This is a genomic window from Streptomyces sp. NPDC051567, from assembly GCF_044454165.1.
GTDB lineage: Bacteria > Actinomycetota > Actinomycetes > Streptomycetales > Streptomycetaceae > Streptomyces.
In genome coordinates this window covers 197,355-243,980 of record NZ_JBITDK010000005.1, presented here as the reverse complement: position 1 = coordinate 243,980, position 46,626 = coordinate 197,355, and the positions used below count along the sequence as shown (strand labels likewise).

Annotated in this window: 47 protein-coding genes, 2 pseudogenes and 1 riboswitch (1 of these 50 cut by a window edge); of the genes and pseudogenes, 27 read left to right on the top strand and 22 right to left on the bottom strand. The window is 74.1% G+C overall.

What is annotated here, in order from left to right:
- Positions 1–160: 160 nt before the first annotated feature.
- On the bottom strand, positions 161–499 hold the full coding sequence (locus ACIA5F_RS08790; protein WP_399350652.1) for an antibiotic biosynthesis monooxygenase family protein: 339 nt from the start codon (positions 497–499) through the stop codon (positions 161–163).
- Between the two features lie 410 nt (positions 500–909).
- Here ACIA5F_RS08790 and ACIA5F_RS08785 point away from each other — a divergent pair, with 410 nt between their 5' ends.
- Entirely contained in the window at positions 910–2,946 is a 2,037-nt protein-coding gene (locus ACIA5F_RS08785) for a bifunctional glycosyltransferase 87/phosphatase PAP2 family protein (RefSeq protein ID WP_399350650.1), read from the top strand.
- A gap of 57 nt (positions 2,947–3,003) precedes the next feature.
- On the opposite strand, the gene ACIA5F_RS08780 is transcribed toward ACIA5F_RS08785, so the two are convergent.
- A complete protein-coding gene (locus tag ACIA5F_RS08780) occupies positions 3,004–4,248 on the bottom strand; it encodes a cytochrome P450 (protein WP_399350648.1) in 1,245 nt (414 codons plus the stop codon).
- Positions 4,249–4,496: 248 nt separating this feature from the next.
- Between ACIA5F_RS08780 and ACIA5F_RS08775 the strand changes: the two genes are divergently transcribed.
- The gene (locus ACIA5F_RS08775) at positions 4,497–5,666 is read left to right on the top strand and encodes a steroid 3-ketoacyl-CoA thiolase (protein WP_399350646.1); all 1,170 of its coding nucleotides are present in this window, start codon (positions 4,497–4,499) and stop codon (positions 5,664–5,666) included.
- A 237-nt stretch (positions 5,667–5,903) separates the two neighbouring features.
- Here ACIA5F_RS08775 and ACIA5F_RS08770 read toward each other — a convergent pair whose 3' ends face one another.
- From ACIA5F_RS08770 to ACIA5F_RS08745, 6 genes are all read right to left on the bottom strand, one after another.
- Positions 5,904–6,308, bottom strand: a complete 405-nt coding sequence (locus tag ACIA5F_RS08770; protein WP_399350644.1) for a lytic transglycosylase domain-containing protein — start codon at positions 6,306–6,308, stop codon at positions 5,904–5,906.
- 347 nt (positions 6,309–6,655) lie between these two features.
- Positions 6,656–7,522 carry an ECF transporter S component gene (locus ACIA5F_RS08765; protein WP_399350642.1) on the bottom strand — a complete coding sequence of 289 codons (867 nt, stop codon included), beginning with the start codon at positions 7,520–7,522 and terminating at the stop codon, positions 6,656–6,658.
- Complete coding sequence (locus ACIA5F_RS08760) at positions 7,519–9,495, bottom strand: ABC transporter ATP-binding protein (protein WP_399350640.1); 1,977 nt, start codon at positions 9,493–9,495, stop codon at positions 7,519–7,521. Before ACIA5F_RS08760 ends, ACIA5F_RS08765 begins: the two co-directional genes overlap by 4 nt.
- Positions 9,492–10,727: an energy-coupling factor transporter transmembrane protein EcfT gene (locus ACIA5F_RS08755; protein WP_399350638.1), complete on the bottom strand. Its 1,236-nt coding sequence runs from the start codon at positions 10,725–10,727 to the stop codon at positions 9,492–9,494. Before ACIA5F_RS08755 ends, ACIA5F_RS08760 begins: the two co-directional genes overlap by 4 nt.
- Positions 10,724–11,500, bottom strand: a complete 777-nt coding sequence (locus ACIA5F_RS08750) for an SCO2322 family protein (RefSeq protein WP_399350636.1) — start codon at positions 11,498–11,500, stop codon at positions 10,724–10,726. Before ACIA5F_RS08750 ends, ACIA5F_RS08755 begins: the two co-directional genes overlap by 4 nt.
- Positions 11,500–12,783 (bottom strand): prenyltransferase/squalene oxidase repeat-containing protein, encoded by a 1,284-nt coding sequence (locus tag ACIA5F_RS08745; protein ID WP_399350634.1) that lies wholly within the window; start codon positions 12,781–12,783, stop codon positions 11,500–11,502. Before ACIA5F_RS08745 ends, ACIA5F_RS08750 begins: the two co-directional genes overlap by 1 nt.
- 128 nt (positions 12,784–12,911) lie before the next feature.
- Positions 12,912–12,994: riboswitch (cobalamin riboswitch) on the bottom strand.
- A gap of 320 nt (positions 12,995–13,314) precedes the next feature.
- Between ACIA5F_RS08745 and ACIA5F_RS08740 the strand changes: the two genes are divergently transcribed.
- Both ACIA5F_RS08740 and ACIA5F_RS08735 read left to right on the top strand, forming a co-directional pair.
- Positions 13,315–14,787, top strand: a complete 1,473-nt coding sequence (locus tag ACIA5F_RS08740; RefSeq protein WP_399350632.1) for an aldehyde dehydrogenase — start codon at positions 13,315–13,317, stop codon at positions 14,785–14,787.
- Entirely contained in the window at positions 14,787–15,071 is a 285-nt protein-coding gene (locus ACIA5F_RS08735; protein WP_399350630.1) for a ferredoxin, read from the top strand. Before ACIA5F_RS08740 ends, ACIA5F_RS08735 begins: the two co-directional genes overlap by 1 nt.
- A 45-nt stretch (positions 15,072–15,116) precedes the next feature.
- Here ACIA5F_RS08735 and ACIA5F_RS08730 read toward each other — a convergent pair whose 3' ends face one another.
- The gene (locus tag ACIA5F_RS08730) at positions 15,117–15,527 is read right to left on the bottom strand and encodes a hypothetical protein (protein WP_399350628.1); all 411 of its coding nucleotides are present in this window, start codon (positions 15,525–15,527) and stop codon (positions 15,117–15,119) included.
- A 571-nt stretch (positions 15,528–16,098) separates the two neighbouring features.
- Here ACIA5F_RS08730 and ACIA5F_RS08725 point away from each other — a divergent pair.
- From ACIA5F_RS08725 to ACIA5F_RS08710, 4 genes and pseudogenes are all read left to right on the top strand, one after another.
- Positions 16,099–16,815 (top strand): hypothetical protein, encoded by a 717-nt coding sequence (locus ACIA5F_RS08725; protein ID WP_399350626.1) that lies wholly within the window; start codon positions 16,099–16,101, stop codon positions 16,813–16,815.
- 12 nt (positions 16,816–16,827) lie between these two features.
- Positions 16,828–17,517, top strand: coding sequence for a YdcF family protein (locus ACIA5F_RS08720; RefSeq protein ID WP_399350624.1), 690 nt, complete (start codon positions 16,828–16,830; stop codon positions 17,515–17,517).
- Between the two features lie 86 nt (positions 17,518–17,603).
- Positions 17,604–18,089, top strand: coding sequence for a hypothetical protein (locus ACIA5F_RS08715; protein WP_399350622.1), 486 nt, complete (start codon positions 17,604–17,606; stop codon positions 18,087–18,089).
- 79 nt (positions 18,090–18,168) lie between these two features.
- Positions 18,169–18,501: pseudogene (locus ACIA5F_RS08710) on the top strand (NUDIX hydrolase); the annotation flags it as partial.
- A gap of 548 nt (positions 18,502–19,049) precedes the next feature.
- Here ACIA5F_RS08710 and ACIA5F_RS08705 read toward each other — a convergent pair.
- From ACIA5F_RS08705 to ACIA5F_RS08695, 3 genes are all read right to left on the bottom strand, one after another.
- Positions 19,050–19,946 carry a radical SAM protein gene (locus ACIA5F_RS08705; protein ID WP_399350620.1) on the bottom strand — a complete coding sequence of 299 codons (897 nt, stop codon included), beginning with the start codon at positions 19,944–19,946 and terminating at the stop codon, positions 19,050–19,052.
- A gap of 127 nt (positions 19,947–20,073) precedes the next feature.
- On the bottom strand, positions 20,074–20,511 hold the full coding sequence (locus tag ACIA5F_RS08700; RefSeq protein WP_399350618.1) for a hypothetical protein: 438 nt from the start codon (positions 20,509–20,511) through the stop codon (positions 20,074–20,076).
- Entirely contained in the window at positions 20,508–20,654 is a 147-nt protein-coding gene (locus tag ACIA5F_RS08695) for a hypothetical protein (RefSeq protein WP_399350616.1), read from the bottom strand. The genes ACIA5F_RS08700 and ACIA5F_RS08695 overlap by 4 nt, the downstream gene beginning before the upstream one ends.
- Positions 20,655–20,818: 164 nt before the next feature.
- On the opposite strand from ACIA5F_RS08695, the gene ACIA5F_RS08690 reads away from it, so the two are divergent.
- Together ACIA5F_RS08690 and ACIA5F_RS08685 are read left to right on the top strand one after the other, a co-directional pair.
- Positions 20,819–21,643 carry a helix-turn-helix domain-containing protein gene (locus tag ACIA5F_RS08690; protein ID WP_399350614.1) on the top strand — a complete coding sequence of 275 codons (825 nt, stop codon included), beginning with the start codon at positions 20,819–20,821 and terminating at the stop codon, positions 21,641–21,643.
- Positions 21,644–21,654: 11 nt separating this feature from the next.
- Positions 21,655–21,867, top strand: coding sequence for a DUF397 domain-containing protein (locus tag ACIA5F_RS08685; RefSeq protein WP_399350612.1), 213 nt, complete (start codon positions 21,655–21,657; stop codon positions 21,865–21,867).
- Positions 21,868–22,077: 210 nt separating this feature from the next.
- Here ACIA5F_RS08685 and ACIA5F_RS08680 read toward each other — a convergent pair whose 3' ends face one another.
- Entirely contained in the window at positions 22,078–22,701 is a 624-nt protein-coding gene (locus tag ACIA5F_RS08680; protein ID WP_399350610.1) for a TetR family transcriptional regulator, read from the bottom strand.
- 238 nt (positions 22,702–22,939) lie between these two features.
- Here ACIA5F_RS08680 and ACIA5F_RS08675 point away from each other — a divergent pair, with 238 nt between their 5' ends.
- The 5 genes from ACIA5F_RS08675 to ACIA5F_RS08655 all read left to right on the top strand — a co-directional run bounded on the left by ACIA5F_RS08675 (position 22,940) and on the right by ACIA5F_RS08655 (position 27,435).
- Positions 22,940–24,253 (top strand): glycosyltransferase family 4 protein, encoded by a 1,314-nt coding sequence (locus ACIA5F_RS08675; RefSeq protein ID WP_399350608.1) that lies wholly within the window; start codon positions 22,940–22,942, stop codon positions 24,251–24,253.
- A gap of 121 nt (positions 24,254–24,374) precedes the next feature.
- Positions 24,375–25,109, top strand: coding sequence for a methyltransferase domain-containing protein (locus ACIA5F_RS08670; RefSeq protein WP_399350606.1), 735 nt, complete (start codon positions 24,375–24,377; stop codon positions 25,107–25,109).
- Positions 25,106–26,188, top strand: a complete 1,083-nt coding sequence (locus ACIA5F_RS08665; RefSeq protein ID WP_399350604.1) for a prenyltransferase — start codon at positions 25,106–25,108, stop codon at positions 26,186–26,188. Before ACIA5F_RS08670 ends, ACIA5F_RS08665 begins: the two co-directional genes overlap by 4 nt.
- A gap of 158 nt (positions 26,189–26,346) precedes the next feature.
- A complete protein-coding gene (locus ACIA5F_RS08660; protein WP_399350602.1) occupies positions 26,347–26,937 on the top strand; it encodes a hypothetical protein in 591 nt (196 codons plus the stop codon).
- A gap of 99 nt (positions 26,938–27,036) precedes the next feature.
- A complete protein-coding gene (locus tag ACIA5F_RS08655; protein ID WP_399350600.1) occupies positions 27,037–27,435 on the top strand; it encodes a hypothetical protein in 399 nt (132 codons plus the stop codon).
- 37 nt (positions 27,436–27,472) lie between these two features.
- On the opposite strand, the gene ACIA5F_RS08650 is transcribed toward ACIA5F_RS08655, so the two are convergent.
- Together ACIA5F_RS08650 and ACIA5F_RS08645 are read right to left on the bottom strand one after the other, a co-directional pair.
- A complete protein-coding gene (locus ACIA5F_RS08650; RefSeq protein WP_399350599.1) occupies positions 27,473–27,586 on the bottom strand; it encodes a DUF397 domain-containing protein in 114 nt (37 codons plus the stop codon).
- Positions 27,583–28,146 carry a DUF5753 domain-containing protein gene (locus tag ACIA5F_RS08645; RefSeq protein WP_399350597.1) on the bottom strand — a complete coding sequence of 188 codons (564 nt, stop codon included), beginning with the start codon at positions 28,144–28,146 and terminating at the stop codon, positions 27,583–27,585. The genes ACIA5F_RS08650 and ACIA5F_RS08645 overlap by 4 nt, the downstream gene beginning before the upstream one ends.
- 27 nt (positions 28,147–28,173) lie before the next feature.
- Here ACIA5F_RS08645 and ACIA5F_RS08640 point away from each other — a divergent pair, with 27 nt between their 5' ends.
- Both ACIA5F_RS08640 and ACIA5F_RS08635 read left to right on the top strand, forming a co-directional pair.
- Positions 28,174–28,494 carry an ATP-binding protein gene (locus ACIA5F_RS08640; RefSeq protein WP_399350595.1) on the top strand — a complete coding sequence of 107 codons (321 nt, stop codon included), beginning with the start codon at positions 28,174–28,176 and terminating at the stop codon, positions 28,492–28,494.
- 81 nt (positions 28,495–28,575) lie between these two features.
- The gene (locus ACIA5F_RS08635) at positions 28,576–28,953 is read left to right on the top strand and encodes a nuclear transport factor 2 family protein (protein WP_384952492.1); all 378 of its coding nucleotides are present in this window, start codon (positions 28,576–28,578) and stop codon (positions 28,951–28,953) included.
- Between the two features lie 89 nt (positions 28,954–29,042).
- Here ACIA5F_RS08635 and ACIA5F_RS08630 read toward each other — a convergent pair.
- The 5 genes and pseudogenes from ACIA5F_RS08630 to ACIA5F_RS08610 form a co-directional block, all read right to left on the bottom strand.
- A pseudogene (locus ACIA5F_RS08630) lies at positions 29,043–29,591 on the bottom strand (IS630 family transposase); the annotation flags it as partial.
- A gap of 72 nt (positions 29,592–29,663) precedes the next feature.
- On the bottom strand, positions 29,664–30,674 hold the full coding sequence (locus ACIA5F_RS08625) for an LLM class F420-dependent oxidoreductase (protein WP_399350593.1): 1,011 nt from the start codon (positions 30,672–30,674) through the stop codon (positions 29,664–29,666).
- A gap of 146 nt (positions 30,675–30,820) precedes the next feature.
- The gene (locus ACIA5F_RS08620; RefSeq protein WP_399350591.1) at positions 30,821–31,597 is read right to left on the bottom strand and encodes a hypothetical protein; all 777 of its coding nucleotides are present in this window, start codon (positions 31,595–31,597) and stop codon (positions 30,821–30,823) included.
- 189 nt (positions 31,598–31,786) lie between these two features.
- Positions 31,787–32,734, bottom strand: a complete 948-nt coding sequence (locus ACIA5F_RS08615; protein WP_399350589.1) for an N-acetylmuramoyl-L-alanine amidase — start codon at positions 32,732–32,734, stop codon at positions 31,787–31,789.
- A 328-nt stretch (positions 32,735–33,062) separates the two neighbouring features.
- Positions 33,063–33,707, bottom strand: a complete 645-nt coding sequence (locus ACIA5F_RS08610) for a class I SAM-dependent methyltransferase (protein WP_399350587.1) — start codon at positions 33,705–33,707, stop codon at positions 33,063–33,065.
- Positions 33,708–33,977: 270 nt separating this feature from the next.
- On the opposite strand from ACIA5F_RS08610, the gene ACIA5F_RS08605 reads away from it, so the two are divergent.
- Both ACIA5F_RS08605 and ACIA5F_RS08600 read left to right on the top strand, forming a co-directional pair.
- A complete protein-coding gene (locus ACIA5F_RS08605; RefSeq protein WP_399350800.1) occupies positions 33,978–36,212 on the top strand; it encodes an acyl-CoA dehydrogenase in 2,235 nt (744 codons plus the stop codon).
- A gap of 65 nt (positions 36,213–36,277) precedes the next feature.
- Complete coding sequence (locus ACIA5F_RS08600) at positions 36,278–37,468, top strand: lipid-transfer protein (protein ID WP_399350585.1); 1,191 nt, start codon at positions 36,278–36,280, stop codon at positions 37,466–37,468.
- A gap of 7 nt (positions 37,469–37,475) precedes the next feature.
- Here the strand turns inward: ACIA5F_RS08600 and ACIA5F_RS08595 are convergent, their stop codons facing one another.
- Positions 37,476–37,835, bottom strand: a complete 360-nt coding sequence (locus ACIA5F_RS08595) for a DNA-binding response regulator (protein WP_399350799.1) — start codon at positions 37,833–37,835, stop codon at positions 37,476–37,478.
- Between the two features lie 309 nt (positions 37,836–38,144).
- Between ACIA5F_RS08595 and ACIA5F_RS08590 the strand changes: the two genes are divergently transcribed.
- The 3 genes from ACIA5F_RS08590 (at position 38,145) to ACIA5F_RS08580 (ending at position 41,228) form a co-directional block, all read left to right on the top strand.
- Positions 38,145–38,999, top strand: coding sequence for a MaoC/PaaZ C-terminal domain-containing protein (locus ACIA5F_RS08590; protein ID WP_399350583.1), 855 nt, complete (start codon positions 38,145–38,147; stop codon positions 38,997–38,999).
- Positions 39,000–39,107: 108 nt separating this feature from the next.
- Positions 39,108–40,184, top strand: coding sequence for a Zn-dependent alcohol dehydrogenase (locus ACIA5F_RS08585; protein ID WP_399350581.1), 1,077 nt, complete (start codon positions 39,108–39,110; stop codon positions 40,182–40,184).
- A 102-nt stretch (positions 40,185–40,286) separates the two neighbouring features.
- Complete coding sequence (locus ACIA5F_RS08580) at positions 40,287–41,228, top strand: 3-oxoacyl-ACP reductase (RefSeq protein ID WP_399350578.1); 942 nt, start codon at positions 40,287–40,289, stop codon at positions 41,226–41,228.
- Positions 41,229–41,376: 148 nt separating this feature from the next.
- Here the strand turns inward: ACIA5F_RS08580 and ACIA5F_RS08575 are convergent, their stop codons facing one another.
- Complete coding sequence (locus ACIA5F_RS08575; RefSeq protein WP_399350576.1) at positions 41,377–42,459, bottom strand: hypothetical protein; 1,083 nt, start codon at positions 42,457–42,459, stop codon at positions 41,377–41,379.
- A gap of 428 nt (positions 42,460–42,887) precedes the next feature.
- On the opposite strand from ACIA5F_RS08575, the gene ACIA5F_RS08570 reads away from it, so the two are divergent.
- The 5 genes from ACIA5F_RS08570 to ACIA5F_RS08550 all read left to right on the top strand — a co-directional run.
- Positions 42,888–43,745: a Nif3-like dinuclear metal center hexameric protein gene (locus ACIA5F_RS08570; protein WP_399350574.1), complete on the top strand. Its 858-nt coding sequence runs from the start codon at positions 42,888–42,890 to the stop codon at positions 43,743–43,745.
- Positions 43,742–44,485, top strand: a complete 744-nt coding sequence (locus tag ACIA5F_RS08565) for a zinc ribbon domain-containing protein (RefSeq protein WP_399350798.1) — start codon at positions 43,742–43,744, stop codon at positions 44,483–44,485. Before ACIA5F_RS08570 ends, ACIA5F_RS08565 begins: the two co-directional genes overlap by 4 nt.
- Positions 44,485–45,804 (top strand): bifunctional RNase H/acid phosphatase, encoded by a 1,320-nt coding sequence (locus ACIA5F_RS08560; protein ID WP_399350572.1) that lies wholly within the window; start codon positions 44,485–44,487, stop codon positions 45,802–45,804. Before ACIA5F_RS08565 ends, ACIA5F_RS08560 begins: the two co-directional genes overlap by 1 nt.
- 139 nt (positions 45,805–45,943) lie before the next feature.
- Positions 45,944–46,381 (top strand): hypothetical protein, encoded by a 438-nt coding sequence (locus ACIA5F_RS08555; RefSeq protein WP_399350570.1) that lies wholly within the window; start codon positions 45,944–45,946, stop codon positions 46,379–46,381.
- Positions 46,378–46,626 carry the 5' portion of a hypothetical protein gene (locus ACIA5F_RS08550; protein WP_399350568.1) on the top strand. It continues 84 nt past the right edge of the window, so 249 of the gene's 333 nt are visible here — the first part of the coding sequence; its start codon is at positions 46,378–46,380; its stop codon lies beyond the right edge, outside the window. Before ACIA5F_RS08555 ends, ACIA5F_RS08550 begins: the two co-directional genes overlap by 4 nt.

The window sequence follows — 46,626 nt, the reverse complement described above, 5'->3', positions numbered from 1 at the left end:
CGGCGGCGGCCGCGCGCCCGGCTTACTACCCCCCGCCGGGGGGGGGGGGGGGCGGGGGGGGGCGCGCCCCCCCCGCCGCCCCCGGCGGGGGGGGGCGGCCCCCCCCCGCGCACCCGCCCCCCGGGAATTCGCCGGAACGAGGGACTCCGGCCCTTACGGGTCAGGACTGCTTCGGCGCCGCCTGCTGCACGACCTCGAACGACCACACCGTCGAACCGGACGCCGCCGGGCGGGGACGCTCGCCGCCCGCCGCGCCCTGGGCTCCGCCCTGGTGAGCGGCCTTCATCGGCCCCTCCATCCACGCCTGGAAGTCCTCCTCGGAACGCCACCGCGTGTAGACGAGGTAGTCGTCGGTCCCCTCCAGCGGGCGCAGCAGCTCGAACCACTCGAACCCGTCCGAGTTCTCCACGGTCCCCGCCCGCGAGGCGAAACGCTGCTCCAGCACCTCCCGCTGCTCGACGGGGACGGTGAGGACGTTGATCTTTACCACGCTCGGCATGGGACACCTTTCGGAGAACACGGGCCGGGTCCGTACCCGCCGCCCTACGCGCAGTCTCCTACACCGGCCGGCCGGAGCACCGGGAAGCCCTGGAACTCCAGAGCCCCCGGAACCTCCAGGCCCCCCCGGAACTGTCACCTCGGCCGGAACCTCCGGGCCGCGCCCGCGCCCGTCCGGGCCCGCCCGCCACCGGCCCCGCCCCCCCCGGCGGACCCGGGGCCGCCACCGGACCGGGACGGTCCGCCGCAGGTGGGCGGGGGTGCGAGGGGGCGCGAGGAGGCCGTCGCCCGTGCGATGTCCGGGCCCGCGATCCCCGGTATCGCGCGGAGGATATCGTCTCTCCGGGTAACGAAGCGCGGCAGCCAGGCGAAGTCGGGGTTGCGGTCAACAGGGCGGGAGGCCGGCGAGGCGTGGCGAACGCGGCGGAGCACAGTGGTGCGAACGGACATGCCGGGGTCATAGGCGGTAGCGGCGGGCTGGGGGCCGCGCGCCTCCTGCTGTGGGCGCTGGCGGGGGTGCTCGCCGTCAGGCAGGCGGCCGTCGTGCTGCGCGTGCCACCGGGCGAGTGGCTCAGCGGCCTCCGGCTCCCCGGCACCCCGGGCACCCTGCCCGGCGCGCTCTACGGGGCGGGTCACGAGGCGGGCCAGTTCGACGGCACCCCCTTCGGCGGGCTGGTCCTCAAGCCCCTGGTCGGCCTCGCCGCCCCGTCCCTGGAGGTCGCCTGGACCTGCGTGACGCTGCTGTGCGTCGCCGCCGTCGGGCTCGTCGCCGCGCGCGCCCTGCCCGACCCCGTGCCCCGGCGCACCGCGCTGCTCGCCGCGCCCGTACTGGTCGCCCTGATGATGGTCTCGCTGCCCGTCCGCGAGGCCGCCGCACCGGGGCAGAGCGCCGTCCTGCCCGTCCTGCTGGTGCTCCTGGCCGTCTTCCGGGTGGCCGGGGAACGGCCCGCCGGCTTCCTCGTCGGGCTCGCCGCGGCCCTCCAGCCCGGGCTGCTGCTCTTCGTCCCGCTGCTGTGGCTGACCGGGCGCCGCCCCACCGCGCGGACCGCCGCCCTGACCTTCGCCGGAGCCACCGTCCTCTCCTGGGCGGCCCTGCCGCGCGACTCCTGGACGTACTGGGTCCAGCACCTGGCCGGCACCGGCCTCGGCGGGGCACCCGACAGCCTCGCCAACCAGTCGGTGCACGGCGCCCTGCTCCGCTTCGGCCTGAGCGGGCCCGCCGAGATCGCCCTCGCGCTGGCCCTCGCGGCCGGGATCGGCTGGATCGGCCTGCGCCGCGCGGTCCGCTACGCCCGGGACGGACAGCTCCTGCTCGCCGTCGCCGTCACCGGCTGCGTGGCCGTCGCCGTCTCCCCGGCCGGCTGGCGCCACCAGCTGCTGTGGGTGCTGCTCGCCGTCGCCGGGAAGGTCGGCAAGCGGGCCGCCGACCGGCCCGTGTGGCCGGTTGCCGTGGTCCTCGCGATGACCCTGCCGAGCGCGGTGCTGCTGCCGAACCTGGCCGCGCTGGCCCCCGTACGCGACAACGTCCCGCTGCTCGCCGCGCTGGCCGCCGCCTGCGCCGTGCCGTTCCTGGCGCGCTCCTCCCCGTACTGGCGCGAGCCGGTGCCGACCGCCTACGGCAGACCCGCGCCCGCCCGGTGGGCGCGGGTGCCGCTGCTGCCGTTCTGGCGGCGGGTGCTGTCGCGGCCCAACCTGCTGCTGGAGCTGCTGCTGATACGGGTCGGCTACTCGCTCTACTCGCACATCCGGGCCGCGGCCCCCACCAGCCGCAGCCTCGCCGAGGGCCACGCCGACCAGATCCACGGCATCGAGCGGGTGCTCGGCATCGACATCGAGTACGCCGTGAACCACGCCGTGGTGGCCAGACCCTGGCTGGAGGCGTTCTTCAACTTCTACTACACCTCCTTCCACTTCGTGGTCCCGCTCACGATCCTGGCCGTCCTGTACTGGCGCCGCCCCGGCGACTACCGCTGGGCCCGGGCCTCCCTCGGCCTGGCCACCGTCCTCGCGCTCATCGGTTTCTGGCTCTACCCGCTGGCCCCGCCGCGCCTGATGCCCGGCCTCGGCTTCGTCGACACCGTCCACGGGGTGCAGGACCTGGCCAATCCGCAGTACGGGGCCATGACCGCGATCTCCAACCAGTACGCGGCGATGCCCTCGCTGCACTTCGGCTGGTCGCTGTGGTGCGGGATCGTGGTCGTCGTGCTCGCCCCGAAGGGCTGGCAGAAGCTCCTCGGGGCGCTGCACCCGCTGATCACGGTCTGCGCGATCGTGGCCACCGCCAACCACTGGGTGCTCGACGCCGTGGGCGGCGCCGCCGTCGTGGCCGCCGGGTTCGCCCTGGTGTACGTCCTGTCCGGGCCCCGGGGCGCGGCGACCGCGCCGGCCGGGGTGGCGGTGCCCCGGCCCAGGGTGCCGGAGGCGGCCGTCGCGCGCAGCCGCGGCTGAGGCGGACGGCCAGGGGGGCGGGGCCCCGCCCCGGACCCGGTCACTGGGCCGCCGGGGTCAGTCGTGGCTGACCCGGAGTTCCTTGATGCCGTTGAGCCAGGACGCGCGCAGCCGGCGCGGGCCGTCGCCCGCCAGCCGCAGGCCGGGCAGGGTGTCGGCGAGCGCGTTGAAGATCAGGTCGATCTCCATGACGGCCAGGGACCTGCCCAGGCAGAAGTGCGGGCCGCCGCCCCCGAACCCCAGGTGCGGGTTGGGGTCGCGGGTGATGTCGAACCGCTCCGGGTCCTCGAAGACCTCCGGGTCGTGGTTGGCGGAGGAGTAGAACATGCCCACCCGGTCGCCCGCGGAGATCTTCTGCCCGCCCAGCTCGGTGTCCCGGGTGGCGGTGCGCTGGAAGGAGACCACCGGGGTGGCCCAGCGCACGATCTCCTCCGCCGCCGTCGCCGGACGCGTCCGCTTGTACAGCTCCCACTGGCCGGGGTGGGTCAGGAAGGCGTGCATGCCGTGGCTGATGGCGTTGCGGGTGGTCTCGTTGCCCGCTACCGCCAGCAGCAGGACGAAGAAGCCGAACTCGTCGGAGCTCAGGTTGCCCTGGTCCTCCGCCGCCACCAGCTGCGTCACGATGTCCCGGGCCGGGCACCGCTTGCGCTCGGCGGACATGTTCATGGCGTAGCCGAGGAGTTCCATCGCCGCCTGGAGCCCGGCCTCCTGCGTGACCGCGTACTCCGGGTCGTCGTAGGCGATCATCTTGTTCGACCAGTCGAAGATCCGGAGCCGGTCCTCCTGCGGGACGCCTATCAGCTCGGCGATGGCCTGGAGCGGCAGTTCGCACGCCACCCGCGTGACGAAGTCGAAGTCGCCGTCCGCCGAAGCCGCGAGGGCCCCGGCGACGATCGCGCGGGCCCGGTCGCGCAGGGCCGCCTCCAGCCCGCGGACGGCGCGCGGGGTGAAACCGCGCTGCACGATCTGGCGTACGCGGGTGTGCTCCGGCGCGTCCATGTTCAGCATGATCAGGCGCTGGGCGTCGATCTGTTCGCGCCGGATGTGCTCGTTGAAGCGGATGACGGCCGTGTTGAGGCCGGAGGAGAAGAGCTCCGGGTGCGTGGAGACGTACTTGACGTCGGCGTGCCGGGTCACGGCCCAGTAGCCCTCGTCGTCGAAGCCGGTGACGCCCCGCCGCTGCGGGCACCACCACACGGGGGCGGTCTGCCGGAGCATGGCGAACTCCGGGTACGGGACGCGGTCCTGGAGCAGGTCGGGGTCGGTGGCGTCGAATCCTTCGGGCAGCGCGGGACAGGGCATCGGGCGGCTCCAGGGTCTGACATCCCATCAGAAACTGACTCGAAGGTAGTAACGAGTTCCAGAGGTGACAAGGGCCGTGGCGCCCCCTGTTCCGTGGGGAAACCGTGCAGGGGGCGTGCAGGGCCCTTGCGCGGCGGGCCCCCGGGTCATAAGACTGCGGGGGGAACTAGAACGCGTACTAGTGCTGTGGGCCGGAAGGCTCGCCTGGTGAGCCCGCCGCTCGGCGCCGTGCAGGAGAGGACGAGCTCATGGCCGCGGAACCCGTCATCGTCGAAGCCGTACGCACCCCCATCGGCAAGCGCGGGGGCGCGCTCGCGAACCTCCATCCCGCCTACCTGCTCGGCGAGACGTACCGCGAACTCCTCGCCCGGACCGCGATCCAGCCCGACTGCGTCGAACAGATCGTCGGCGGCACCGTCACCCACGCCGGCGAACAGTCGATGAACCCCGCCCGCACCGCCTGGCTGGCCATGGGCCTGCCCTACGAGACCGCCGCGACGACGGTGGACTGTCAGTGCGGCAGCTCCCAGCAGGCCAACCACATGACCGCCAACATGATCTCCGCCGGTGTCATCGACATCGGCATCGCCTGCGGCGTCGAGTCCATGAGCCGGGTGCCGCTGGGCTCCGGCTCCAAGGCGGGCCCCGGCAAGCCCTTCCCGGACGAGTGGAACGTGGACCTGCCCAACCAGTTCGAGGCCGCCGAGCGGATCGCCCGCCGCCGGGGCCTGACCCGCGCGGACGTGGACGCGCTCGGGCTGCTCTCCCAGGAACGGGCCGCCGCCGCCTGGGCCGAGGAACGGTTCAAGCGCGAGACCTTCGCCGTCCAGGTCCCCACCACCGAGGAGGAACAGGCGGCGGGCCAGGGCATGTGGCGCCTGGTCGACCGGGACGAGGGACCGCGCGACACCTCGGCGGAGGCACTGGCCCGGCTCAAGCCGGTCATGCCGACCGCCGTGCACACCGCCGGGAACTCCTCGCAGATCTCCGACGGGGCCGCCGCCGTGATGTGGGCCTCGCGCAGGACGGCCCGCGCGCTGAAACTACGGCCGCGCGCCCGGATCGTCGCCCAGGCCCTCGTCGGCGCCGACCCCCACTACCACCTGGACGGGCCCGTCGACGCGACGCGGGCCGTGCTCGGCCGGGCCGGGATGACGCTCGGGGACATCGACCTGGTCGAGATCAACGAGGCGTTCGCCTCCGTCGTCCTCAGCTGGGCCCAGGTCTTCGGCCAGGACCTGGAGAAGGTCAACGTCAACGGCGGGGCCATCGCGCTGGGCCATCCGGTCGGCGCCTCCGGCGCCCGGCTGATCACCACCGCGCTGCACGAGCTGGAGCGCCGCGACAAGGAATTCGCCCTGATCACCATGTGCGCGGGCGGCGCGCAGGCGACCGGGACGATCATCCAGCGGCTGTAGGGCGCGGATACGCCCGCGCCCCGCGCCCGGCGCGCGGACGCGCGGCACCGGACCCCCTGGGAGGGGAACGCCGAAGGCCCCGGGGCCTGGCCTGGGGAGGCCGGCCACCGGGGCCTTCGCACGTTCGCACGTTCCGGACGTTCGCGTGTTCCGGACGCTCGGGTGCCGCTTCGCGGCTCACGGCGTCACGGCTCACGGCGTCAGCGCCGCGCTGTGGAGTCCGCTGCCACTGGTGGATCAGTACCAGTGGTGGGTCTGCCAGAAGTTCCAGGCGGCGACGGGGCTGCCGTAGCGGTCGTTCATGTAGTCCAGGCCCCACTTGATCTGGGTGGCCGGGTTGGTCTTCCAGTCCGAGCCCGCCGTGGACATCTTCGTGGCCGGCATGGCCTGGACCAGGCCGTACGCGCCCGAAGCGGAGTTCATGGCGGTGTGGTTCCAGCCGCTCTCGCGGGTGACGATGTTGTCGAACGCGGCGAACTGGGCCGGGTCCTTGATCATCTGCTGGGCGATCGTCTTGGCGCTCGTCGGCGCCGCCTGCGCGGGAACCGCCGCGAGCAGGGAACCGGCGACGCCCAGGGCGAGGACGGTGCCCGCGAGGGACTTCTTGGAAGTGGCGATGCGGCGGATGACGGCGTTGGACACGGAATTCCTTCCGTAGGGAACAAGGGCGGTCGCCACATGCCGGGGGCAGGTGTGAGCCACTCACGCCAGGGAGAGGGGTTCGTCGGCGGGGAGCGGGAAAGCCCCTGCCGCCTTGCGACTCATCCAGTTCTACCGATGCCCCGGCGCCCTGGCAAAGGCCCCTCTTACTAGTGGCCCTCGCAGCCGGGCACCTCCCGGCCCCCTCCCCGGCCACCCCGGCCCGGGAGGGTTCCGCGCAGGTGGGAGGTGGCCGCGCGGGGGTGGCGAAGGGGCTCCCGGGGAGTACTAGCCAGGGTCGTATGTGACGTGGGTCCTATGGGGCGTGTCACCGCCCGGCGCCCCGGATGTCACCGTCCGCGACCGGACATACCCCTTTCGAGGTGGCGGTCGGCCCCGCCCACGGCCTCCGGATCGAAGGAAACGGGCGCGTCGAAGGCCGCTTTGCGAGTCGCCCGCCGCAGCGCCTTCAGCACCGTCGCCCCCAGCGTGAGGGTCAGGACGACGGTCAGCACGGCCCGGCCCAGGTCCCAGCCCACCGAGGTCGCCAGGCAGTACGCGAGGAAACGCGCCAGGTTCGCGCCCACCGGGTCCCCCGGGTGGAAGGAGATGCCCTGGCCCATGCCCTGGAGGATCACCCAGCCCTGCAGGTTCATGACCGTGCCGTACGCGAACGAGCCCACGAACCCGTACGCCGCCAGCATCAGCAGCTCCGCCCGGCCCCGGAGCCGGTCCGGACCGGGCAGCAGACCGGCGCCCAGCGAGAACCAGCCCAGGGCCAGCATCTGGAACGGCATCCACGGCCCGACCCCACCGGTCAGCAGCGCGGACGCGAACATCGTGACCGAGCCGAGGACGAAACCGAAGCCGGGGCCCAGCACCCGGCCGCTGAGCACCATCAGGAAGAACATGGGTTCCAGGCCGGCCGTGCCCGCGCCCAGGGGCCGCAGCGCCGCCCCCACGGCGGCCAGCACCCCGAGCATCGCCACCGCCTTGGCGTCCATCCCCTGGTCGGCGATGGTCGCGACGACGACGGCGACGAGCAGCGGCAGGAGCGCGGCGAAGAGCCAGGGGGCGTCCTGGGAGTGGGCCAGGCCCGACTGCCGGTCGGCGAGCAGCGGCCAGCCGAAGGCCGCGACGCCGATGAGGGTGACGAGGACCAGGGCGGCCCCCGCTCGGGGGCCGATCCGCACGGGACGGGACACGACGCGGCTCATGCGCTCCCCGCCCCCGCCCCCGTCGCCCCGGTCCCGGTACTGGTTCCGGTCCCGGCCGCTGTCCCGGTCCCGGCTCCGGTCCCGGTTTCCGGGGCGGCCAGCGCGCGGGAGACCTGGGTGACCGTGAGCCAGCGGCCCGGGGCCAGCACCTTCGCCACCTGCGGTGCGAAGGCGGGCGAGGAGACGACGACCTCGGCGGTCGGGCCGTCCGCGACGATCTCGCCCCCGGCCAGGATCACCACCCGGTGGGCCAGCTCGGCGGCGAGCTCCACGTCGTGCGTGGCCAGGACGATCGCGTGGCCGTCCGCCGCCAGCGCCCGCAGGATCTCGACCAGCCGGGCCTTGGCCGCGTAGTCCAGGCCCCGCGTCGGCTCGTCGAGCAGCAGCAGGGCGGGCCGTCCGGTGAGCACCAGGGCCAGGGCGAGGGCCAGGCGCTGGCCCTCGGACAGGTCCCGGGGGTGCGTGCCGTCGGGGACCCCGGGCAGCAGGGCGCCGACCAGGTCCCGGCAGGTGCCGGGGGCCGCGCCCGCGTCGGCGTCGGCCGCCGCGCACTCGGCGCCCACGGTGTCGGCGTAGAGGAGGTCGCGGGGTTCCTGCGGGACGAGGCCGACGCGGCGGACCATCTCCGGCGGCGGGGTGCGGTGCGGGACCCTGCCGCCGACCGTGACGGAACCCGAGGCGGGTTCCACCGTGCCGACCAGGGCGGCGAGGAGGGTGGACTTCCCGGCGCCGTTGCGGCCCATGAGGGCGACGGTCTCGCCGGGGGCCACGGTGAGGCCGATGCCGCGCAGGACCTCCGCCCGGCCACGCCGGACACCCAGGCCGGTGACCTGGGCCACGTACGCGCCGGACACCGGTCCGCCGGGCGCGGTCGCGGTCGCGGTCGCGGTCGCGGGAGCGGTCGCGGGAGCGGGGTCGGCCGTGCGGGCCTCACGGGCCTTGCGGCCGAGCAGGCGGGCCAGGAAGCCGGGGGCCGGTGCCGTGGCCGGGGCGGGTGGGGATGCCGGTGCGGCGCCGTTGCCGGGGGCGCCGCCCCCGGACCCCCGCGCCTCAAACGCCGGCGGGGCTGGAACGGGCGGGGTTGCAGGGGGGTGCGGCGGGGCTGGAACGGGCGGGGTTGCAGGGGGGTGCGGCGGGGCTGGAACGGGCGGCTCCGCCGCCGTGAGGCGGGCGCGCAGTGGCGCGGCCAGGCGGCGGGCGTCACGGACCGACAGCGGCAGCGGGGACCAGCCGGCCAGCCGCCCCAGGGAGACCACCGGCGGGTGGACGGGCGAGACGGCCATGATCTCCGCCGGGGTACCGAGCACCGGGGCCGCGCCCGGCGCGGGCAGCAGCAGCACCCGGTCGGCGTACTGGACCACCCGCTCCAGGCGGTGCTCCGCCATCAGCACGGTCGTGCCCAGGTCGTGGACCAGGCGCTGGAGGACGGCGAGGACCTCCTCCGCCGCCGCCGGGTCCAGCGCGGACGTCGGCTCGTCCAGCACCAGCACCCTCGGGTGCGGGGTCAGCACCGAGCCGATCGCGACCCGCTGCCGCTGCCCGCCCGAGAGCGTGGCGATGGGCCGGTCGCGCAGCTCGTTCAGGCCGAGCAGATCGAGGGTCTCCTCGACCCGGCGGCGCATCACGGCGGGTGCCAGGCCCAGCGACTCCATGCCGTAGGCGAGCTCGTCCTCCACCACGTCCGTCACGAAATGGGCCAACGGGTCCTGCCCGACCGTGCCCACCACGTCCGCCAGCTCGCGCGGCCGGTGCGTACGGGTGTCCCGGCCCGCCACGGTCACCCGTCCGCGCAGCGTGCCGCCCGTGAAGTGCGGCACCAGGCCCGAGACGGTCCCCAGCAGGGTCGACTTCCCGACCCCCGACGGGCCGACCACCAACGTCAGCTCGCCCTCCGGGACCACCAGGTCCACGCCGGACAGCGAAGGACCGGCCGCGCCGTCGTAGGCGACCGACACCTGTTCGAAGCGGATCACTGCGACGCCTCCTCGGGCGGTACGGGGGCCACGAAGGCGGGGAGCAGACCGATCAGGACGGCCGCCGCGGGCCACAGCGGGAACGCGGGAGCGGTCAGCGGGACCACGCCCGGCAGCAGCCCGCCGGGGTCCACGGAGGCGGCGTGGATCATCAGGGCGGCGACGGCCGCGCCCGAACCGGAGACCAGCCAGGCCCGCGGGCCCCACCGGTCGGGCCGGTAGCGGGTCCGCACCGACCGGCGCCCGCCCAGCCAGAGCCCGGCCAGGGCCAGGCCGAGACCGAGGAGGAGCACCGGCAGCCCGTACCCGGCGCCCTCGGCGGCGAGCAGCCCGTACGTGCCCGCGCACACGCCGAGCAGACCGCCGAGGGTGAGGGCGCTGGTGGTGTGCCGGACGGCGGGCGGGACCCGCGCGGTCCGGCCGTAGCCGCGCGCGTCCATCGAGGCGGCGACGGCGACGGACCGCTCCAGCGCGCCCTCCAGCACGGGCAGGCCGATCTGGAGGATCGCCTTCACCCCGCCGGTCGGCCGCCCCCGCAGCCTGCGGGCGCCACGGAGCCGGACCACGTCCGCGACCATGTTCGGCGCGAAGGTCATGGCGACGACGACGGCCACCCCCGCCTCGTAGAGGGCCGCCGGGAGCGACTTGAGCAGCCGGGCCGGGTTGGCGAGGGCGTTCGCGGCGCCGACACAGATGAGCAGGGCGGCCAGCTTGGCGCCGTCGTAGAAGGCGAAGACCAGCTGCTCGGCGGTGACCCGGCCACCGAAGCGGATGCCCTGCGCCCAGGCGGGCAACGGGACCTCGGGGAGGGTGAACAGGACGTGCGAGCCGGGCAGCGGGGAGCCCAGCAGCACGGAGAAGACCAGGCGCAGGCCGATGACGACGAGCCCGAGCTTGACGAAGGCCCCGTAGGAGCGGGCCCAGGGGGCGTCGGTGCGGCGGGCCGCGACCACGTACCCCGCGACGCCGACGATCAGGCCGAGGAGCAGCGGGTTGGTGGTGCGGGAGGCGGCGGTGGCCAGCCCGAGGGCCCAGAGCCACCACGCCCCCGCGTGCAGGGCGTTGCCCCGGGTCGCCTCCGGCGGGGTGCGCGGGAGGAGGGACCGCCGGGCCCCGGCCCGGGACCCGCGGCCCGGGGCGGGGGCGGTCGCGTCGGGGGCCGGGCGCGGGTGCGGGTGCGTGCCGGTGGCGGGTGCCGGGGGCCGGGTGTCCGGCCGGGCGGGGTCCGTCATCGGGTGCGTCGGCGCCGGGACTGCCGGACACCGGCCGCGGCCAGGACGGCCACCGCCGCGATCCCGGCGAGCAGGCCCGCCGAGGGGCCGCCGCCGTTCCCGCCGTTCTCCCCGGCCGCCGCAGGGGCGGCGGTCGCGGTCGGCCCGGTCGCGGTCGGCCGGGCCGGGGTGGGTGGGGCCGGGGCGTCCGCGACCTGCTCGCCGCAGCCCCGCTCCGGGTAGCCCGACACCGCGCAGAGCATCGCCGCGCTGTTGTAACGCAGCGGCTTGGCCACCGCCGCCAGCGCCTCGGCCGCCGTCGCGTCCGGCGCCACCACGGCGCAGGCCGTCCGCGGAGCCTCCTGCGGCGGGCTCTCGCCCGCGGCGGCGTCCGCCGGGAGACCGAAGTCGACGACCAGCGCGACCCGCTTGCGGCCCGGCTCCGGGGCGGTGGCCGCGCAGACGGCGTCGAAGTCGGCGTCGGCGCGCGGCCGGGCCGCCGCGTCCACCGCGTCCACCGCGTCCACCGCGTCCACCGCGTCCACCGCGTCCACCGCGTCCGCTGTGTCCGCCGTGGTTCTGCTCACCGAGAACCGGAACCCATGGACGGTGCCGTCCGCCGGGCGCGCCGACGAGGGGCCCTGGGTGGCGTACGACCACCGGCCGCCCGCGCCGTCCCAGAACGACCAGTAGCGGTACCCCGCCGCCAGGGCCGGGGCGGCGGAGAGCAGGGCCAGGGCGAAGCCGAGCGCGAGGGCCAGGGACAGGGCCAGGGCGGGCGGACGGCGGCGCATCAGAGCTGGTTCTTCTTCCGGCGCCCGCTCAGCAGGATGCCGATGCCCGTACCGGCCGCGGCGCCCGCGCCGATGATCCACCAGACGGTGCCGTTGCCGGAGTCCCCGCCCTTGTCCCCGTCCTTGTCCTTGTCCTGCTGCTCCGCGGGCTTCGCCGCGGAGTCCTTCGTACCGGTTCCGGCGGCCTGCGGGGCCGGGCCCGTCGCGTTCAGCGCGGCGACCAGGTCGGTGGAGCCGAAGGACTTCGGGTCGGTGCCGGTGGCGTGCGCGGCGAGGACCAGCGTGCCCAGCGCCGCCGGGCTGCCCTCGGCCCACTCGGCGGAGTGGGCCTTCAGCCACTGGAGCGCGCCCTCGGCGGCCTGCCGGTGGCCGCCCGCCGCCAGGGCGATCACCGCGTCGGCGGTGTTGGCGTAGTCCGGGGCGACCTGGTCCGAGCCCGGGGTCGCCACCGTGAAGTGGCCGTCCTTCTTCAGGGCCTCCGCCAGATGGCCGGCCGAACCCCGCGCCGCGCCCGCCAGGTCCTTCGCTCCGGCCGGGCACTCCGGCGCCGGGGCCGGGGTGTCGGCGGCGGCCGGGGCGACGACCGCGCCCTTGCCGAGCACGGCCAGCGTCGCGGCGGCCGTCGCGTCGGCGTTGGCGAAGCGCTTGCCGTCCTTGACCTCGTACGCGAAGGCGCCCCGGTCGGCGGCGGGCTCGGCGTCGCAGCCCAGCTGGAAGGGGAGCAGCGCGTCGTAGCCGGAGCGGCCCGTCCCCGACGTCACGTCGGCGGGGGACGCGCCCGCCACGCCCAGCGTGCTGAGGACGAGCGAGGTGGAGCTGGACTCGGAGGGCGAGCCGGGGACGTAGCTCCAGCCGCCGTCCTCGTTCTGCACGGACTTCAGCCAGTCCACGGCCTTGGTGACGGTCGCCTCCCGGCCGCCCAGCGCCGTCAGCGCCTGCACGGCCATCGCGGTGGCGTTCGAGTCGAGCATCGTCGTCGCGTCGCAGGGCTTGGCGGTGTCGGCGCGGAAGGAGGAGAAGGCGCCGTTCGCGCACTGCTGGCCGACGAGCCAGTCGACGGCCTGCGCGGCGGGCACCACGCCGACCGTGTCCTGGGCGAGCAGCGCGAAGGACTGGCGCCAGACACCGTCGTAGGACGGGTCGGCCGTGCCGTACAGCCCGGCAGGGACGACGGGGGGCGCGGAGGGGGCGGGCGGCGCGGTGGTGGCGAGGGCTGCGGGGGCGGCGCCCGCGCAGAGCACGGCGGAGGCGGCGAGCGCGGCGGCGCTGCGTCGGACGTTCATGGGGGCGGGTGCCTCTCGTACCGGGGAACGGGAGACAGGCACGCGCAGGCACCGGGCTCCGGCTCCGTTTACCTCGACGGTGCCGGCCGCCGGAGGGACCGGCGGCGCGAGCCGCGCACTCCACCACAGGGCATTCCGGCTCCCCGTCCCGGCGAGGCCGGAAGTGGGTCACGGTTGCGGGTCAGCGCCGGAATTGCACCGGCTTCCCCCTGTACGGAAGTGTGAACGACCTCCTCACTGTACCGGTACACGGCACAGGCGTCGGGTGGCGCCGGAGCGGGACGCCCCTTACCGCCACCACGCCCGCGACCTTCCACCGCCGCCCCGCGCCCGCCCCCGGGCCGCCCGGGCCGGGCGGGGACGCGTTCCGCTTGCCCTGCCGCACGGGGTTCGCGCGGGACCCGGTACGGCACCCCGCGACGCATCTGACTACTGCTCAGATGTTTTCGGACGGGCCCCGTACCGGCCGTGGACTCCTCCTGCGGGAACTGGTATCAGTGCGGGGACGCCAAGCCGCAGGAGGCAGCAGCCATGACCGAGCTCGTGGAACACGGACACCTGTTCATCGGCGGGCAGTGGGTGGAGCCGCTGGGCACCGGCACGATCGAGGTCGTCTCCCCCCACACCGAGCAGGTCATCGGCCGCGTCCCGCACGCCTCGCAGGCGGACGTGGACCGGGCGGTGCGGGCCGCGCGCGAGGCGTTCGACGAGGGCCCGTGGCCCCGGACGGGCCTGGAGGAGCGGATCGCCGTCGTCTCCCGGATCAAGGACGCCTTCGCCGTCCGGCACGAGGAGATCGCCCGCTCGATCAGCTCCCAGAACGGCTCCCCGTACTCCTGGAGCGTCCTCGCCCAGGCGCTCGGCCCGATGATGGTCTACGACGCGGCCGTCACCGTCGCCCGCGCCCACTCCTACGAGGAACACCGGCAGGGGGCGCTCGGGCCGATCCTCGTACGCCGCGAACCGGTGGGTGTCGTCGCGGCCGTCATCCCCTGGAACGTGCCGCAGTTCGTGGCCGCCGCCAAACTCGCGCCCGCGCTGCTGACGGGGTCGACGGTGATCCTCAAACCGTCCCCCGAATCGCCGCTCGACTCCTACCTCCTCGCCGACATCGCGCGGGAGGCCGGGCTGCCGCCGGGCGTGCTGTCGGTGCTGCCCGCCGGCCCCGAGGTCAGTGAGTACCTGGTCGCACACCCCGGCATCGACAAGGTCGCCTTCACCGGCTCGGTCGCGGCGGGCCGCCGCGTGATGGAGGTCGCCGCGCGCAACCTGACCCGGGTCACCCTGGAACTCGGCGGCAAGTCGGCGGCCGTGATCCTGCCGGACGCCGACCTGGAGAGCGCCGTCGCCGGGATCGCGCCGGCGGCCTGGATGAACAACGGTCAGGCGTGCGTGGCCCAGACCCGGGTCCTCGCCCCGCGCGGCCGGTACGAGGAGGTGGCCGCCGCGCTCGCCGCCGCCGCCGGGGCGCTGGTCGTCGGCGACCCGCTGGACCCGGCGACCCAGCTCGGCCCGCTGGTCACCGAGCGGCAGCGGCGAAGGTCGCTGGAGTACATCCGGATCGGCCAGGAGGAGGGCGCCAAGCTCCTCACCGGCGGCGGCCGCCCGGCGGGGCTGGACCGGGGCTGGTACGTCGAGCCGACGCTCTTCGGCGACGTGGACAACGCGATGCGGATCGCCCGGGAGGAGATCTTCGGCCCGGTGGTCTGCCTGATCCCGTACGAGGACGAGGCCCAGGCCGCGCGGATCGCGGACGACTCGGAGTTCGGGCTGAGCGGCAGCGTCTGGACCGGGGACGTGGAGCGCGGCATCGACTTCGCCCGGCGGATACGCACCGGCACCTTCAACGTGAACACCTTCAGCCTGGACATGCTGGGCCCCTTCGGCGGCCGCAAGAACAGCGGCCTGGGCCGGGAGTTCGGGCCGGAGGGGCTCGACGCGTACCTGGAGCCCCAGATGATCCACCTGCCGGCGGGGTACCTGCCGCCCGGGGCGCGGGCGTAGTGGGCGCGGACCAGACGGGCACGGACCAGACGGGCACGGAGGCGGCCGGGACGGGCGAGCGCTGGCGGGTCGCGGTGGACCGCGGGATCTGCGTCGGCTCGGGCATGTGCGTGCACCACGCCCCGGAGGACTTCACCCTGGACACGGCCCGCCAGGCCCGCCCCCGCACCCCCGAGACGCGGCCGAACGCCCCGGTCCTGCGGGCGGCGGAGGGCTGCCCGGTGGAGGCCATCTCCCTCACCCTCATCCCGACGGGCACCCCGGTCTTCCCCCCGGCCGACTGACCGGACCACCACGCGGCGCCGGGGCCGGGCCGGGCGCGCGGCGACTCAGGCGGGGGAGGGGACGGGGTCGGTGCGCTGCTGGTCCAGGGCTCGGCGCAGGGCTACGGGGTCGGTGAGCGTCTCGTCGTCGGGCAGCTCGCACCACCCGCCGGTGTGGCCGTCCGAACCGTTCGGGTCGGGTGCGACGAGCCACGATCCGACGGCGAGCACCTTCACCGGCAGTCCCGACCAGCTCGCGCTGCTGTCGACGGGTACGGCGAAGTACAGGCGCTCGCTGAGCCGGTCGTGCAGGACCGGCCCGAGGTCGGCCTGGGCCGCACGCAGATGGGCGAGGGCGAGGAACCCCGCCTCGGCCCGCATGCGCACGACGTCCCATTCCTCGCCGACCGGCAGGAGGCGCAGCCCCGGAAACCTCTCGACGGGGGACGCGCGCCGCAGCGCCTGGCGCAGGGACATCACACCCCTCCCCGCTGCCGTACGGCAGGGCGGGCCCCCACGGGGTGCTCCCGCTCCACGACGAAGGGGCCGTCGGCCCCACGGTGTTCCGCGATGAATTCCATGGGGACGAGCGTTCCGTTCGCCGAACGGCCCCGAAATGACCGACTGTTGCACTTGCGTTGCACTTCCCGCCCGCAGCCTGTGCCCGGCGTGCTTCGATACGTGGCGGAGGGAGGCAGCCCGTGGTCAGTGTGCAGCTGTGGACCGGCCGGGAAGCGAAGGCCCTGCGCTCGGCGCTCCGGATGAGCACCCGCGCGTTCGCGGAGCATCTGGGCGTCGCACTGCGGACGGTGGCCAAGTGGGAGAAGCACGGTGAGGCCACCCGGCCGCGCCCGGACACACAGGCCATCCTCGACACCGCCCTCGTGCGCGCGGACGCCGCCGCCCACGGCCGTTTCGAACAGGCCCTGCACGGCTCGCGGGTGAAGCCGGGCGCCCCGGACCACGAGGAGTGGACCGAGGACATCGACCGCGCCATCGTCTGCCTGAGCCACCAGAGATTCACGTTCGCCTCGGACCTGCTCAACCGGTGGCTCAGCCGCCACGCCCCCGGGGCCTCGACGACAGGGGCGCCTATCTCTACGGCCGGTCCCTCACCCTGCTCGGTGACCTCCAGCGTGATCAAGGCGCACTCCTCGGCCCGCTCTCGGCCCGCCACACCTACACCACGGCCCACAGCCTCTTCACCGAACTGGCCATCCCCCGCCGCGCCGCGCAGATCGAGCTGTCCCTCGCGGTGGTCACGGAGATGGCCGGACAGCTCGACACCTCGGTACGGCAGTACGAGCAACTCGCCGACGACGAACGCCTGAGCCGTCGCGACCGGGCCAGAGCCCGGTTATGGGTGGGTACCGCGCTCAGCAAGAAGGGCGACAACGCGTACGCCACACAGGTCATGCGGACGGCCGTCCGGGGCTTCGAGGATCTCGGCGAGCCCGAGGACTGGTCCGTCGCTCATCAGAAGCTGGCCCTCGCGCACCGCGGCGCCGGTGAGCTGACGCAGGCGCTCCACTGCATCGGCATCGCCCGCGCGACCGGTTCGGTCGACTCGCCCATGCAGCGCGTCCGGCTGGACACCGCGTACTCGCACATCCTTCTGTCCGACCCGGCCACCCGCGATGATGGGCTGACCGTCCTCGGCGGCGCGGCGCGCACGGCCTCGCATCACGGCCTGAGCCACCAACTGCGCAGCATCGAGGGAATCCGGCGGTCGTACGAGGACCCGCCGGTCCTCGTGCCGAGGTAAGTGGTCGAAGCGATGAACCAGGGAGCCCCCGTGCCGGACCGCGCAGAGCGCACGATCACCGATGAGCAGTGGAACGATGCCGTCCTGATCTGGCGCTACCATCAGATGGGCCACGAGGTACGCCCGTGCTCCGCGGCCATCGGCCTCGGCAGCCACGACCTCGGCGTCGCCACCGCCGCAGCGGACCTCTACCGGGCGGGCCTCTTCCCCGTGGTCGTGTTCAGCGGCGGCAACAGCCTGACCACCGCGGCCCGCTTCCCGCGCGGCGAAGCGGTCCACTACCGCGAGCACGCACTCGGCCTGGGCGTTCCCGACGAGGCGATCCTGCTGGAGACCGAAGCCGGGAACACCGGCCAGAACATCACGTTCTCCCGCGACGTGCTGCACGCGGCCGGTGCGGGGGTCACATCGTTGCTCCTGATCTCCAAGCCGTACATGGAACGCCGTTCCTACGCCACGTGCCGCCGGCTATGGCCCGAGGCCGAGGTCGTCTGCGCCTCCGAGCCCCTGGAGTTCGACGACTACCTCAAGTCCATCGGCGACGAGAAGCTCGTCGTGGACATGCTCGTCGGCGACCTGCAACGGGTCATCGAGTACCCAAAACTCGGCTTCTCCGTCGAACAAGACGTCCCGGAGGACGTCCACGACGCCTACGAACGCCTCCTGCGCTCCGGCTTCGACAGCCGTCTCATCAGCTCCTGACCCGGGGCCGCTCCGGGAACAGACGCGTGCGGCAGGCCCGCGATAGCATCCGCGAGCTGTTGGCGAACTGACCCGAGGGGGACGGCATGACCGTGATCGCGGTGACCGGGCACATGGACCTCGCCGAGGAGAGCGTGCCCGTGGTGCGGGAAGCGCTGGCGGCTCTGCTCGGTCCGTATACCGAGGAGGGGCTGACGGGGGTCTCCTGCATCGCGAAGGGGGCGGACGCGTTGTTCGCCGACGCGGTGCTCTCGCTCGGCGGGCGGCTCGTCGTCGTGGTGCCGTCCCAGGACTATCGGGAGGCGAAGGTGAAGCCCGGCCACGCGGCGGAGTTCGACCGCCTCCGCCAGGCCGCGGCCGAGGTCGTCGTGATGCCGTACGCCGAGGCGGACCGGGCGGCGTACGAGGCCGCGAACAGTGAACTGCTCCGCCGCGCCGACCGGCTCGTCGCCGTGTGGGACGGACAGCCGTCCAGCGGCCGGGGTGGTACCGCCGACACGGTGGCACAGGCCCGCGCGAGCGGGAAGCCGGTCACGGTCGTGTGGCCCGAGGGTACGGCCCGGAAGGGCTGAGGAGGCCGCACGATGTCAGCGGTGTCGGAGCCGCTTTGAGAACGGTCACGAGGACGCGGCGTCCGGGAGGCGGGGCGAGATGGCCAGGCGTGACTACGAGGACGATCCGGAGGCGCCCGAGGCGAACAGTCTGGTGCCGGCGGCTTCGGCGGTCGTCGTCGTCGACGCCGGGCGGGTGCTGTTGCAGCGGCGGACGGACAACGGGATGCGGGCCCTGCCCGGCGGGAAGAGGGAGCTGGGGGAGTCCATCGGTGACTGCGCGGTCCGGGAGACCTTCGAGGAGACCGGGGTGACGGTGGAGATCACCGGGATCGTGGGGACGTACACCTACCCCGGTCACGTCTTCGCCTACGACGACGGCGAGGTGCGGCAGGAGTTCTCGGTCTGTCTGCTCGCCCGGCCCACCGGCGGGCCGGGCGGGGTCCCGTGGTCCGCTGACGGACGGTTCTGCCGACGGGCGGCGGACCCGGGGCGGCGGACCCGGGTGACGGACCGGGGCCGGGCAACGGCCCCCGCCCGACCCCGGCCCATCCCGCGCGCGACAGTGCTGCTACGGGGCCCGTCCGGTATCTCAGAACTTCCGCAGCGGTGGTTCAGGAGTGGTTCGGGCGGCGTGCCTCACGCGGAGCTCGGCGAGCCGCATCTGATAGAGCGGGCCGGTGGCATAGGCAGCCTGGGCTTGTGACGGTGCCGATTTCTCGATCATGTGCTGCGCCGCAGCCTTGAGCGCTGCCGCCCACGGGAGGACGTGGTCCCGGTAGCTCCGCCCGCACTGCTGCATCTCGCCCGGAAGACACACCGGCAACTTGGGGCCCACCTTGCCCGCCGCGAACCGGATGTAGCCCGCGATGATCTCCCACTCCTCCTCGCTACGGTGCCCGGCGGGGTCCGGCCGACTCTCGCCGAGCCACGCCCCGTAGTGGTCGCCGTGGTGGTCCATGTGTCTCCTTCGGTGCGGAGTTACGCAGGTGCGCCGATCGTAGCCATCCCCGGCGCGGCGTCTGCCTCCTTCGGATCGCAGACCCCTGATGCGGGGGCGCACGGACTACAGCTCGGAAGGAACGTGGGCGGGTTGCACGACTCGGCCTTGTCCGGTCGTGCCGCTGCGATTTCCGCACGGATCTCGGCCGTACGGGTGCTGGTCCAGATCTCGGCCAGGGGGGTGTCCTTCACGTTCCCCAGGCTGAGGAACCGGCCGAGCACGCACGGCCACACGTCGCCTGTAGGGCCGATGGCGCACTTTCCGTGCGCGCAGTGTCCGCACAGGTCCGCGACGGTGGGCACGGCTCCCTGACCGGCCCGTCCGAAGGCGCGGGTCCGGTCTCCGTCGACCTGCCCCACGCCGAGCGCCGCGAGATCGTTCGCCGCTCCCTGGACGCGCTGGCCGGAGTTCACGGAGACGACCCCGCCCCGGATCGGCATGCCGAGGTCGATCGCTTTCCGGATATTGGCACGGGTCTTCCTGTGCGAACCCCGCAGCCGGGTCACCTGGTCGTGCTCCTGCGCGTCGTCGGAGTAGTACGACGTGGCGAGCGTGACGCCGTACTTCGTGAACGTGCCCCACAGCTCGTCCCGGATGTGGGTCATGTTCGAGAACACCTCGATGCCGAGACCCCGCCCGTGGGCGTGTTCGATCAGCTCGGGCAGGTGCGGGTACAAGGTCGGCTCACCGCCGATGAACTGCACGTTCTCGGTGCCCATGTCCGCGAGTTGGTCGAGGGTGCGCTTCCAGTCCCGCACGGCCATGGTGCCGTGCGTGCCCTTCGGGCCGCTGTCCGCGTAGCAGTGATCGCAGAACTCGTTGCAGAGCCCCGTGACCTCCAGCCATGCGAACGTGAGTAACGTTGATGCCGCCATGAGTGATCCCCTGTCTGTGTGTGGGTCCTCGGGTGTACGACCCGGCGGGGAAGTGCCTGCTTCCCCGCCGGACCTCTGTGCTGGAACCCGCCCTTGGGGCGCGGGCCGGCTCGACAGGAGCGGGAGGTCACGGGAGATCGGCGGCCTCGCGCTTGATCTCCTTCACCACCCGCTCCAGCAGGTAGGCACAGACGTACGGGCGTTCCGCCGTGGGCAGGGTGAGCCACTGGAGCGACCCGGTGGCGCCGGACAGGCCGGGCACTCCGACGTAGGTGGTCTCGCCCTCCCCCGGTGCGCAGAGCGTGACCCACTTCGGCCAGGTGAGGTTCCGTGCCGTCCGGGGAGGCACGAGAAAGTAGAACCAGCGCCCGCCGTACTCCGAGAGAACAGGCCCGGGAACGTAGGCGGTAAGGCGGCGCAGTATGTTCATGGCGTCCTCGCCGGCCCGGTCGGGCATCCGTACCGCGTCGAAGTCCATGCCCGCTTCGCGCAGTTCGATTCCGGTTTTCGGGACCCATGCGGGCAGCCACGGGGTGCGCCGCTTTCGGAGGTCTACGCCGGTCATCCGGTATCCCCGCCGAACGCCTCTTCCGGGCTCAGGTCGGTGAGAAGGGAAAACCGGCCCTCGTACCCTTCGCCGAACACCTGTTCCGCGTGGCGGTGTCCGGGTGAAAAGAGCACCGCGAGATGTGCCGCCAGGGCGTGCATGGTCGGATGGTCGGGGCACTGCCGACTCAGCAGTACGGCCCCGCCCGGCCCACGCCTGTACCCGTTCATCAGACCTCCCGAACTTCGTCGCCAGGGAGGTACACGGTCCTCTACAGTGGGTCGCTCTTCAACGTGGCAACCGCGAAGGAAGGACCATCCATCTCGTGGTAAATCGCAAGGAGTTGAACCCTGACCGCAGCCCCGGGGCCGCCTTTGGCGCGCGTTTGCGCAGTTTGCGAGAGGCGCGCGGCTGGACGCAAGAGGAGCTGGGCGGCCGGATGGGATATTCCGGGCAGCATATTTCGGCGGTCGAAACTGGTCGCAAACCTCCGACGAAGCACTTTTCGCAGGACGCTGACATTGCCTTCGGCCGCGTAGGAGGGGCAGACACGTTCGAGCGGGAGTGGAACGAACTCAGGAACGGCAGCTTGTTGGAGGGCTTTCCTGAGTACGTCGGCTACGAGAGCCGGGCAGTGGAGATCCGGCTGTACAACGTCGGAATCGTCCCTGGTTTGTTGCAGACGCCGCAATACGCGAGGGTGTTGGCGGACAGCGCTGTGCGGCGGGGCGCCATCACACCCGACCAGGCGGACGAGCGAGTGTCGTTCCTGGCGGAGCGGCAGGCGGCATTGGTGCGGCAGCAGCCACCCATGCTGTTCGTGGTGTTGGACGAAAGTTGCATTCGGCGGCCCGTGGGCGGTGCTGCCGTCATGGACGCACAACTGGCGCATCTGGTGGCGTTCGCCGAGCAGCCGAACACACTGCTCCAGGTGGCGCCGTACGACATAGGCGAACGCCGCTCGTTCGACCTGCCGGTGAACTTGCTGACGCTGCCGGATCGGTCTGTGATCTGCTACGCCGAGTCCCAGGCGCAAGGGAACCTTGAGCGGGACAGTCCATCGGTACTGCCCATATTGACGGCCTACCATCAGCTACAGGCCGAATCGCTCTCCCAAGCGGCATCCGTGGCCATGATCCGCCAGGCATGAAAGGGCACCCCGTGACGACCACGACCGAACCCCGCTGGTACAAGTCCTCCTACAGCAACAACGGCGGCGACTGCATCGAGGTAGCCGCCAACCTGATCGCCCCGCACGGCACCGTTCCCGTCCGTGACTCCAAGGACCCCCACGGCCCCGCGCTGGTCTTCCCCGCCGCCGCCTTCGCGTCGTTCACCGCGAGCGTCAAGGCGGGCACGCTCGGCGCCATCTGATGATGCCACCCCCGGGACCCCGCTACGCGCTGCCCGCCGTGGCGGGGTCTCTGCGTGCGGGTCCCGTGGTCCGCTGACGGGACGGGGCCGCCGGCCGGCGGCGGACCCGGGCCGGGGAGCGGCCCGCCGCCCCGGAGCCCCCGCCCCGCCGACCGCCCTGCCCCCCGACCGCCCCGCGCGGGAGCGGCAGGCGCGGCCGGAGTGGTGGGATCAGGACTTTTCCGGGGTCGTCAGGTCGATCAGGCGGCAGACCGTTTCGATGTCGATCTTGACCTGGGCGATCGAGGCGCGGCCCGAGAGCCAGGTGATCAGCGCCGAGTGCCAGGTGTGCTCGATGACCCGGACCGCCGAGAGCTGTTCCGCCGTCGGCGGGCCGTCCAGGCCCATCGCGTCCAGGATGATCGCCGTGGTCAGCCGGGAGACCGTGTCCACCTCGGGGCTCACGCTGCGGTCCGCGAAGGTCAGCGCGCGGACCATCGCGTCGGCCAGGTGCGGCTCCCGCTGGAGCGCGCGGAAGGCCCGCATCAGGGTCTCCGAGACCCGCGCCGCCGGGTCGTCGGCGGCCGGCGGGCGTTTGCGCAGCGTGGTGTGCATGTGCTGGAGCTGGTCCTGCATGGTGGCGACCAGCAGGTGCACCTTGGACGGGAAGTAGCGGTAGAGCGTGCCCAGCGCCACGCCGGAGGACTCGGCGACCTCCCGCATCTGGACGGCGTCGAAACCGCCCCGGCCCGCCAACTGGGCGCTGGAGTGCAGGATGCGGCGCCGGCGCGCCTCCTGGCGTTCCGTCAGGGAGGGGGACGCCGACGTGGCGAGGGCCTTCGCTTCCGCTGTCATCTGTCCCGTTCCCTGGCGTTGCGTGTCGCTGTGGCGGGCTGTCCCCAAGGTGGTCCGGGGTGGTCCGGGGTCAGCATGGCAGGCGTCGCGTCCGTGGCGCGAATCACCCGCCCCGCCTCTTACGGTGTGGTTTCCGGCCGGTAGATTCAAGGGTCGTCGACGGATCAAGTCTGAAACTTGTTCTACATTATGCGAGCGGTTACGCTCCGGCGGAAGTGCCGGGAGAAGGGGGCCGAGAGTGACCGCTGAGGCCATGGTGACGAGCCCTTTCGCGGGTTCCGCCACCGACGGCGACCGCCCGCTGCGCATCGCACTCCTCACCTATAAGGGGAACCCGTTCTGCGGCGGCCAGGGCGTCTACGTACGCCACCTCTCGCGGGAACTCGTCCGCCTCGGACACTCCGTCGAAGTCATCGGCGCGCAGCCCTATCCGGTGCTCGACACGGGCGCCTCGCTCACCGAACTCCCGAGCCTGGACCTCTACCGGCAGCCCGACCCCTTCCGCACCCCGCGCCGCGACGAGTACCGGGACTGGGTCGACGCCCTTGAGGTCGCCACCATGTGGACCGGTGGGTTCCCCGAGCCGCTGACCTTCTCGCTGCGGGCCCGGCGCCACCTGGCCGCGCGCGCGGGCGAGTTCGACGTCGTCCACGACAACCAGACCCTGGGCTACGGCCTGCTGGGCTCCCTCGGCGCGCCGCTGGTCACCACGATCCACCACCCGATCACCGTGGACCGGCAACTGGACCTCGACGCCGCCGGGAGCCGCGCGAAACGCGCCTCCGTGCGCCGCTGGTACGGCTTCACCCGCATGCAAGGGCGGGTGGCCCGGCGGCTGCCCTCCGTGCTGACCGTCTCCGGCTCCTCCAAGCGGGAGATCGTCGAGCACCTCGGCGTGCGCGACGAGCGCGTCCACGTCGTCCACATCGGCGCCGACACCGACCTGTGGTCCCCCGATCCGGCCGTCGCCGAGGTCCCCGGCCGGATCGTCACCACCTCCAGCGCCGACGTGCCGCTCAAGGGGCTCGTGCACCTCGTCGAGGCGCTCGCCAAGCTCCGCACCGAGCGGCCCGCGGCCCACCTCGTCGTCGTCGGCAACCGCGCCGAACGCGGGCCGGTCGCCCGCGCGATCGACACGTACGGACTCCAGGGCGCCGTCCGCTTCGTCAAGGGTGTCACCGACGCCGAACTCGTCGACCTCGTCCGCAGCGCCGAGGTCGCCTGTGTGCCCTCCCTCTACGAGGGCTTCTCGCTCCCGGCCGCCGAGGCCATGGCCACCGGCACCCCGCTCGTCGCCACCACCGGCGGCGCGATCCCCGAGGTCACCGGACCCGACGGGGAGACCTGCCTCGCCGTGGAGCCGGGCGACGCGGGCGCGCTGGCCGCCGCCCTGGAACGGCTGCTGGGCGACCCGGCGCTGCGCGCCCGCCTCGGCGCCGCCGGACGGCGACGGGTCCTGGCCCGCTTCACCTGGGCGCGGGCCGCCGAGGGCACCGCCGCGCACTACCGCGCCGCCGTGGCACGGGCCGCCCGTACCCGCAGTACGCGGTGACCTTCCGCACGCCCCGGCCGACCCGCCCGGCCTGTCCGAACCATCCGGCCTGCCCCACCCGTTCGACCCGCCCGACCCCGTTCCCCGCCCACCACCCCCGCGACCGCGAAGGCAGGACCCCGTGCTGACCGTCGATTTCTCCCGGTTCCCGCTCGCCGCAGGCGACCGCGTCCTCGACCTGGGCTGCGGCGCGGGCCGGCACGCCTTCGAGTGCTACCGGCGCGGCGCCCAGGTGGTCGCCGTCGACCGCAACGGCGAGGAGATCCGCGAGGTCGCCAAGTGGTTCGCCGCCATGAAGGAGGCCGGCGAGGCCCCGGCGGGCGCCACCGCCACCGCCATGGAGGGCGACGCGCTCGCCCTGCCCTTCCCCGACGAGTCCTTCGACGTCGTCATCATCTCCGAGGTGATGGAGCACATCCCCGACGACAAGGGCGTCCTCGCCGAGATGGTGCGCGTCCTCAAGCCCGGCGGACGCATCGCCGTCACCGTGCCGCGCTACGGCCCCGAGAAGATCTGCTGGGCGCTGAGCGACGCCTACCACGAGGTCGAGGGCGGCCACATCCGCATCTACAAGGCCGACGAGCTGCTCTCCAAGATGGAGGCGGCGGGCCTCAAGCCGTACGGGACGCACCACGCGCACGGGCTGCACTCCCCGTACTGGTGGCTCAAGTGCGCCTTCGGCGTCGACAACGACAAGGTGCTGCCCGTCAAGGCGTACCACAAGCTCCTGGTCTGGGACATCATGAAGAAGCCGCTGGCCACCCGCCTCGCGGAGCAGGCGCTCAACCCGGTCATCGGCAAGAGCTTCGTGGCGTACGCGACCAAGCCGCACCTCCCCGCCGGCGCCCTCCGGTGAGCTCGCCCGGACGCACGGAACACCTGGTGCTCGACGGGGTGCTGACCGCCGGACAGGCCGCCGAGACGGTCGCGGGCATCCGCGCCGCCCAGCGGGCGGACGGGGCCATCCCCTGGTTCCGCGGCCACCACCTCGACCCGTGGGACCACACCGAGGCCGCGATGGCCCTGGACGCGGCCGGCGAGCACGAGGCCGCGGCCCGCGCCTACGCCTGGCTCGCCGCCCACCAGAACCCGGACGGCTCCTGGTACGCGGCCTACGCCGACCGGCCCGGCGGGGTCGACACCGGCGCGCCGCAGGACGCGGGCCGGGAGACCAACTTCGTCGCGTACGTGGCCGTCGGCGTCTGGCACCACTACCTGTCCACCCGCGACGAGACCTTCCTCGACCGGATGTGGCCCGTCGTCTTCGCCGCCGTCGAGTTCGTGCTCACGCTCCAGCAGCCGGGCGGCGAGATCGGCTGGAAGCGGGAGGAGGACGGCACCGACGTCACCGACGCCCTGCTGACCGGCTCCTCCTCCGTCCACCACGCCCTGCGGTGCGCGCTGGCCGTCGCCGCGCACCGCGAGGACCCGCAGCCCGACTGGGAACTGGCGGCGGGCGCGCTCGGGCACGCCATCCGCCGCCACCCCGAACGCTTCCTCGACAAGAACCGCTACTCGATGGACTGGTACTACCCCGTCCTGGGCGGCGCGGTCACCGGAGCGCAGGCCGCGGCCCGCATCGCCGAACGCTGGGACGAGTTCGTCGTCCCCGGGCTCGGCGTGCGCTGCGTGCTGCCGAACCCGTGGGTGACCGGCGGCGAGTCCTGCGAGCTGGCGCTCGCGCTGTGGGCGATGGGGGAGGCCGGCCGGGCGCGGGAGATCCTGCGGTCCGTGGCCCACCTGCGGGCGGAGAACGGCATGTACTGGACGGGGTACGTCTTCGAGGACGAGGCCGTCTGGCCGGTGGAACAGACGACGTGGACGGCGGGTTCCCTGCTGCTGGCCGTCGCGGCCCTCGGCGGGGACGAGGCCACCACCGAGGTCTTCGGCGGGCACGCCCTCCCGTCGGGCCTGGCCCCCGGCTGCTGCGGCTGAGACCCCGCCCGGCCCCCGTCGCCTGTCGTGGGCCGTCCGTCGTGCGGCGCCCGTCGTACGCCGTCCGGGGTACCCGAACGGGTCCCCCGGGTGGCGGAGCCGGACGCCCCGGGTGAGGCTGCGGGGGTACCGGAGTACCTCAGTCCCCGGAGGCAGCCGTGAGCGTCCCCCGCCGTACCGTCCGTTTCCGCCGCGCCCTCGCCGTGGCGCTGCTGTCCACCGCGCTGCTCGCGGGAACCACCGCGTGCGGCGGCGACAAGGGCAAGGACACCGCCACGACCGCGAGCCAGGCCGCCGACCAGGCGGCCGGGACCGCCTCGCCCACCAGCTCGGCGGAGGCGCAGAAGTTCGCCAAGACGCGGTTCGTCACCAACGCCGGGCTCGCGGCCGGGGCGACCTACCAGTGGATCGTCAAGCCGTACCGCGAGGGCAAGTTCAAGCAGGGCGCGGACGGGCGCAAGTTCGCGCTGGTCAAGGCGGGGCTCGCGGGCGCCTTCACGTACAACCGGCTGAAGGCCGCGGTGAACAACGCCAAGGGCGACGAACTGCTGTCGAAGGCGGTGGCCCCGCTGACGGCGGGCATCGACTCGCTGAAGGAGCTTGGGACGAAGCTGCGCAAGGGCGAGGCGAGCGACGCCGACGTGGGCGCCTTCGAGAAGGTCATCGGCAATGTGAAGGACGCGGGCAAGAGCGCGGGCGCGGTGGTCACGGACCAGGTGCCGTCCGCCACCCAGCTCAGCGGCGGCTGACCCCCGGGACCGGGCGGGCCGGGCGGACCTGCGGGGTCCGTCCGCCCGGCCCGTTTCCCCAGAGGCCCGTTTCCCCAGAGGCCTGTTTCAATGGGGCGTGTGATCGAGTTCGTCGTCCTCGCCCTCGTGGCGGCCGGGGCCGGCTGGCTGGCGCGCCGCAAGCACCGCGAGCGCACCGCCGCCGGGCCCGCCCCCGGCATCCCCTGCATGGCCCGCCGCCGGGCCGGTACCGGCCGCTGGCAGGCGGGCCGGGTCGACACGGACGGCGGCGGCGCCCGCTGGTCCCCCCGGCGCGGCGAACCCGTCCCGCTGGACGGCGCCCGCGCCACCGGGGTCCGGGTCCCCTCCGTGAAGGAGGCGATCTCCATCAACCACGGCTCCCGGATCGTCACCTGCCTCCTCCCGGACGGCACCCGCACCGAGATCGCCGTCATGCCCCTGGACCTGCGCGAACTCCTGACGGTGGTCCCGGAGGCGGACGGCGGGGAGACGACGTGACGGTGTGACTGCGCCGAGGGTGCCTGACGCGCGGGATTCAGTGGTGGTCGCGCACCAGGGCGACGAGCGCGGCCCATGCCGGGGCGCCGAAGCGGAGCACGGGGCCGTCGGGTGCCTTGCGGACGGGGACCGTGCCGGTGGCGGTGCTCATGCCAGGCTCCGCATCTGCTCGCGTATGAGGCCGGCGCTGTCCCGTACGGACAGGGATTCCCCGACCAGGTCCATGAAGGCTGTGGCTGCGTCCCTTACGAAGACCGGATCGGCAACGACCGTAGCCGTGCGGTAGGTCTCGGCGTAGGTGACCTGACTGCGATCTGCCGTGGTCAGGATGGTGACCGGGGCATCCATGAGCAGGTTCGGCCGCGTGGTGAGCGGGAGGACACGGACGGTCGTCGTCGGCCGTTCCGCATGGTCCAGGAGCGCGGCGAGCTGAGCGTGCATCACGGGGCGCGGTGCCACCTCACGGCGCACTGCGGACTCGCACAGCACCAGGAGGACGTCCGGAGAGGTGGGCCCGGTGAAGATGTCCTGCCGGGCCACCCGGGCACGGGTGAGCCCCGTCACTTCCGCGTCGGTGGCCCTCGGCCGTCCCACCCGGAGCAGGGAGTGGGCGTAGTCGTACGTCTGGAACAGGCCGGGGATGAGCGTGGGTGACCACTCCCAGATCGCTCGCGCCGTTCGCTCCTCCTCGACGCGTTTCCGGTAAGTCATCGGCAAGCTGTTGGCGATGATCCGCTCGTGCAGCCGCCGGAATTTTCCGTCCGTCTCGAATATTTGGTCGAGCAGCCGTGGGATCTCCGGAGGGATCGGCCCTTCGCCCCGTTCGAGCCTGCTGACGGCGCTCTTCGAGATCCGGAGTTTCGACGCGAGTGCTACAGCGGCCGGCGCCTGCCCGGACCGGCCCGGCCGCCCGGCGGGGCCGGGCTCGCCGAGGGCGGGCGGGGGCTGCTGATCGTCGCGGGACTCGCGGACGCGTGGGGGGTGCTGGAGCGGCGTCCGGGCAAGGTGGTGTGGGCGGAGTTCGGCCGGCGAGATCCGGAAGAGACGGACTGCGGCTAGTGCTGTGACCGGGATGGTCCACCGTGATCGGAAGGCGGCTCGTGGGACGAGCGCCCGCGCAACGGCTGGTATTACTGGGGCATGCAGGAAGAGACGGCACGCTCCGCGATCGACACGTTCATCTCCGCGTTCAACGCCTCGGACGACAGCTATGTGACTGCCCTGCTCTCCCAGGCCCTGACCTCAGACGTGGTCTTCTGGGGGCCGTTGGGTCGCAGCGAAGGAATCGTGGCGGTCGAGCGGTTCGTGCTGGACATCCGGCGCCACCCGGCGGGGACAGGCACGATGGTGCGCTGCTCAGCGGTGGACATGCCTGACGAGTGGGCCCGGTACCAGTGGGTCTTCACCACGCCGGATGGAGGCCCCCGCCTGGCGGGAACGGACGTCGTCCATTTGCGGCGGAGTCTCATCGACCAGGTCATCGTCTTTGCGGGGGAGATCGAGCCGTCCGCCTCCTGAGTCGTCCTTCTGTCGCTGTCCTTCTCGTGAACTTGTCCCTTTCGGCACTCCGGGGCTGCGGTTCGCGGTCGGTCAGGCTGCGGCGTTGAGGGGGCGTCCGCCCCGGCGGATGCCCTTCTCGGCTTCAGCGCGGCCAGGGTGTTGGCGGTGCCCTTGCGGTGGCGGTTGACGCCCCACGGGTGGTCGTCGCCCACGGAGCAGCAGCCGTGGAAGCAGGTGACGCCGTGGGTGCGGCGGTAGGTCGCCGGCAGCCGTTCTGGCTTGCCCTGCTTCGCCCAGCAGGAGTCTGCGGTGGGACGGATACCCAACGGCCCGGACTCGTCGAAGGCGAGGACCCGGTCCGGGAAGCGGTCCAGAACCTGCTCGATCCGGTCGAGCGCGGCGTCGCGATGAGGGTCGGGTGGTTCCTTCCATGTCTTGGTGCGCTGGAAGGTGATGCCGCGGCGCCGGAGCAGGCACCGTAAGGCTTCACGGCCGATGCGGATGACACGTCCGGGCACTTCCCGCAGGCAGGCGGCGAGTTTGCGGATCGACCAGCGGGTGAAGGGCTGGCCGAGCCTGGTGGGGCGGGTGGTGGCCGTCCGGATGACGAAGTCCTCGTCGTCAGGGGTGAGCAGGCGGGGACGGCCTCCCGCCCACTAGTCGAATGGACGTCACCGCACATCCAACCGTCACGACCACCAACCCGGCGAACCTACGCGGTCACAGCACTAGCCGTTGAGTTCCGCCAGGACCCGCAGGGTGTGGGGGTCCGGGGCGGTCAGGAGGAGGTCGGTGACCGGGCCCGCGCGCCACAGGGCCAGGCGTTCGGCGATCCGCTCGCGGGGGCCGACCAGGGAGATCTCGTCGGCGAACGCGTCCGGGACGGCGAGCACCGCCTCCCGCCCGCGTCCGGCGAGGAAGAGCCGCTGGACGTGGCGGGCCTCGTCCTCGTAGCCCATGCGGGCCATCAGGTCGGCGTGGAAGTTGCGGGCCGCGTGACCCATGCCGCCGATGTAGAAGCCGAGCATGGCCTTGACGGGCAGCAGGCCCTCGGCCACGTCGTCGCAGACCTTCGCCCGCGCCAGCGGCGCGATCACGAACCCCTCGGGGAGCGCCGACAGCGCGTCGCGGTGGAGGTCGGTGCGGGTCGGTGACCAGTAGAGGGGTATCCAGCCGTCCGCGATCCGTGTGGTCTGGGCGACGTTGCGGGGCCCCTCGGCGCCCAGCAGTACCGGGAGGTCCGCGCGGAGCGGATGGGTGACGGACTTCAGCGCCCGGCCGGTCCCGGTGGAGTCCGGGCCCCGGTAGGGGTGGCTGTGGAAGCGGCCGTCCAGGGTGACGGGCCCCTCGCGGCGCAGTACCTGGCGGACGAGGTCCACGTACTCGCGGGTCGCGGTGAGCGGGCTCGCGGGGAAGGGGCGGCCGTACCAGCCCTCGACCACCTGCGGGCCGGAGAGCCCCAGGCCCAGCATCATCCGGCCGCCCGAGAGGTGGTCCAGGGTGAGGGCGTGCATGGCGGTGGCGGTGGGGGTGCGGGCGGCCATCTGCGCGACGGCGGTCCCGAGGCGGATGCGCGAGGTGTGCGCGGCGATCCAGGTGAGCGGGGTGAAGGCGTCCGATCCCCAGGACTCGGCGGTCCACACGGAGTCGTAGCCGAGCGCCTCGGCCTCGGTCACCAGCCCGAGCTGCGCCGGATCGGGGCCGCGACCCCAGTAGCCGAGTGCGAGTCCCAGGCGCATGGACGTCCCTCCGCGGTGCCGGTGTCCCAAAGTTTCCTGACGATGCGTCAGGGGACTCTAGGGCACCGGAACGGCACCGGGAAGCCCGACGGCCCCCCGCCCGGTGAAGGGCGGGGGGCCGCGGCGGGGTGGGCCCGGGACCGGGTTCACCCCCGCTGGATGCCCGAGGTGTCGTTGAGGACGCCGCGGCGTCCGTCCTGGGTCTGGGCGATCAGGGCGGCCGGGCCGCGCTGGTCCACGGCGAGGTACCAGGTGCCCGGGGTGAGTTCGGCGACCGGGGTCGGGGAGCCGTCCTCGGCGAAGAGCGGACGGGCCACCGGGACGGCGAACCAGAACGGGGCGAACTCGGCCGGGGCCGGTGCCTGCGCGGCCGGGGAGCCGCCGTACGGGGGCGCCGGCTGCGGGGTGGAACCGTAGGGCTGGGTCTGCCCGCCGGGGTAGCCGTAGCCCGCGCCGGGCTGCTGCCCGTCGCCGTGGGGCGGGGCGACGGGCCTGGGCGCGGGGACCAGCGGGCCCGCGAGCGCGGGGACTCTCGCCCCGGCGAGGGCGACGCCGGCCAGGACCAGGGTGGCGAGGAAGGCGATGACGCTGCCGGCGCCCAGGTCGGCTCCGCTCGGGCTGGTGATCAGCGACCAGAGCGAGGCCCAGGCGGCGGCGACGGCGAGGACGGTGCCCCACGCCGTCAGCGGCAGACCGGCGAGGGCCCGGCCCTCCGGCAGGAAGCGGGCGGCGACGAGCAGTCCGGCGGCGACGAGGCCGAGGAGGAAGACGGTGGGGAGCGCCAGACGGTAGACGTCGGTGTCCCACACGCTCGGCAGGTCGACGCCGGGGGCGGAGTAGAAATCGAGGAACGAGGCGATGAGCAGCAGCGCCGCTGCCCCGATCACCACGCCGTCGCCTCTGGTGAGGGAGCGGATGTTCACGTCTCAGGTGTCCTTCTCGGTCTCGGTCGTCTCGTGGCGCCGCCGTCGCGGACCGTGCCGGGAGCGGCGGGCGCCACCATCGTACGGAGATCCCCGGCGGCGGGGCGATTCCGGGCGCGGAACCGTCCGGGCGTGAAGCCGGCCGGCCGGGGCCCGGCCCGGCCCGGCCGGCCGGGGTCCGCCCGTGGCCTACCCGCCGAGGAAGCCGACGATGCCGTCCGCGATGCCCTGGGCCGCCTTCTGCCGCCACCGCGCGTCGGCCAGCAGTGCCGCGTCCTTGGTGTCGCGCATGTTGCCGCACTCGACGAACACCTTGGGGCGCAGCGAGAGGTTCAGCCCGCCCAGGTCGTCGCGGACCACCAGGCCGGTGCCGCCGCCGAGGTAGTTGGCGGGGGTGGAGCCGGTGGTCCGGGCGAAGTTCCCGGCGATCGCCTCGCCCAGCAGCCGGGACGGCCCGACGATTCCCGCGGTGTCGGCGGCCCCGCCCTTGACCGCGGCGGGGAGGATGACGTGGAAGCCGCGGCTGCCTTCCGAGGCGCCGTCCGCGTGGACGGAGACGACGGCGTCGGCCCCGGCCTCGTTGCCGATCCGGGCGCGTTCGTCGATGCAGGGGCCCCAGGGGCGGCCCGCCTCGTGGGTGAGGACCACCGTGACCCCCCGGGCCTCCAGGGCGGTCCGCAGCCGCCGGGAGACGTCGAGGGTGAACTCGGCCTCCTGGTAGCCGGTGCCGGTGGTGGTGCCGGTGGTGTCGCACTCCTTGTGCGTGGTGCCGATGTCGACCTTCCGGCCGATCTCGGCGGTGTGCCGGAAGTTGCCCGGGTTGTGGCCGGGGTCGATGACGACGGTCCGGCCGGTGAGCGGGGCCCCGGCGGTCCCGGCCGGCCCGGCCGCGGGGTTCGCTTTGGCGTCCGCCGCCCGGCCCGGCGCGTGGGCCGGGTGCGGCGCGGGCGGGGCGGACTGCGGCATCCGCCGCGGCCCGGCCCCGGTCGCCACCTCGGTCAGTACCCAGCCCGCGAGGCAGAGCGGGGCCAGGGTCGCGGCGGCGACGGCGAGGGTGGAGCGGCGGGCGTACCACGGCCGGCCCGTACCGGCCGGAGGGGCGGGACCGGGGGGCGGGGGAGTGTCGTCGTAGCGCACACCGCGATGCTAGACCGGCGCCCCGGCGGGTCCCCGGACCCTGGGCCGTCCGGGGGCGCGGTGCGGCCGGGTGCGGGGGGCCGCGTGCCGGGGCTGGACGCCGGGGCTAGTGCTGTGACCGGAAAGGTTTGCCGGTAGGCCCGCGGCGTCCGGTGCGACTGCGTTCGCTGCGCTCACTTCGTCTCGGCTCTTGCCTTGATCCTTCGGATGCCGAGCGCATCGCAAGGCGGAGGGGCGCCCGTAGTACTGGACGTACTTGGGCGACCCGACAACATCGCGAGGTGCCGTGCCGGGCGTCGCGGGCCGGTGAACCTTTCCGGTCACAGCACTAGATGCCGGGGCCGGTCCGGCGCAGGACGCGCAGGGAGTCGGTCACCGAGACCTCCTCGAAGGCGCCGGAGGCGAGGGCGCGCAGGTAGATCCGGTACGGGGCCTGGCCGCCGTCGGCCGGGTCGGGGAAGACGTCGTGGATCACGAGCCGCCCGCCCTCGGCGAGGTGCGGGGCCCAGCCCTCGTAGTCCCCGGTGGCGTGTTCGTCGGTGTGGCCGCCGTCGATGAAGACGAGGCCGAGCGGGCCGCCCCAGACGGCGGCGACCTGCGGGGAGCGGCCCACGACGGCGACGACGTGCTCCTCCAGCCCGGCCCGGTACAGGGTGCGGCGGAAGGTGGGCAGGGTGTCCATCAGGCCGTTCTCCGGGTCCACGACGGAGGGGTCGTGGTACTCCCAGCCCGGCTGCTGCTCCTCGCTGCCCCGGTGGTGGTCGACGGTGACGGCGACGACCCCGGCCTCGCGGGCGGCGTCGGCGAGCAGCACGGTGGAGCGCCCGCAGTACGTCCCGACCTCCAGCAGCGGCAGCCCGAGCGCCGCCGCCTCGCCCGCGGCCGCGTACAGGGCGAGCCCCTCCCGTACGGGCATGAACCCCTTGGCGGCCTCGAAGGCGGCCAGGGTCTCCGGCTTGGGGGTGGCGGCCATGGTGCCTCCGGCGGTGAGGGGTCGGGCGGGGTCGTGGCGGCCCATGCTGCCCTACCGCCCGGTAGGGCGGCGCGGCCGGGGTCGGGGCGCCGGTCCGGCGGATCGGTCCGGCGGATCGGCCCGGCGGATCGGTCCGGTAGGGCGGCGCGGGGTGGGGAATCCGCCGCGATCCGGACTCCCGGCCGCATCTGACCTTCCGCCAGAATGGAACGTGTTCTACTCTGGCCCGCGACCGGACGGCGGCGCGGCGCGGAGGGCGGCGGTATCCGTATGGGCATCGGGATCACACGGGAACAGCGGGAGCTGGCCGGGGCCGTGCGCGGCTGGGTGGCGCGGGCGGCGCCCCCCGGGACGGTGCGCGAGCTGCTCGACGACCCGCCGCCGGCCGGGACCCGGCCCGCCTACTGGGACGGGCTCGCCGCCTCCGGACTGCTCGCCCCGCACCTGGAGGGCGGCACCCTGCTCGACCTCGCCGTCGTGGTGGAGGAGACCGCGCGGGCCGCGCTGCCGGGGCCGTACCTGCCGAACGCGCTCGCCTCCGCCCTGCTGCGGCGCGCCGGGGCCGGGCCGCTCGCCGCCGCGCTCGGCACGGGGGAGCGGATCGGCGCGGTCGCGCTCGGGCCCGGGAGCCTGAGCGCCACCCCCGCCGGGGACGGCGCCCACCTCCTCGACGGGACCGCCCCGCCCGTCCTCGGCGCGGGCGGGGCCGATCTGGTGCTGCTCGCGGCCGGGACCCCGGACGGGACCCGCTGGTTCGCGGTGGACGCCGCCGCGCTGGAGATCCGCAACCACGAGAGCGCCGACCCGACCCGGCCCACCGCCGAGGTGCGGGCGCACCGGGTCCGGGTGGAGCCCGGCCGCACGCTGGCGGCCGGCCCGGCGCTGGTCCGGGACCTGGCCTGCGCGCTCTTCGCCGCCGACGCCTGCGGCACCGCCGCCTGGGCGGTGCACACGGCCGCCGGGCACGCCAGGCAGCGCGAGCAGTTCGGCAGCCCCATCGGCCGGTTCCAGGGCGTCAAACACCTCTGCGCCGACATGCTGCTCCGCCTCGAACAGGCCCGCGCGCTGGCCTGGGACGCCGCCCGCGCCGTGGACGGACCCGCGGGAGACGGACCTGCGGGGGACCCCTCTGCGGCGCACGGGCCCGCCGCGCACGGGCCCGCCACGCGCGGGCCCGCCGGGGCCCGTTCGCTGGCCGCCGCGCTCGCCGCCGCCACCGCGCTGGACGCCGCGTACTCCTGCGCCAAGGACTGCATCCAGATCCTCGGCGGCATCGGCTTCACCTGGGAGCACGACGCCCACATCCGGCTGCGCCGGGCCCTCGTCGCCCGCCAGCTCCTCGGCACCGGGGACGGGCACCGGGACCGGGCCGTGCGGCTCGCGGCGGGCGGCGCGCGGCGGGAGCTGCGCCTGGAGCTCCCCGCCGGGGCGCAGGCGCACCGGGCACGGGCCCGGGCCGCCGCCGGACGGGCCCGCGGCCTCGACCCGGCAGGGGCCCGGCGGGTCCTGGCCCCCACCGGGTACGCGGCCCCGCACCTGCCGCCCCCGTACGGCCTGGGCGCCGGACCCGTCGAACAGCTCGTCGTCGAGGAGGAGCTGAGGGCCGCCGGGGTCACCCTCTCCGGGATCGGGATCGCCACCTGGGTCGTGCCCGCGCTGCTGGCCCACGGGACGCCCGCGCAGCGCGAGAGGTACCTCCCGCCCACCCTGCGCGGGGAGCTGAGCTGGTGCCAGCTCTTCTCGGAACCGGAGGCGGGCTCGGACCTGGCCTCGCTGCGGACCCGGGCGGAGCGGACCGGGGACGGCGGCTGGCGGATCAGCGGACAGAAGGTGTGGACGAGCGCCGCGCACCGCGCCGACTTCGGCGTCCTGCTGGCCCGCACCGACCCGGACGCGCCCCGTCACCGGGGGCTCGGCTACTTCGTCGTCGACATGCGCCGGACCCCCGGCATCGAGATCCGGCCGCTCCGCGAGATCACCGGTGACTCCCTCTTCAACGAGGTGTACTTCGACGGCGCGCCGCTCCCGGCCCAGGCCCTGGTCGGCGCGGCCGACGGCGGCTGGCGGGTGGCCCGCGACACGCTCGGCCACGAGCGGGTCCACATGGCCGACCAGGTGGCCTTCGACAGCGGCCTGGAGGCCCTGATCGCCCGCGCCGCCGGGCTCGACGGGCTCGACGGGGCCTGCGGGGCCCGGATCGGGGCGCTCGCGGCCGAGGCGCACGCGCTGGCCTGCATCGGGCTGCGCACCACGCTCCGGCAGGTGTCCGGACAGGCGCCGGGCGCGGGGGCCGCCGTACGCAAACTCCTCCAGACCACGCACCAGCAGCGGACCGCCGAGCTCACGCTCGAACTGCTGGGCCCGGCGGGCGCGGTGCGGGAGGGGGCGGGGGAGCGGGCGGTGCACGACCTGCTGATGTCCCGCTGCCTGACCATCGCCGGGGGCACCACACAGGTCCAGCTCAATGTCGTCGCCGAGCGCATCCTCGGCCTTCCCCGGGACTGAACGATCAGCCCCTCCCTGTTCCAGGACCGCAGGACCGCAGGACCGGACGAAAGGACGGCGGGTGCGTGAAGTCGTACATCGTGGGCGTCGGCATGACGAAGTTCGAGAAGCCGGAGTCGAGGGACTGGCAGTACTGGGACATGGTGCGGGAGGCCGGCTCGGCGGCCCTGGCGGACGCGGGCGTCGCGTACGGACTGGTCGAACAGGTGCCGGTGGGTTACTGCTTCCAGGCGTCCACGGCCGGCCAGCGGGCCGTCTACGAGCTGGGGCTGAGCGGGGTCCCGGTCTACAACGTGAACAACAACTGCGCGACGGGCGCCACGGCGCTGATGATGGCCCGGCAGTTCGTGGCCGGGGGCATGAGTGACTGCGTGCTGGCCGTGGGCTTCGAGAAGATGCGCCGCGGCGCGCTGGGGAGCGGGGCGGGCGGCGGGGACTTCGCGGCCTCCCCGGTCGCCCGCCACTACGGGATCATGGCCGCCCGCCACGGCTTCGCGGCGTCGCCGCCGACCGCGCAGCTCTTCGGCAACGCGGCGCGCGAGCACATGGAGCGGTACGGGACCACGGCCGCGCAGCTCGCGGCGGTCGGCGCGAAGAACCACCGGCACTCGGCGGACAACCCGCGCGCGCAGTTCCGGGAGGTGTACTCGGTGGCGGACGTCCTCGCCGCGAAACCGGTCCACGACCCGCTGACGCGGCTCCAGTCCTCGCCCACCTCGGACGGCGCGGCGGCGGCGCTGGTGGTGTCGGAGCGGTTCGTGGTGGGGCACGGGCTGCACGACCGGGCGGTGGAGATCGTGGCCCAGGCGATGACGACGGACACGCGGGCGTCCTTCGCCTCCGGCTCCTGCCTGGACGTGGTCGGCAAGCCGATGACGGCGGCGGCGGCGCGGCGGGTCTACGAGGAGTCCGGGCTCGGGATCGAGGACGTGGACGTGGTGGAGCTGCACGACTGCTTCTCGGTCAACGAGCTGCTGACCTACGAGGCCCTGGGCATGTGCGCGGACGGCGCCTCCGGGAAGCTGGTGGAGAGCGGGGCGACGACGTACGGCGGGCGCTGGGTGGTGAACCCCTCGGGCGGCCTGATCTCCAAGGGTCACCCCCTGGGCGCCACGGGCCTGGCCCAGGCGGCGGAGCTGGTCTGGCAACTGCGCGGCGAGGCGGGGCTCCGGCAGGTGGCCGGGGCGCGGGTCGCCCTGGCCCACAACATCGGCCTGGGCGGCGCGGCGGTGGTGACCCTCCTGCGCCGCCCGTAGCCCCGGGCTACGGGCCCGCCAGGGCGGGGTCCACCACCGTCTCGCCCCGGGCCGCGCGGCGCAGCGCCTCCGCCAGGTCGTCGACCGGGCCGTCCCGCAGGACCAGGCCCGCCGCCCCGGCGGCGAGGGCCGCGTCCCGCAGGCCGGGGTGGGCGGAGCCCGTCGTGACCAGGACCCGGCACTGCGGGTCCTGGTCCAGCAGGGCCGCCACCTCGGCGACCTCCTCGACCAGGGCCACCTCCGGGCGGGCCGTGGCCGAGGCCACCACCTCGATGTCCGGCTGGAGCCCCAGCCGGACGGCCAGCGGCGGGTCCGGCGGCTGGATCAGCACCCGCAGCGACCTGGCCGGGCGCGGGTTCACGGGCATCTCGTCCACCGGCCCAGGGTAGGGCGGACGCCGTCGCCCGGCTCCGCACCACGCCTGGCCCGAAGTGCGTCTGACGTGACGTCAGCACTCTTCCCAACTGCCGGGAGCTGCGTTATACATTCCCTCACCGGCCCTAGAACCCGTTCTAGAACCGTGCTCCGAAGTCCGTTCCGGAGCCCGTTCCGGAACAGGTTCTGGAACGGGCTCCGGAGCACGGCGGGGCCGGTCCCGCAGACGACCCCGGTGCGGCCGACGGTGCGGACGGCCGCACCGGGGTCTTCGACAAGGAGCACAAGGAGCAGCGTCCCCATGCCGATCGATGCCGCCAAGGCCCTCGCCGCCGGACCCCGCCACGGGGAGATCCACTGGGACCACAAGGACGTCCAGCTCTACCACCTCGGCCTCGGCGCGGGCGCCCCCGCCACCGACCCCCGGGAGCTGCGCTACACCCTGGAGTCCCGGCTCCACGTCCTCCCCAGCTTCGCGACCGTGGCCGGGGCCGGCATGGCCATGCTCGGCGGGCTCTCCGCACCCGGGATCGAGGTCGATCTCGCCTCCGTCCTGCACGGCGGACACGCCCTCACCCTGCACCGGCCGATCCCCGTCACGGGCCGGGCCACCACCACCTCTACGGTCGCCGCCGTCCACGACAAGGGCAAGGCGGCCGTGATCGTGCTGCGCTCCGAGGCCACCGACGCCGAGGGGCCGCTGTGGACCAGCGACGCGCAGATCTACGTACGCGGGGAGGGCGGGTTCGGCGGCGAGCGCGGGCCCTCCGTCCGCTCCGAGCCCCCCGCGCGGGCGCCCGACCTGACCGAGGAACGCCCCGTTCGCGAGGAACAGGCGCTCCTCTACCGCCTCTCCGGTGACTGGAACCCGCTCCACGCCGACCCCGAGTTCGCCCGGACGGCAGGCTTCGACCGGCCGATCCTGCACGGCCTGTGCTCGTACGGGATGACCCTCAAGGCGGTGGCCGACACCGTGCTCGGCGGGGACCTCTCCCGGATTCGCGCCTACCGCACCCGCTTCGCCGGGGTCGTCTTCCCGGGCGAGACGCTGCGCATCCGGATGTGGCGCGAGCCCGGCCGGGTCCTGGCCGAGGTGAGCGCCGTCGAGCGGGACGACGCACCGGTCCTCGCCGACACCGTCGTCGAACACGCGTAGGACGGACAGAAGGACGGACAGAGGAACCGGCAAGAGGAACCGGCAAGAGGAACCGGCAGAAAGACCGACAGAAAGACCGGCAGAGGAACCCACCGGAGGAGCCGCACCGTGCGCGCAGCGCTACAGAGCCTGATAGGCCAGGACAAGCTCGACATCGTGGACGACATGGAGGCCGTGGGCCCCGGGCCGGGCAGGGTCCGGGTCCGGATCAGGGCCACCGGCCTGTGCCACTCCGACCTCTCCGCGATGAGCGGCGTCCTGCCGCAGCCCGCCCCCTTCGTCCCGGGCCACGAGGGCTCGGGGGTGATCGACGAGGTCGGTGACGGGGTCACCGGCCTGGAGCCCGGCGACCGGGTCCTGATCTGCTGGCTGCCGCCGTGCGGACGCTGTCCGGCCTGCCGGCGCGGTCAGGGCCACCTCTGCCTGGAGAGCCTGGCCAACGCGGGCACCCCCAACTTCCGCCGCGCGGGCGGCGACGTCTTCGGCTTCGCCGGGACGGGCACCTTCGCCGAGGAGGTCGTGGTCGACGCCAAGTGCGCGGTGCCGATCCCCGACGACGTGCCCTTCGACATCGCCGCCCTGATCGGCTGCGGCGTCACCACCGGCCTCGGCGCGGCCGTCAACACCGCCAAGGTGGAGGCCGGTTCCTCGGTCGCCGTCATCGGCTGCGGCGGCGTCGGCATCTCCGTCGTGCAGGGCGCCCGGCTCCAGGGCGCCGCGCAGATCGTCGCCGTCGACCCGGTGGAGTCGCGGCGCGGGGCCGCGCTGCGGTTCGGGGCCACCGAAGCCGTCGCGCCCGACGCCCTCGACGACGCCCGGCGCCGGATCACCGCCGGGGAGGGCTTCGACTACGTCTTCGAGGTGGTCGGCAGGTCCACGACCGCGCGGACCGCGTACACGATGACCCGGCGCGGCGGCACCGTGTGCGTGGTGGGCGCGGGCGCCATGGACGACACCTTCGGGATCGACATGTTCTCGCTCTTCTTCGACGAGAAGAAGATCCTGCCGTCCATGTACGGGGGCGGGGACGTGCTCCGCTCCTACGAGCGCACCATCGCGCTGTGGCGGGCGGGCCGGGTGGACCTGGCGGGCCTGATCACGCACCGGGTACCGCTCTCCGGGATCAACGACGCCCTCGACCAGATGCGTACGGGCGTGGCCCTGCGCACCTGCATCGAACTCTGACCCTGACGTTGACGTTGACCTTGATTCCGACCCAGGTTCCGACCCAGATCCCGACCTCGACCCTGCTCTCGATCCTGACCGCTCCCGGGAGGAGTCCGGCACATGTCACTGCCACTTGAGGGGCTGTCCGCCGTCGTCACGGGCGCGGGCCGGGGGCTGGGCCGGGCCGAGGCGGTCGAACTGGCGCGGCTGGGTGCGAGCGTGGTCGTCAACGACTTCGGCCGGCCCGGCCGCGACGGCTCCGGCGACGCCTCGGCCGCCCCGGCGCGGGAGGTGGCCGAGGAGATCCGCGCCGCGGGCGGCCGGGCGGTGGCCCACCTCGGCGACGTCGCCGACTTCGCCCAGGCGCGCGACCTGGTCGAGCTGGCGGTGAGCAGCTTCGGGAAGCTCGACGTCCTGGTCAACAACGCGGGCATCCTGCGCGACCGGATGATCTTCTCGATGTCCGAGGAGGAGTGGGACTCGGTGATCCGGGTCCACCTCAAGGGCCACTTCAACACCACGCATTTCGCGTCGGCGCACTGGCGGGCGCGGGCGAAGGCGGCGGGCGGACCGGTCTACGGCCGGATCGTCAACACCTCGTCCGAGGCGTTCCTCGGCGGCTCGGCCGGCCAGCCCAACTACGCGGCGGCCAAGGGCGGCATCGTCGGGCTGACGACCTCGACCGCGCTGGCCCTGGCCCGGTACGGGGTGACGGCCAACGCGATCTGCCCGCGCGCCCGCACCCGGATGACCGAGGACGTCTTCGCGGGCTTCCCGCCCCCGCAGGACGGCACGCTGGACGCCCTCGCCCCCGAACACGTCTCGCCGCTCGTCGGCTACCTGGCCTCGCCCGCCGCGGCCGGGGTCAACGGACAGCTCTTCGTCGTGCACGGCGGGATCGTGGCCGTGATGGAACGGCCACGGGTCGCCGCCCGGTTCGACACCACGAAGGAGGCGTTCTCCTACGAGGAGCTGGACGGGCTGCTCACCGCCCACTACGCGGCCCGCCCGCCGGGCGAGACCTTCGCGGCGGCGGAGGTGTTCGGCCTGAAACACCGCTGACGGGCAGGGACCGCTGACGGACGAGCACCGCTGACGGGCGGGTGGGGGGCGTGCGGGTGGGGGCGGCCGGGCCCGGCCGCCCCCTGTTCCCGGATTCCCGATTCCCGATTCCCGGATCTCCGGATCTCCGGTTTCCGCCGGGCGGCGGTCAGACCTCCGCGAGCGGGGCCTGCTGGAGCGGGACCGGGCGCGGCGCGGTCTGCGGGGGCGGCTCCAGGCGGACCGGGGGCGGGGCGGCCGGCAGGGTCGTCGCGAGCAGACCGCAGGGCACGTCCGGGGTCGCGTACGGCAGGCGCAGGCGGCCCTCCGGGGTCCACAGGCCCGTACCGCCGAGCCACCCGGCGGGGGCGCCGAGCCGGAAGAGCCGCCGGTCAGCGGGGCGCCACAGGGCGAGGGCGCCGTCCGCCAGCCGCAGCGCCACCCCGCAGGACTCCGGCATCAGGGCCTGGCCCGGCTGGACGGCGAAGGGCACGGCGGTGGCCCCCTCGGTCCGCAGGCACTCCGGGAAGCGGACCGGGAGCGAGCTGCCCAGGACCCCCCAGCCCAGCCGGGGCGCACCCGGCGCGTCGGAGCGGATCAGCAGCAGCCCGCTGTCCGGGTCGGCGAGCAGCAGCCGGTCCTGGCTGTCCCGGGTGATCTGGAGCAGCGGGGAGACCTCGCCGCCCCGGCCCAGGTCGACCGCGACGGTCTTGACGCCGCCCTCCAGCTCGCGGTCCAGGGCCAGCAGCCGGCCCGCCCGGTCCAGCCAGACCCCGCCGGAGCACCGGCCCGGGACCAGGGCGACCCGTTCGGGACCGAAGGCGCCCCCGGTCACCTGCCAGACGGTGGTCGTGGTGGCCCCCACGGCCAGGGCGAAGGCGCCGCGCCCGTCCGGGGACGGCGGCAGCAGGGCGACCCGTACGCCCTCGCCCGGGTCCAGGGCGCCGAGCGGCAGCTCCCCGGTGCGGGGCCCGGCGTCGGCGCCGCCCGTCGGGTACAGCAGCGCGAAGCCGTGCCGGGCGGCGACCCGGCGGTGGATCAGCACCCGCCCGTCGGCCAGCGGCAGCACCTCGCTGTCGGCCTCCTCGGGCTGCGCGAGCGGCAGCGGCACCGCGTACGGCTCGGGCCCCGACAGGGTCCACCGCTCCGGATAGCGGGCCTCGCCGGTCCCGGCGAGCCGGGCCGCGTACGAGCCGTCCGCGGCGATCGTGAACGCGGTCGCCGTCGTCATCTCGATGGCACAGACAGTCATCCGTGCGTCACCTCCGGTGAGGAAGCTAGTTTTCGCACTTCCTGCCGAACAACACGACCACTCCCGCTTCACACATACGGGTGTCCGCCCGGCGGTTCGGCGGGAGGGCGGCGGGAGAGTGTGCTCTGCCGATACCGGGGCGTTCGGGGCGCGGGGCCACGGGCGGGGTGCGGGCGGGGTGCGGGCGGCCGTGGGGGAGGTGCGGGGAGGCGCCGAGGAGATGCGGGGGAGGCGCGGGGGGAGGCGCGTCCGCCCCGGTCGCGGGGCCCGGAACCGGGCCGGAGCCCCGGCCCGGCCCGGGAGCCCGGCCGCCGCCCGGCCGCGCGCGGCCGACCCCGGCATCCGTCGGCGTCCGTCGGCATCCCGTCGGCGGGGTCAGGCCCCCGCCGGGTCCCTGGGCCGGTCGCCACGGACGGTAGCCTTGGCCCGTGCCCCGTCTCTCTGAAGTCACCGCCGCGCTGGACGCTCTCTGGCCCCCCTCGCGGGCCGAGCAGTGGGACGCCGTCGGAACCGTCTGCGGCGACCCCGACGCCGAGGTCTCCCGGGTCCTCTTCGCCGTCGACCCCGTCCAGGAGATCGCCGACGAGGCCCTCGCCCTGGGCGCCTCCCTGATCGTCACCCACCACCCCCTCTACCTGCGCGGCACCACGACCGTCGAAGCCGGCACCTTCAAGGGCCGCGTCGTGCACACGCTGATCAAGAACGACATCGCGCTGCACGTCGCCCACACCAACGCCGACACCGCCGACCCGGGCGTCTCCGACGCCCTCGCCGGCGCCCTGGACCTGCGGATCACCGGCCCCCTGGTGCCCGACCCGAGCGACCCGGCGGGCCGTCGCGGCCTCGGCCGGATCTGCGAACTGGACCACCCCGAGACCCTGCGCGCGTTCGCCGCCCGCGCCGCCGCCCGGCTGCCGCACACCGCGCAGGGCGTCCGCGTCGCGGGCGACCCGGACGCCCTCGTCCGTACCGTCGCCGTCAGCGGCGGCTCCGGCGACAGCCTCCTCGCACAGGTCAGGGCCGCCGGGGTGGACGCCTTCCTCACCGCCGACCTGCGCCACCACCCGGTCTCCGAGGCCCGCGAGCAGAGCCCGCTCGCCCTCGTCGACGCCGCCCACTGGGCCACCGAGTGGCCCTGGTGCGAACAGGCCGCCGCACAGCTCGACGCCATCTCCGAGCGCCACGGCTGGGGTCTGCGTACCCATGTCTCGCGCACGGTCACCGACCCGTGGACGGCGCACGCGCCGTCCGTCACACCCCCTTCCCTCCCTGGAGCCCCCAACTGAACGCCGAGCCCGCCGACCAGATCCGACTTCTCGACGTCCAGGCCCTGGACGTGCGGCTGTCCCAGCTCGCGCACAAGCGCAAGTCGCTGCCCGTGCACGCCGAGGTCGACTCCCTGACCAAGGACCTGTCGCAGCAGCGCGACCTGCTCGTCGCCGCCCAGACCCAGGCCAGTGACGCCGCCCGCGAGCAGACCAAGGCGGAGCAGGACGTCGACCAGGTGCGCCAGCGCGCCGCCCGCGACCAGCAGCGGCTCGACTCCGGCGTCGGCGTCTCGGCCCGTGACCTGGCCAACCTGCAGAGCGAGGTCGTCTCCCTCGCCAAGCGCCAGGGCGACCTGGAGGACGTGGTCCTGGAGGTCATGGAGCGACTGGAGGCCACACAGGCGCGCGTCACCGGGCTCACCGGGCGCATCGCCACCCTGGAGGCCGAGCTGTCCGACGCCACCGCGCGCCGCGACGCCGCCACCGGCGAACTCGACGCCGAGGCCGAGAAGATCGTCAAGGACCGCGCGGTCATCGTCACGTCGATGCCGTCCGACCTGATGGCCCTGTACGAGAAGATCCGCGCCAAGCAGGGCGGCGTCGGCGCCGCCCGCCTCTACCAGCGCCGCTGCGAGGGCTGCCGCCTGGAGCTCGACCTGGCCGAGGTCAACGAGATCAAGTCCGCCGCGCGGGGCGAGGTCGTGCGGCACGAGAACTGCGGTCGCATCCTGGTCCGTACGGCCGACTCGGGCATCTGATGCCGCGCTTTGTCGTGGAGGCGGACGGCGGCTCCCGGGGCAACCCGGGACCCGCCGGCTACGGCGCGGTGGTCCTGGACCCGGTGACGGGCGAGACGCTGGCCGAGCGCGCGGAGTCCATCGGCGTCGCCACGAACAACGTGGCGGAGTACAGGGGCCTGATCGCCGGTCTGGAGGCGGCGCGCGAGCTGGCCGCCGACGCGGTGGTCCTGGTCCGGATGGACTCCAAGCTGGTCGTCGAGCAGATGTCGGGCCGCTGGAAGATCAAGCACCCGGACATGAAGCCGCTCGCGGCCCGGGCCGCGAAGGTGCTGCCGCGCGCCCAGGTGACGTACGAGTGGATTCCGCGCGAGAAGAACAAGCACGCGGACCGGCTCGCCAACGAGGCGATGGACGCGGGCAAGCGCGGACGGCAGTGGGAGCCCTCGGGCTCCTCCGCCGCCCTGGACCGCGGCGCGGCGCGCACCCTGGCCACCCCGCCGCCCGCGGGCCCGCCCGGGGACGCGACGGCGGGCGCCGCGGCGGTCCGCGCCGCCCTCGCCGCGCCCTCCCCGGCCGCGCCCGGCGCGGAGGCCGGGGCCGACACCCTGTTCGGGACGGCCGGGGCCACCACCCCGCCCCCGGTGGCGGTGCCCGCCACCGGCCCGCTCCCCACGTCCTGCGGCACACCGGCCCCGGGCTGGGGCCCGGACCTGGGCACCCCCGCCACCTTCGTGCTGCTGCGCCACGGCGAGACCGCGCTCACCCCGCAGAAGCGCTTCTCCGGCAGCGGCGGCACCGACCCCGAACTCTCCCCGGCCGGCCTCCGCCAGGCCGCCGCCGTCGCCGAGGCCCTGGCCGCGCGCGGCACCGTCCAGAGCGTCATCAGCTCCCCGCTGCGCCGCTGCCGCGAGACCGCCCAGGCCGTCGCGGACCGCCTCGGCCTCGACGTGACGGTCGAGAAGGGGCTGCGCGAGGTCGACTTCGGGGCCTGGGAGGGGCTCACCTTCGCCGAGGTGCAGGAGCGGTTCCCGGAGGACCTCCAGGCATGGCTGGCCTCCCCGAAGGCGGCCCCCACGGGCGGCGGCGAGAGCTTCATGGCCGCCACCCGCCGGATCTCGGCCACCCGGGACCGGCTGCTGGCCGCCCACGCGGGCCGCACGGCCCTGCTGGTCACCCACGTGACCCCGGTCAAGATCCTGGTCCGGCTGGCGCTGGGCGCCCCGCCGGAGTCGCTGTTCCGCATGGAACTCTCGGCGGCCTCGCTCTCGGCCGTCGCCTACTACGCGGACGGCAACGCCTCGCTGCGACTGCTGAACGACACCTCGCACCTGCGCTGACACCCGTCCCGGAGCGGAGCAGTGCAGAGCATACGAAAGCCGCCCGGACCGGGGTCTCCCCCGGTCCGGGCGGCTTTCCGCGCACCGACACAGGCTGTACGGCGCACTCACCATGGCGCCGCTGGCCTCTCGTGTGTCGATGGCCGCCGTGCCCGGAAACCACGGCGAAGCCGTGAGGATCAACGGCAAGGACGTGACACGCTACGACGACTCCCACGACACTGAGTCCCTGATCTCCGTCCGTGACGCCCTGGCGCTGGACCCGGAACGCTTCGGTCACGTCGAGTTCTTCGTGCCGGACACGGACGAGCTGACCGTGGTTGTCGACCGCTCTGGGACGACCGTGGCCCATGCCCACGGGCACCAGTGGCGTCCCGGCCGGCACTTTGAGTGGTGGAAGGGTCAGGCGTTCAACAAGGCGTCCGCGATGCACCAGGCCGACCTTCTCCTCCAGCCTCCGGCAATGGAGAGCGAGTCGACGTGGTGGCGACACGCGAAGGGGACGACCGGGGCGCCGGGCCTGATGATCGCGGTCACGAAGGACGGCCACACTCCCGTGAAGGAGATGGTCCGGTGACCTCCTACGACTGGGATCTCCTTGACGACCCGCAGGTTCGCCGTGTCACCATCGATCTGGTGGGCCGGAAGGTCGGTACCGAATACGGGCTCGCTCTGGAACGGGACGACGCCCGGCAGGAGGCCGCGCTTGTCGTCGCGAAGAAGGCTGGTGAAGCTCGCGAGATGCTCGCGGGCGGTCCTGGCCTCCTACACCGCTGGCTGTGTCAGCAGCTCCGGAATATGTGGCTCACGGACCTTCGCCAC

Coding starts and splice junctions, on each gene's coding strand:
- ACIA5F_RS08790 (WP_399350652.1), bottom strand. CDS start 499: ATGCCGAGCGTGGTAAAGATCAACGTCCTCACCGTCCCCGTCGAGCAG.
- ACIA5F_RS08780 (WP_399350648.1), bottom strand. CDS start 4,248: ATGCCCTGTCCCGCGCTGCCCGAAGGATTCGACGCCACCGACCCCGAC.
- ACIA5F_RS08775 (WP_399350646.1), top strand. CDS start 4,497: ATGGCCGCGGAACCCGTCATCGTCGAAGCCGTACGCACCCCCATCGGC.
- ACIA5F_RS08765 (WP_399350642.1), bottom strand. CDS start 7,522: ATGAGCCGCGTCGTGTCCCGTCCCGTGCGGATCGGCCCCCGAGCGGGG.
- ACIA5F_RS08755 (WP_399350638.1), bottom strand. CDS start 10,727: ATGACGGACCCCGCCCGGCCGGACACCCGGCCCCCGGCACCCGCCACC.
- ACIA5F_RS08750 (WP_399350636.1), bottom strand. CDS start 11,500: ATGCGCCGCCGTCCGCCCGCCCTGGCCCTGTCCCTGGCCCTCGCGCTC.
- ACIA5F_RS08745 (WP_399350634.1), bottom strand. CDS start 12,783: ATGAACGTCCGACGCAGCGCCGCCGCGCTCGCCGCCTCCGCCGTGCTC.
- ACIA5F_RS08740 (WP_399350632.1), top strand. CDS start 13,315: ATGACCGAGCTCGTGGAACACGGACACCTGTTCATCGGCGGGCAGTGG.
- ACIA5F_RS08730 (WP_399350628.1), bottom strand. CDS start 15,527: ATGTCCCTGCGCCAGGCGCTGCGGCGCGCGTCCCCCGTCGAGAGGTTT.
- ACIA5F_RS08720 (WP_399350624.1), top strand. CDS start 16,828: ATGAACCAGGGAGCCCCCGTGCCGGACCGCGCAGAGCGCACGATCACC.
- ACIA5F_RS08715 (WP_399350622.1), top strand. CDS start 17,604: ATGACCGTGATCGCGGTGACCGGGCACATGGACCTCGCCGAGGAGAGC.
- ACIA5F_RS08705 (WP_399350620.1), bottom strand. CDS start 19,946: ATGGCGGCATCAACGTTACTCACGTTCGCATGGCTGGAGGTCACGGGG.
- ACIA5F_RS08700 (WP_399350618.1), bottom strand. CDS start 20,511: ATGACCGGCGTAGACCTCCGAAAGCGGCGCACCCCGTGGCTGCCCGCA.
- ACIA5F_RS08695 (WP_399350616.1), bottom strand. CDS start 20,654: ATGCACGCCCTGGCGGCACATCTCGCGGTGCTCTTTTCACCCGGACAC.
- ACIA5F_RS08680 (WP_399350610.1), bottom strand. CDS start 22,701: ATGACAGCGGAAGCGAAGGCCCTCGCCACGTCGGCGTCCCCCTCCCTG.
- ACIA5F_RS08650 (WP_399350599.1), bottom strand. CDS start 27,586: ATGAGCACCGCCACCGGCACGGTCCCCGTCCGCAAGGCACCCGACGGC.
- ACIA5F_RS08645 (WP_399350597.1), bottom strand. CDS start 28,146: ATGACTTACCGGAAACGCGTCGAGGAGGAGCGAACGGCGCGAGCGATC.
- ACIA5F_RS08635 (WP_384952492.1), top strand. CDS start 28,576: ATGCAGGAAGAGACGGCACGCTCCGCGATCGACACGTTCATCTCCGCG.
- ACIA5F_RS08625 (WP_399350593.1), bottom strand. CDS start 30,674: ATGCGCCTGGGACTCGCACTCGGCTACTGGGGTCGCGGCCCCGATCCG.
- ACIA5F_RS08610 (WP_399350587.1), bottom strand. CDS start 33,707: ATGGCCGCCACCCCCAAGCCGGAGACCCTGGCCGCCTTCGAGGCCGCC.
- ACIA5F_RS08605 (WP_399350800.1), top strand. CDS start 33,978: ATGGGCATCGGGATCACACGGGAACAGCGGGAGCTGGCCGGGGCCGTG.
- ACIA5F_RS08595 (WP_399350799.1), bottom strand. CDS start 37,835: ATGCCCGTGAACCCGCGCCCGGCCAGGTCGCTGCGGGTGCTGATCCAG.
- ACIA5F_RS08590 (WP_399350583.1), top strand. CDS start 38,145: ATGCCGATCGATGCCGCCAAGGCCCTCGCCGCCGGACCCCGCCACGGG.
- ACIA5F_RS08580 (WP_399350578.1), top strand. CDS start 40,287: ATGTCACTGCCACTTGAGGGGCTGTCCGCCGTCGTCACGGGCGCGGGC.
- ACIA5F_RS08575 (WP_399350576.1), bottom strand. CDS start 42,459: ATGACTGTCTGTGCCATCGAGATGACGACGGCGACCGCGTTCACGATC.
- ACIA5F_RS08560 (WP_399350572.1), top strand. CDS start 44,485: ATGCCGCGCTTTGTCGTGGAGGCGGACGGCGGCTCCCGGGGCAACCCG.
- ACIA5F_RS08555 (WP_399350570.1), top strand. CDS start 45,944: ATGGCCGCCGTGCCCGGAAACCACGGCGAAGCCGTGAGGATCAACGGC.